At 67.9% G+C, this 44,503-nt stretch carries 44 protein-coding genes; 22 read left to right on the top strand and 22 right to left on the bottom strand.

Translation table 11 applies throughout. The annotated features are described in order from the left end of the window. Positions 1 to 273, top strand: a 273-nt coding sequence (locus tag ASC93_RS31330) for a hypothetical protein (RefSeq protein WP_162251809.1), incomplete at its 5' end; no start/stop codon positions are given. Between the two features lie 110 nt (positions 274 to 383). Here ASC93_RS31330 and ASC93_RS07760 read toward each other — a convergent pair. After that, a complete protein-coding gene (locus tag ASC93_RS07760; protein WP_056439644.1) occupies positions 384 to 647 on the bottom strand; it encodes a hypothetical protein in 264 nt (87 codons plus the stop codon). A 158-nt stretch (positions 648 to 805) separates the two neighbouring features. Beyond that, entirely contained in the window at positions 806 to 1,702 is an 897-nt protein-coding gene (locus tag ASC93_RS07755; RefSeq protein WP_056439641.1) for an NAD-dependent epimerase/dehydratase family protein, read from the bottom strand. A gap of 12 nt (positions 1,703 to 1,714) precedes the next feature. On the opposite strand from ASC93_RS07755, the gene ASC93_RS07750 reads away from it, so the two are divergent. From ASC93_RS07750 to ASC93_RS07730, 5 genes are all read left to right on the top strand, one after another. Continuing rightward, positions 1,715 to 2,743 (top strand): CDP-6-deoxy-delta-3,4-glucoseen reductase, encoded by a 1,029-nt coding sequence (locus tag ASC93_RS07750; RefSeq protein ID WP_056439636.1) that lies wholly within the window; start codon positions 1,715 to 1,717, stop codon positions 2,741 to 2,743. Between the two features lie 117 nt (positions 2,744 to 2,860). Beyond that, positions 2,861 to 3,604 carry a class I SAM-dependent methyltransferase gene (locus ASC93_RS07745; protein ID WP_056439633.1) on the top strand — a complete coding sequence of 248 codons (744 nt, stop codon included), beginning with the start codon at positions 2,861 to 2,863 and terminating at the stop codon, positions 3,602 to 3,604. Between the two features lie 192 nt (positions 3,605 to 3,796). Then, positions 3,797 to 5,059 carry an MFS transporter gene (locus ASC93_RS07740; RefSeq protein ID WP_056439629.1) on the top strand — a complete coding sequence of 421 codons (1,263 nt, stop codon included), beginning with the start codon at positions 3,797 to 3,799 and terminating at the stop codon, positions 5,057 to 5,059. Next, positions 5,056 to 5,757, top strand: a complete 702-nt coding sequence (locus ASC93_RS07735; protein ID WP_307188979.1) for a DUF1345 domain-containing protein — start codon at positions 5,056 to 5,058, stop codon at positions 5,755 to 5,757. Before ASC93_RS07740 ends, ASC93_RS07735 begins: the two co-directional genes overlap by 4 nt. Before the next feature lie 76 nt (positions 5,758 to 5,833). Beyond that, positions 5,834 to 6,208 carry an HPF/RaiA family ribosome-associated protein gene (locus ASC93_RS07730; protein WP_056439623.1) on the top strand — a complete coding sequence of 125 codons (375 nt, stop codon included), beginning with the start codon at positions 5,834 to 5,836 and terminating at the stop codon, positions 6,206 to 6,208. A 41-nt stretch (positions 6,209 to 6,249) separates the two neighbouring features. On the opposite strand, the gene ASC93_RS07725 is transcribed toward ASC93_RS07730, so the two are convergent. After that, on the bottom strand, positions 6,250 to 7,068 hold the full coding sequence (locus ASC93_RS07725) for a helical backbone metal receptor (RefSeq protein WP_056439725.1): 819 nt from the start codon (positions 7,066 to 7,068) through the stop codon (positions 6,250 to 6,252). A gap of 109 nt (positions 7,069 to 7,177) precedes the next feature. Between ASC93_RS07725 and ASC93_RS07720 the strand changes: the two genes are divergently transcribed. From ASC93_RS07720 to ASC93_RS07710, 3 genes are all read left to right on the top strand, one after another. Then, positions 7,178 to 8,131: a GGDEF domain-containing protein gene (locus ASC93_RS07720; RefSeq protein ID WP_056439620.1), complete on the top strand. Its 954-nt coding sequence runs from the start codon at positions 7,178 to 7,180 to the stop codon at positions 8,129 to 8,131. A gap of 101 nt (positions 8,132 to 8,232) precedes the next feature. After that, complete coding sequence (gene sbcB / locus ASC93_RS07715) at positions 8,233 to 9,681, top strand: exodeoxyribonuclease I (protein ID WP_056439617.1); 1,449 nt, start codon at positions 8,233 to 8,235, stop codon at positions 9,679 to 9,681. Between the two features lie 313 nt (positions 9,682 to 9,994). Beyond that, complete coding sequence (locus ASC93_RS07710; RefSeq protein WP_056439614.1) at positions 9,995 to 11,224, top strand: MFS transporter; 1,230 nt, start codon at positions 9,995 to 9,997, stop codon at positions 11,222 to 11,224. Here the strand turns inward: ASC93_RS07710 and pyrF are convergent. Further along, on the bottom strand, positions 11,212 to 12,033 hold the full coding sequence (gene pyrF / locus ASC93_RS07705; protein WP_056439610.1) for an orotidine-5'-phosphate decarboxylase: 822 nt from the start codon (positions 12,031 to 12,033) through the stop codon (positions 11,212 to 11,214). The two genes, ASC93_RS07710 and pyrF, sit on opposite strands and share 13 nt — an antisense overlap. 153 nt (positions 12,034 to 12,186) lie before the next feature. Here pyrF and ASC93_RS07700 point away from each other — a divergent pair, with 153 nt between their 5' ends. The 7 genes from ASC93_RS07700 (at position 12,187) to ASC93_RS31635 (ending at position 16,993) form a co-directional block, all read left to right on the top strand. Further along, positions 12,187 to 12,765, top strand: coding sequence for a LemA family protein (locus tag ASC93_RS07700; protein ID WP_157201798.1), 579 nt, complete (start codon positions 12,187 to 12,189; stop codon positions 12,763 to 12,765). A gap of 9 nt (positions 12,766 to 12,774) precedes the next feature. Continuing rightward, entirely contained in the window at positions 12,775 to 13,632 is an 858-nt protein-coding gene (locus ASC93_RS07695) for a YgcG family protein (RefSeq protein ID WP_056439604.1), read from the top strand. Further along, positions 13,632 to 14,141 carry a TPM domain-containing protein gene (locus tag ASC93_RS07690; protein WP_056439602.1) on the top strand — a complete coding sequence of 170 codons (510 nt, stop codon included), beginning with the start codon at positions 13,632 to 13,634 and terminating at the stop codon, positions 14,139 to 14,141. The genes ASC93_RS07695 and ASC93_RS07690 overlap by 1 nt, the downstream gene beginning before the upstream one ends. A gap of 59 nt (positions 14,142 to 14,200) precedes the next feature. Beyond that, positions 14,201 to 14,965 (top strand): SDR family NAD(P)-dependent oxidoreductase, encoded by a 765-nt coding sequence (locus ASC93_RS07685; protein ID WP_056439599.1) that lies wholly within the window; start codon positions 14,201 to 14,203, stop codon positions 14,963 to 14,965. A gap of 543 nt (positions 14,966 to 15,508) precedes the next feature. Next, the gene (locus tag ASC93_RS29570) at positions 15,509 to 15,832 is read left to right on the top strand and encodes a hypothetical protein (protein ID WP_082547835.1); all 324 of its coding nucleotides are present in this window, start codon (positions 15,509 to 15,511) and stop codon (positions 15,830 to 15,832) included. A gap of 69 nt (positions 15,833 to 15,901) precedes the next feature. Next, the gene (locus ASC93_RS07675; protein ID WP_056439593.1) at positions 15,902 to 16,303 is read left to right on the top strand and encodes a VanZ family protein; all 402 of its coding nucleotides are present in this window, start codon (positions 15,902 to 15,904) and stop codon (positions 16,301 to 16,303) included. Positions 16,304 to 16,459: 156 nt separating this feature from the next. Then, entirely contained in the window at positions 16,460 to 16,993 is a 534-nt protein-coding gene (locus ASC93_RS31635) for a hypothetical protein (protein WP_056439591.1), read from the top strand. Positions 16,994 to 17,053: 60 nt separating this feature from the next. Here the strand turns inward: ASC93_RS31635 and ASC93_RS07665 are convergent, their stop codons facing one another. The 6 genes from ASC93_RS07665 to ASC93_RS07640 all read right to left on the bottom strand — a co-directional run bounded on the left by ASC93_RS07665 (position 17,054) and on the right by ASC93_RS07640 (position 26,965). Then, positions 17,054 to 19,672 (bottom strand): NAD(P)-binding protein, encoded by a 2,619-nt coding sequence (locus ASC93_RS07665; RefSeq protein WP_056439588.1) that lies wholly within the window; start codon positions 19,670 to 19,672, stop codon positions 17,054 to 17,056. 211 nt (positions 19,673 to 19,883) lie between these two features. Further along, on the bottom strand, positions 19,884 to 21,692 hold the full coding sequence (locus ASC93_RS07660; protein ID WP_056439584.1) for a glycoside hydrolase family 2 protein: 1,809 nt from the start codon (positions 21,690 to 21,692) through the stop codon (positions 19,884 to 19,886). Then, the gene (gene galK / locus ASC93_RS07655) at positions 21,679 to 22,794 is read right to left on the bottom strand and encodes a galactokinase (RefSeq protein WP_056439581.1); all 1,116 of its coding nucleotides are present in this window, start codon (positions 22,792 to 22,794) and stop codon (positions 21,679 to 21,681) included. The genes ASC93_RS07660 and galK overlap by 14 nt, the downstream gene beginning before the upstream one ends. After that, a complete protein-coding gene (locus ASC93_RS07650; protein ID WP_056439578.1) occupies positions 22,787 to 23,932 on the bottom strand; it encodes a Xaa-Pro peptidase family protein in 1,146 nt (381 codons plus the stop codon). The genes galK and ASC93_RS07650 overlap by 8 nt, the downstream gene beginning before the upstream one ends. Then, the gene (galT, locus tag ASC93_RS07645; protein ID WP_056439576.1) at positions 23,929 to 25,023 is read right to left on the bottom strand and encodes a galactose-1-phosphate uridylyltransferase; all 1,095 of its coding nucleotides are present in this window, start codon (positions 25,021 to 25,023) and stop codon (positions 23,929 to 23,931) included. Before galT ends, ASC93_RS07650 begins: the two co-directional genes overlap by 4 nt. A 406-nt stretch (positions 25,024 to 25,429) precedes the next feature. After that, complete coding sequence (locus ASC93_RS07640) at positions 25,430 to 26,965, bottom strand: dipeptidase (protein WP_229412632.1); 1,536 nt, start codon at positions 26,963 to 26,965, stop codon at positions 25,430 to 25,432. Positions 26,966 to 27,076: 111 nt separating this feature from the next. On the opposite strand from ASC93_RS07640, the gene ASC93_RS07635 reads away from it, so the two are divergent. Further along, a complete protein-coding gene (locus ASC93_RS07635) occupies positions 27,077 to 27,931 on the top strand; it encodes a pirin family protein (RefSeq protein WP_056439572.1) in 855 nt (284 codons plus the stop codon). Between the two features lie 121 nt (positions 27,932 to 28,052). Here ASC93_RS07635 and ASC93_RS07630 read toward each other — a convergent pair whose 3' ends face one another. Together ASC93_RS07630 and ASC93_RS30530 are read right to left on the bottom strand one after the other, a co-directional pair. Further along, complete coding sequence (locus ASC93_RS07630) at positions 28,053 to 28,418, bottom strand: hypothetical protein (RefSeq protein WP_056439570.1); 366 nt, start codon at positions 28,416 to 28,418, stop codon at positions 28,053 to 28,055. 13 nt (positions 28,419 to 28,431) lie between these two features. Further along, complete coding sequence (locus ASC93_RS30530; protein ID WP_157201792.1) at positions 28,432 to 28,755, bottom strand: hypothetical protein; 324 nt, start codon at positions 28,753 to 28,755, stop codon at positions 28,432 to 28,434. On the opposite strand from ASC93_RS30530, the gene ASC93_RS07625 reads away from it, so the two are divergent. From ASC93_RS07625 to ASC93_RS07605, 5 genes are all read left to right on the top strand, one after another. After that, positions 28,750 to 29,799, top strand: a complete 1,050-nt coding sequence (locus ASC93_RS07625; protein ID WP_056439567.1) for an asparaginase — start codon at positions 28,750 to 28,752, stop codon at positions 29,797 to 29,799. The two genes, ASC93_RS30530 and ASC93_RS07625, sit on opposite strands and share 6 nt — an antisense overlap. Positions 29,800 to 29,976: 177 nt before the next feature. Next, positions 29,977 to 30,423 (top strand): MarR family winged helix-turn-helix transcriptional regulator, encoded by a 447-nt coding sequence (locus tag ASC93_RS07620; protein WP_056439719.1) that lies wholly within the window; start codon positions 29,977 to 29,979, stop codon positions 30,421 to 30,423. 26 nt (positions 30,424 to 30,449) lie between these two features. Further along, complete coding sequence (locus ASC93_RS07615) at positions 30,450 to 31,952, top strand: MDR family MFS transporter (protein WP_056439716.1); 1,503 nt, start codon at positions 30,450 to 30,452, stop codon at positions 31,950 to 31,952. 18 nt (positions 31,953 to 31,970) lie between these two features. Further along, positions 31,971 to 33,425 carry an efflux transporter outer membrane subunit gene (locus ASC93_RS07610; RefSeq protein ID WP_056439563.1) on the top strand — a complete coding sequence of 485 codons (1,455 nt, stop codon included), beginning with the start codon at positions 31,971 to 31,973 and terminating at the stop codon, positions 33,423 to 33,425. Continuing rightward, positions 33,422 to 34,576 carry an HlyD family efflux transporter periplasmic adaptor subunit gene (locus ASC93_RS07605; RefSeq protein ID WP_056439559.1) on the top strand — a complete coding sequence of 385 codons (1,155 nt, stop codon included), beginning with the start codon at positions 33,422 to 33,424 and terminating at the stop codon, positions 34,574 to 34,576. Before ASC93_RS07610 ends, ASC93_RS07605 begins: the two co-directional genes overlap by 4 nt. Positions 34,577 to 34,592: 16 nt before the next feature. On the opposite strand, the gene ASC93_RS07600 is transcribed toward ASC93_RS07605, so the two are convergent. The 10 genes from ASC93_RS07600 to ASC93_RS07555 all read right to left on the bottom strand — a co-directional run bounded on the left by ASC93_RS07600 (position 34,593) and on the right by ASC93_RS07555 (position 44,297). After that, positions 34,593 to 34,883, bottom strand: a complete 291-nt coding sequence (locus ASC93_RS07600) for a protealysin inhibitor emfourin (RefSeq protein WP_056439555.1) — start codon at positions 34,881 to 34,883, stop codon at positions 34,593 to 34,595. After that, positions 34,883 to 35,911 carry a M4 family metallopeptidase gene (locus ASC93_RS07595; RefSeq protein ID WP_056439552.1) on the bottom strand — a complete coding sequence of 343 codons (1,029 nt, stop codon included), beginning with the start codon at positions 35,909 to 35,911 and terminating at the stop codon, positions 34,883 to 34,885. The genes ASC93_RS07600 and ASC93_RS07595 overlap by 1 nt, the downstream gene beginning before the upstream one ends. 95 nt (positions 35,912 to 36,006) lie before the next feature. After that, positions 36,007 to 36,933, bottom strand: coding sequence for a 2-hydroxyacid dehydrogenase (locus ASC93_RS07590; protein WP_056439551.1), 927 nt, complete (start codon positions 36,931 to 36,933; stop codon positions 36,007 to 36,009). Further along, positions 36,930 to 37,628 (bottom strand): fumarylacetoacetate hydrolase family protein, encoded by a 699-nt coding sequence (locus ASC93_RS07585; protein ID WP_056439549.1) that lies wholly within the window; start codon positions 37,626 to 37,628, stop codon positions 36,930 to 36,932. The genes ASC93_RS07590 and ASC93_RS07585 overlap by 4 nt, the downstream gene beginning before the upstream one ends. A 111-nt stretch (positions 37,629 to 37,739) precedes the next feature. Further along, a complete protein-coding gene (locus ASC93_RS07580; protein ID WP_056439546.1) occupies positions 37,740 to 38,681 on the bottom strand; it encodes a LysR family transcriptional regulator in 942 nt (313 codons plus the stop codon). Positions 38,682 to 38,737: 56 nt separating this feature from the next. Further along, positions 38,738 to 39,688, bottom strand: a complete 951-nt coding sequence (locus ASC93_RS07575; RefSeq protein WP_056439543.1) for a glycoside hydrolase family 43 protein — start codon at positions 39,686 to 39,688, stop codon at positions 38,738 to 38,740. Between the two features lie 101 nt (positions 39,689 to 39,789). After that, complete coding sequence (yjfF, locus tag ASC93_RS07570; RefSeq protein WP_056439540.1) at positions 39,790 to 40,782, bottom strand: galactofuranose ABC transporter, permease protein YjfF; 993 nt, start codon at positions 40,780 to 40,782, stop codon at positions 39,790 to 39,792. Further along, entirely contained in the window at positions 40,779 to 41,813 is a 1,035-nt protein-coding gene (locus ASC93_RS07565; RefSeq protein WP_056439537.1) for an ABC transporter permease, read from the bottom strand. The genes yjfF and ASC93_RS07565 overlap by 4 nt, the downstream gene beginning before the upstream one ends. Further along, positions 41,810 to 43,330, bottom strand: a complete 1,521-nt coding sequence (locus tag ASC93_RS07560) for a sugar ABC transporter ATP-binding protein (RefSeq protein ID WP_056439534.1) — start codon at positions 43,328 to 43,330, stop codon at positions 41,810 to 41,812. Before ASC93_RS07560 ends, ASC93_RS07565 begins: the two co-directional genes overlap by 4 nt. Positions 43,331 to 43,334: 4 nt before the next feature. After that, entirely contained in the window at positions 43,335 to 44,297 is a 963-nt protein-coding gene (locus ASC93_RS07555) for an ABC transporter substrate-binding protein (RefSeq protein WP_056439712.1), read from the bottom strand. Positions 44,298 to 44,503: the final 206 nt, after the last annotated feature.

Genomic DNA, 44,503 nt, shown 5'->3' with positions numbered 1-44,503 from the left:
AGCCCGCACATCGACAAGCCGGCCAAACGCGCCGACGGCACCGCCTGGTGCGCCAGCCCGCACGGCGACACGCCGGCCAAACGCGGCGACAGCACCGCCTGGTGCGCCAGCCCGCACGGCGACAAGCCGGCCAAACGCGCCGACGGCACCGCCTGGTGCGCCAGCCCGCACATCAACACGCCGGCCAAACGCGGCGACAGCACCGCCTGGTGCGCCAGCCCGCACATCGACAAGCTCATCAACCGCGGCGGCCACACCTTGGGCGCTGCCTGAGGCCCGGGAACGCCACCACGTCCCGCAGTCTCCTGGCGCGGCCGCTCCCACGCAGGCGGCGCCAGCCTGATCCGCCCCGTACCCCGGGACGGATCTTTTTTGTTTGCGGCTCAGGCCGCGCCGGTCACGCCCTCCATCCGCACCATCAGCGCGCGCAGCTCGCGGATGCTGTAGTCGGACACTTCGTGCATGCGCAGCAGGATGGTGGCGCCGATCGGCAGGGTGTTGTGGCGGATCTTGCTGATCACGGGCGGCGCCACTTCCAGCACGCGCGACAGCGCGGCGTCGTTCTTGAGCTTGAGTTTGTTGATGATGGCATCGAGCACCCGGTTCGGGTCATACTCGGCGCCCTCGGGTATCCGTCGGATGGGCATTGATGGTCCTTCGCTAGTGACATCCATGGGAAATTCTCCACGACCCGAGGCGGGTAATGGAAAATCTGCCAGTTTTGGGAAATATAGATTATTTGTATGGTCGCTCTACGGCGAACCCAAATGATACATGGATCAGTTGCGAAATGCTTAAGCCGCCCTTATTTCGACGCCCGGGCCAGCGCGGCGACGGCCGCTTCGACGCGCGGATGCAGCAGGCGGGCGCGCAGCTCCGTCCCGATCCGGCGATTGTCCAGCCGGCGCGATTCCGACATGAACGACAGCAGCATCGGCGACACGGCCTTCTCCAGCTCGGTCCGGGCCAGCCGCGGCGGCCGCGCGAGGCCGAAGGCGTCGGCCACGAGGTCGAAATAGTCGCCCATCTTCAGGCGCGAATCGTCGGACGCGTTGTACACCCGCCCCGGCCGCGCGCGGAACAGCGCCAGCGCGCACAGGCGCGCCAGGTCGTCGGCGTGGATGTGGTTCGTGTACACGTCGTCGACCGGCGCCAGCGCCGGCGTGCCGCGCTGCAGCCGTTCGATGGGCAGGCGGTCGGCCGCGTAAATGCCGGGCGCGCGCAGGATCGCCACCTTGCCCCCGCCGGCCACGGCCCAGGCACGCAGGACGCGTTCGGCGTCCACGCGGCGGCGGGCGCGGGCGTTGCGCGGGGCCACCGGCGTCGTCTCGGGAGTCGCCGCGCCGCCGCGGTCGCCGTAGACGCCCGTGGTGCTGACATAAACCACCCGCGCGCCCTCGGGTAGAATGGCGGTCAAATTGCGCGTGCGCAAATCGAGCGCACCGTCCTGCTGAGGCGGCGCAAGATGCACGACCCGCTGCGCCAGTCCGGCCAGTCGTTTCATCGTCTCGGGCCGGTCGAGGTCGGCCACGACCGGGACCGCGCCCGCCGCGCGCAACGCGGCAGCACGGGCCGGCTGGCTCGTCACGGCGAACACCCGAAAGCGCTCGCGCACTAGCGGCAGCAGACGCATGCCGACATCGCCGCAGCCCACGATCAGGAGGCGCGGCTTGTTGAACCTGACATTGTTTTTTGTATTCATTCCGAGGATTGTATGACGTTTCAGATCACTGTCCAGCCCAGCGGCCATCACTACGACTGCGCGGGGGACGAAACCGTGCTCGCGGCCGCGATCCGTTCCGGCATCGGCCTGCCGTACGGCTGCAAGAACGGCGCCTGCGGTTCCTGCAAGGGCAAGGTCGTCGAAGGGACGATCCAGCACAAGCCGCACCAGGCGCGCGCCCTGTCCGACCAGGAGAAACTGCAGGGCTATGCGCTGATGTGCTGCGCCGTCCCCGAGGGCGACCTGGTGATCGAAGCGCGTGAAGTCGGCGGCAGCAGCGAGTACCCGGTGCGCAAGATGCCGACCCGCGTCACGTCGATCCGCCGCGCCGCGCCGGACGTGGTCATCCTCACGCTGCAGTTGCCGGCCAACGAAGCCCTCGCCTACCGCGCCGGCCAGTACGTCGAATTCATGCTCAAGGACGGCAAGCGCCGCGCGTACAGCATCGCCAGCGCACCGTCGCTGGGCGGCCCCATCGAACTGCACATCCGGCACCTGCCGGGCGGACTGTTCACGGACCACGTGTTCGGGGCGATGAAGGAGCGCGACATCCTGCGCTTCGAAGGCCCGCTGGGCACCTTCTTCCTGCGCGAGGAATCCGCCAAGCCGATCGTGCTGCTGGCGTCCGGCACCGGCTTCGCGCCCGTCAAGGCCCTCGTCGAGCACATGATCCACCTGAAGTCGGAGCGTCCCGTCGCGCTGTACTGGGGCGGCCGCCGGCCGCAGGACCTGTACATGCACGAACTGTGCGAACAATGGGCGCGCGAGCTGCCGCATTTCACCTACGTGCCGGTCATCTCGGACGCCCTGCCGGAAGACGGCTGGACGGGCCGCACCGGCTTCGTCCACGCGGCCGTGATGCAGGACATTCCCGACCTGTCCAACCACCAGGTGTACGCATGCGGCGCGCCGGTCATGGTCGATTCGGCGCGGCGCGACTACGTCGCCCGGTGCGGCCTGCCGGACGACGAGTTCTACGCCGACGCCTTCACGACAGAGGCCGACCTGGCCCAGCCGTGACGCGCGGACAGGGGCGCATGCAGATGCGATTCTTGTATATCTCGACAAGAATTTGGAGTAAGGTCGCGGTTGCCCCGGCCACGTCCGGCCGGCTCCCAACAAGAAAGGGTCGAACATATGCATAAGACGCTCCGCCGTGCCCCTGTCCTGCTTGCCCTGTCGGCCGCCCTGCTGACGGGCGCCCTCCCTGCCCACGCCGCCGACCAGGCGGGCGCCAACTGGCAATCCGTCCTCGCCAGCCCGATCCGCAGCGACGACGACCGCAAGGCCGACGCGCACCGCAAATCGGGCGAGTTCCTGACGTTCGCCGAAGTGAAACCGGGCATGAAGGTGCTCGACGTCGCGTCGGGCGGCGGCGCCACCGCGGCGCTGCTGACGGCGGCCGTCGGCACCAAGGGCGCCGTCTGGGCCCAGAATGGCAAGCCGAATCCGAAGCTGGAACAGCGCGTGGGCCAGGCCACGCTGCCGAACCTGCATGCGGTCGTGGCGGACTACAACGATCCGGTCCCGAAAGGCACGCCGCCGCTGGACCTCATCACGATCAACATGTCGTACCACGACATCGTGAACACCCCGACCGACCGCGCCGCGATGAACAAGCACCTGTACGATGCGCTCAAGCCGGGCGGCCACCTCGTCATCGTCGACAATGCGGCCAAGAAGGGCGCCGGCCTGACTGCCACCAAGACGCTGCACCGCATCGACGAGGACACGCTGGTCGACGAGGTGACGAAAGCCGGCTTCAAGGTCGACGCCCGCAGCGATTACCTGCGCGCCCCGTCCGACCCGCGCGAGCAGCCGTTCTTCGAGATGAAGGGTGCGCCGGACGACAAGTTCGCGGTCCGGTTCGTCAAAAAATAATTTCGCGGCCCCCATGGTGGGCACGGGTGCACGCACACCAACCGTAGGGTGGGCGGCCCCCGCCCACGCGCACGTTCGCGGTTCGCCGGCGTCCGCGTGGGCACGGTGTGCCCACCCTACGTATTGACAGCGCAGTTCGCCGACATCAGGCACAATGAGGGTTGCATTCCTGCCAGTACCCTCACCCAACCTATGTCCGTCCTTTCTCCGACAGGCCGTCTTGCCGTCCTGCGCAATCCGAATGTCGCGTTCTACCTGTCGTCGCGCTTCCTCGGCACGCTCGCCATCCAGATGCAGAGCGTGGCCGTCGGCTGGCAGGTCTACCAGATCACCCACAGCCTGTTCGCCCTCGGCCTCATCGGCCTGGCCCAGTTCGCGCCCTTCCTGCTGCTCATCCTGTGGGCCGGCCACGTGGCCGATACGCACAACCGCCGCAAGATCGTCCTGCTGTGCATGGCCACCCAGCTGCTGTGCAGCCTGCTGCTCGTCGCGTTCACGCTGTCCGGCAGCACGACCGTCTGGCCCGTGTACGCCGTGCTCGTGCTGTACGGCAGCGCGCGCGCCTTCATGATGCCGGCCTCGCAGGCCGTGCTGCGCAACCTCGTCTCCACGCAGGATTTCTCGCAGGCCGTGGCATTGAGCTCGTCCACGTTCCAGGTGTCCGTGATCGTCGGTCCGGTGCTGGGCGGCCTGTTGTACGTGTTCGGGCCGAACGTCGTCTACGCCGTGTCGAGCACCCTCCTGGCCGTGGCCGTGCTGCTGATGGCCCGCACCAGAAGCGCGCCGCAGGCCAGGAACAAGGCGCCCGTCAGCTGGCACACGCTGCTGGAGGGATTGCGCTTCGTGTGGTCGCGTCCGATCGTGCTGGGCGCCATCTCGCTCGACCTGTTCGCCGTGCTGTTCGGCGGCGCCACCGCCCTGCTGCCCGCCTACGCCCACGACGTGCTGCAGGCCGGCCCGACGAGCCTCGGCCTGCTGCGCACGGCGCCGGGCGCGGGTGCCACGCTGTGCTCGATCGCGCTGGCGTTCCGGCCCATCACGCGCAGGGTCGGCGCCTGGATGTTCGGCGGCGTCGCCCTGTTCGGCGCGGCCACCGTGACGATGGGCGTCACGCACAGCTTCTACGTCGCCCTCGGCGCCCTGTTCCTGCTGGGCGCGGGCGATATGGTGAGCGTCTACATCCGCCACCTGCTCGTCCAGTACGAAACGCCGGACGAGATCCGCGGCCGCGTCAGCGCCGTGAATGCCGTGTTCATCGGCGCCTCCAACGAACTGGGCGAATTCGAATCGGGCCTCACGGCCAGCTGGTTCGGCCTCGTGCGCGCGATCGTGTTCGGCGGCGTCGCCACCCTCGTCGTCACGGGCACGTGGATGAAGCTGTTCCCCGTGCTGTCGCGCATGGACCGCTTCCCGCACCACGAAGCGGAACGCACCGCACAGGCCAAGGCCGGATGATGGACAAGCCCTTCCCCCACGATGCCCGCCCGCCGGAGCAACCCGGCTTCCTGGTACGCTTCATCCGCAGCCGCCCCTACCTGCTCGGCGCGCTCATGCTCGGCGTGGCGGCCGGCCTGCTCGCGCCGGGCCACTACTCCGGGCTGCGGCGCGCCCTGATCGGCTGGAACACCGGGGTGTGGTCGTACCTGCTGACGATGACGTGGACGATGTTCCGGGCCGACCACAGCCGGGTGCGCGCCATCGCCGAAAGACAGGACGAACGCGGCGGCGCGGTGCTGGGCGCCGTGATCGTCGGCGCGATCCTGAGCGTCTATGCCATCGTGACCGAACTGGCGAACATGAAGCAGGCATCCGAGCACGTGGCGGCCCTGCACTACGCGTTCACGGCGCTGACCGTGATCGGCTCCTGGCTGCTGGTCGGCGTCATGTACTGTTTCCACTACGCGCACCTGTACTACACGGCCAGCAAGCACACGCTGCCGCTGGAATTCCCGGACCGGCACACGCAGCCGAACTACTGGGATTTCCTGTATTTCTCCTTCACGCTCTCGGTCGCCGTCCAGACGTCGGACGTGACGGTCAAGACGCGCGCCATGCGCAAGCTGGTGCTGGGCCATTGCGTGCTCGCGTTCTTCTTCAACCTCGTGATCCTCGGCCTCTCGGTCAACATCGCGGCCAGCCTCGTGAATGCCTGAGCCGCGCGTGCGGCGCGCCGGGTCTTTCCCGGAGTGTGTAACATCGATGCAAATATGACCACTTTTGGAGGAGTTTATGGAAGTTAATGTCAACACCGATAACACGATCCAGCGCCACCAGGGCCTCGACGAACGCGTCCGCACCCAGGTCGAGGAAGCGATCAGCCGTTTCGGCGACCACGTGCGCCGCGTCGACGTCCACCTGAGTAACGAAAACCGCGAAAAGCACGAGGACGGCAGCAATTACTGCATGATGGAAGCGCTCGTGTCCGGCTATGCGCCCGTCGTCGTGCATGCGCATGCGGAAAACCTGCAGCTGTCGATCTCGGGCGCCATCACCAAGCTCAAGCGTGCACTGGACAGCGCCATCGGCCGCCTGAACGACAAGAACAAGCGCGAACCGCTGCCCGTCGACGCCGAGTCCGACAAAGACCTGACCAGCGATTCCTGATCGCCCGCGGCGACCGCGGCCCGGCACCCGGGCCGCTCCGTTCAGCCTGCGCCCTCGACCATGTCCCGGACCTGCCGCAGATAGCGCAGCCCCGCCAGCGCCCGGCTGCCGTACCACGACATCATCTCGCCGTCGACCAGCAGCACGGGAATCCCCAACTGCTTTTCCAGCGCGTCCGCATGCGCTTCCGTGAAGCGGTAGGGCTCGGTCGACAGCAGCACGGCGTCGAGCCCGTCCACGAGTTCCTGCGACCACGCGAAGCGCGGATAGCGGTCCGCGCCCAGGTCCGGCACGCGCCAGCCCAGTTCGGCCAGCATCGCGGCGATATACGTCCCGTTCGACACCGTCATCCACGGGTCCTGCCAGATGCAGTACAACACCGTGCGAGGGGGATGGTGCGGCAACGCGCGCAGCGCCGCGTACTCGGCCTCGAAGGCGGCGCACCAGCGCGCGGCGGCATCGCCGGCACCGAAGATCCCGCCCATCAACCGTGCCAGGTGCAGGTTGTCGCGCGGCGCGTTCGGATGCGTGACGACGATGTGCGGCACGAATTCGGCCAGCCTGTCGACGGTCGGCTTTTCGTTCTCGTCGATGTTGACGACGACGTGCGTGGGCGCCAGCCGGCGGATCTTCTCGATGTTGACGTCCTTCGTGCCGCCGACCTTGGGAATGGCGGCGACGACGTCGCGCGGATGGATGCAGAAGCCGGTGCGGCCGACCACGTTGCCGGCCAGGCCCAGGTCGCACAGCAGTTCGGTGATCGAGGGCACGAGGCAGACGATGCGCGCATCGGGCGCGGGCGCGGGCGCGTGCAGTTTGCCGAGCGCGTCGGCCAGGATGGAATCGGTAGCGGTAGTCATGCCGCCATTGAAACACTGTTGTTTATCGGCGCCAAGCATCGGCGTTGCTGTTTCGTTCAGGTATCATGCGAGGTTGTCAATATAAGTTGTCGCCCAGAAGTTTAAAGCCATGATCGTAACCGGCACCTTCGGTGCATCCTCCTACAGCATCCGCAACCTGCAGCTCTTTCGCGACGCCGACGGCCCCGCCGTCGCGCAGGCGCTTGCCGATTGCAAGCTGGTGCGATTGCCGGAGGGCGAGGCGCTCGAGGACGGCCTGCGGGCGCGCCTGTACATCCTGCTGGCGGGCAGCCTCGCCGTGGAGGCGGCGCTGGGCGAAGGCAACATCGACCGCATCCTGCCCGGCGAGAGCGTGGGCGAGCAGTCGGTGCTGGACGATGCCGCCAACCTGGACGCCATCGTCGCGCTCGAAGACAGCGAGCTCCTCGTGATCGAACCTGAACGCGTGTGGCAATTGATTGACGGCCACAACGGCGTGGCGCGCAACCTGCTGCGGCTGCTGTCGTTCCGCATCCGCGCGACGAACGCCCGCCTGCGCCGGCGCCAGAAGCTGGGCGAGTTCTACCGCCAGCTGTCGTTCAACGACGGCCTCACGGGCCTGTACAACCGCGCCTGGCTGAACGACGCGCTGCCCAAGCTCGTCGCCCGCGCGCGCCAGGACAGCGGCCCGCTGTCGCTCGTGATGATCGACCTGGACCACTTCAAGCGCTTCAACGACACCCACGGCCACATCGCGGGCGACAGCGCCCTGTGCGCGGCGGCCGGCGTGATCCGCGCCGGCCTGCGTCCGACCGATTTCGCCGTGCGCTACGGCGGCGAAGAGATGATGGCGATCCTGCCCGCCACCCCGCAGCAGCAGGCCGTGATGGTCGCCGAACGCCTGTGCGCACGCATGCGCGAGGCCGTCGTGTTCGACGACATGCGCCTGCCGCTGCCCCACGTCACCGGCTCGTTCGGGGTCGCCACCCTGCTGCCCGGCCAGGACGAACGGGGCCTGATCGAAGCCGCCGACGCCGCCTTGTACCGCGCCAAGGAAGCCGGACGGGACCGCATCGGCACGTGAACGTCGATTTGGTTCCCCCGGCCGGATTGCGGCGACGCTAGGCCGCGCGATTCATGCAAGTTAGAATGGCGCGTCGCAACTCAGCCGCGCACGGCACCACAATGAGCACCCATACGTTCCTCTGGCATGACTACGAGACCTTCGGCGCGGAACCGCGGCGCGATCGTCCCGCGCAGTTCGCCGCGATCCGCACCGACGCCGACCTCAACGAAATCGGCGAGCCGATCATGCTGTACTGCCAGCCTGCGCCGGACTACCTGCCCGATCCGCAGGCCTGCCTGATCACCGGCATCACGCCGCAGCACTGCCTCGAACACGGCGTGCCCGAGCACGAATTCGCGGCCCGCATCTGCGCGGCGTTCTCCGAGCCGGGCACAATCGGCGTCGGCTACAACACGATCCGCTTCGACGACGAAGTCACGCGCTTCCTGCTGTGGCGTAACCTGATGGACCCGTATGCGCGCGAATGGCAGAACGGTTGCGGCCGCTGGGACATGCTCGACGTCGTCCGCATGGCTTATGCGCTCCGTCCGGACGGCATCACGTGGCCGCGCCACGACGACGGCCGCCCCAGCTTCAAGCTCGAACACCTCACGCGCGACAACGGCCTCGCGCACGACGCCGCGCACGACGCCCTGTCCGACGTGCGCGCCACCATCGCGCTGGCGCGCCTGCTGCGCAGCAAGCAACCGAAGCTGTTCGACTTCTGCCTCGAACTGCGCCGCAAGGACAAGGTCGCGGAGCAGATGGGCCTGCACCTCGACCGCGCGCTGCGCCAGCCTTTCCTGCACGTTTCCGGCATGTTCCCGGCCGAGCGCGGCTGCCTCGCGATGGTCTGGCCGCTGGCCACGCACCCGACCAACAAGAACGAAGTCCTCGTGTGGGACTGCCGCCACGACCCGTCCGAACTGTTCCACCTGAACGTCGACACGATCCGCCAGCGCCTGTTCACCCGCGCCGCCGAGATGCCCGAGGGGATGACCCGGCTGCCCATCAAGAGCGTGCACCTGAACAAGTCGCCGATGCTGGTCAGCAACCTGAAAACGCTGAGCACGCAACTGGCGGCGCGCTGGGAACTGGACGTCGACCAATGCCTGGCGCACGCGCGCATTGCCGCGGGCGGGCCGGACATGGCGGCGGTCTGGCAGAAGGTGTACCAGCGCGAGACCGGCGCGGCCGCCGTCGACGTCGACGAAGACCTGTACGGCGGCTTCGTCTCGACCGGCGACCGGCGCCGGCTGGAATCGCTGCGGACCGAGGCGGCGCCCAAGCTGGCGACGCTGCGCCCGTCGTTCGAGGACGAGCGCCTGGCGCACCTGCTGTTCCGCTACCGCGCCCGCAACTTCCCGCACACCCTGGGCGAAGACGAGCAGCAGGCGTGGGAAGAACACCGCGCCGCGCGCCTGTTCGACGGCGCCGGCGGGGCGCGCACGGTCGAGCAATTGTTCGCCGAGATCGACGCGCTGTCCGAGACGGCGGACGAGCGGGCTGAGGAAATCCTGGGCGCGCTGTATGATTACGCGGAGATGATCGCCCCGAGCCGGTATTGATTCGCGCTCGCGCCGCGTTACGGTGGGCACCCCGTGCCCACGCGTACAACCGGCGTTTGCACGGATGAGCCGCGTTTTCGACGGATCGGCCGTCGCGTATCACCGCGTGGGCGGAGGACCGCCCACCCTACGACAATCCCGATGGCCCGCGCATTCCGTTCGTTATTGATTGACGCCTGCGCCGCGTTACGTAGGGTGGGCGCCCCGTGCCCACGCGTTCAACCGGCGTTTGCACGGATGAGCCGCGTTTTCGACGGATCGACCGTCGCGTATCACCGCGTGGGCGAGGACCGCCCACCCCACGACAATCCCGATGGCCCGCGCATTCCGTTCGTTAAATAACTTCAACTACCGCCTGTGGGCCGCCGGCTGCCTGGTCTCCAACGTCGGCACCTGGATGCAGCGCACCGCCCAGGACTGGCTCGTCCTCACCCAGCTCACGCACCACAACGCCTCGGCCGTGGGCACTGTCATGGCGCTGCAGTTCGGCCCGCAATTATTGCTGCTGCCGTGGACCGGCTGGGTCGCCGACCACGTCGACCAGCGCAAGCTGATGATGGTCACCCAGGCGGCCATGGGCGTGCTCGCGCTCGCGCTGGGCCTGTTGACGATCGCCGGCATCGTGCAACTGTGGCAGGTCTACGTGTTCGCCTTCCTGTTCGGCTGCGCATCGGCCTTCGACGCGCCGGTGCGCCAGACCTTCGTGGCGCAGCTCGTCGGCGACGCCGACCTGCCGAACGCGGTCGCATTGAATTCGACGTCGTTCAACGCCGCCCGGATGGTCGGCCCCGCGGTCGCCGGCCTGTTGATCGCCGGCGTCGGCACCGGGTGGGCGTTCCTGATCAACGGACTGTCGTATGTCGCGGTGCTGGGTTCGCTGGCATGGCTGCGCAAGAGCGAGCTGCACGCGCACCCGCGCGCGCGCGGGAACGCGGGCGGGCGCGGGATGCTCGACGGCCTGCGCTATGTGTGGAAGCGGCCGGACCTGATGGCGATCCTCGCCATGCTGTTCCTGATCGCCACGTTCGGCCTGAATTTCCCGATCTTCATCGGCACCATGGCCGTCTCCGTGTTCCATACCGATGCGCGCGGCTACAGCCTGCTGTCGTCGACGATGGCCGTCGGGAGCGTCATCGGCGCGCTGCTCGCCGCCGGCCGCGAGCGCACGCACTTCGGCGCGCTGGTGATCGGGGCCGGGGTGTTCGGCGTGGGCTGCCTGCTCGCCGCGGTGTCGCCGGGCTATCCGTGGTTCGCCGCCGCGCTGGCGCTGACGGGCGTGGCCGCCCTCACCTTCACCAATACCTCGAACAGCCTGATCCAGCTGTCCACCGAACCCGCGATGCGTGGCCGCGTGATGGCCGTGCGGCTCGGCATCGCGCTCGGCACGACGCCGGTCGGCGCGCCGATCGTCGGCTGGGTGGCCGACCATGCGGGCCCGCGCTGGGCGCTGGGCGTCGCCGCCGCGTCCGGCTTTGCCGCGCTGGCGGTCGGGCTGCGCTACCTGGCCATTGCCCGGCAGCGCGGCGACGTTCAGCCGCGGTAGCGGTTGATGGCGTCGCGCGTCTCGAGCGCCACGCGGCGCGCGGCCGCGGCGAAGTCTTCACCGCCCTGCGGCTGCGCGTACAGGATGGCGCGCGAGGAATTGATCATCATGCCCGCGCCGGCGGCCGTGCGACCCGACTTGACGGTCGCCTCGACGTCGCCGCCCTGGGCGCCGACGCCCGGCACGAGCAGCGGCATGTCGCCGACGATGGCGCGCACCTGCGCCAGTTCTTCCGGGAACGTGGCGCCGACGACGAGCGCGCACTGGCCGTTCTTGTTCCATTTTTCGGCCACGAGGCGCGCCACGTGCTGGTACAGCGGCTGGCCGCCCACGTCCAGGAACTGCAGGTCGGAGCCGCCCGCGTTCGACGTGCGGCACAGGACGATCACGCCGCGGTCCGGCCACGCCATGTACGGCTCGACGGAATCGAACCCCATGTACGGATTGACGGTGACGGCGTCGGCGCCGTAACGGTCGAACGCTTCGCGCGCGTACTGGTGCGCGGTGGCGCCGATGTCGCCGCGCTTGGCGTCCAGGATCAGCGGGATGTGCGGGTAGCGCTCGCGCAGGTAGCGGCAGATGGCTTCCAGCTGGTCTTCCGCGCCGAGGGCGGCGAAGTAGGCGATCTGCGGCTTGAACGCGCAGGCGAGGTCGGCGGTGGCGTCGATGATGGCCTTGCAGAACTCCACGATGCCGTCCGGGCGGTCTTGCAGGTGCGCGGGGAAGCGGGCCATGTCCGGGTCGAGTCCCACGCACAGCAGGGAATCGTTGCGGCGCCAGGCGGCGTCCAGTTTATCGATGAAGTTCATGGCGGCCTCTCTGATCTGATTGCAAACCCGCTATTGTAGCGCTCCGCCCCGCTCGTCTCGCCAATACAATGTCATTTCAGGTATATTTTGGCCATTCGACAACTTGTTACGGATCGCCAGATGAAACCTTCCTTGTTCACGCGCTGGGCCGGCATGCTGCTGGCCGCCGTCCTGGCCGCCACCCTGCTGTCGGGCTGCGGCTACAACCAGTTCCAGGCCAAGGACGAGGCCACCAAGGCCGCCTGGTCCGAGGTCGTCAACCAGTACCAGCGCCGCGCCGACCTGATTCCCAACCTGGTGAACACGGTCAAGGGCTACGCGACGCACGAAAAGGATACGCTGGAAGCCGTCACGCGGGCGCGCGCGGCCGCGACCAGCTTCCAGATCACGCCGGAAGTGTTGAATAATCCGGAAGCCTTCCAGAAATTCCAGCAGGTGCAGGGCGAGCTGTCGAACGCACTGTCGCGCCTGATGGCCGTGTCGGAGAACTATCCGCAACTGAAGGCCGACGCCAGCTTCCGCGACCTGCAGTCGCAGCTGGAAGGCACGGAAAACCGCATCACGGTGGCGCGCCAGCGCTATATCGCGGCGGTGCAGGACTACAATGTGACGGTCCGCAGCTTCCCGACCAACCTGACCGCGATGATGTTCGGCTACCAGGCCAAGCCCTCGTTCACGGTCGAGAACGAGAAATCCATTTCGACGGCGCCGACCGTCAACTTCGGCAAATAAGGCCATCCCATGAACGCCCTGCCGCGCTTGCTCTGGGCCTGGATGCTGACCCTGCTGCTGGCTTGTAACGCCTGCGCGCAAGGCCAGTTCAAACCGGTGCCGCCGCTGCGTGCGCGCGTCACCGACGAGATCGGCATGCTGACGCCGGACCAGCGCCGGAAACTGGAAAGCGTGCTGGCCGACTACGAGGCGAAGACGGGCAGCCAGATCGCCGTGCTGCTCGTGGCGTCGACCGAGCCGGAAGCCATCGAGCAATACGGCATCCGCGTGACGGACGCCTGGAAACTGGGGCGCAAGGGCGTCGACGACGGCGTGCTGCTGCTGGTCGCGAAGGACAATCCCAAGGCGCTGCGCCGCCTGCGCATCGAGGCGGGGCGCGGCGTGCAGGGCGTCCTCACGGACGCGCAATCGAAACGCATCCTGGAAGACACGATCGCGCCGCACTTCCGCCAGAACGACTGGTACGGCGGCCTCGTCGCGGGCGTGGGCGCCATCGCCACCCTGCTCGACCAGGAAAAATTCCCGGCGCCGCCGGCGCAAACGCCGGCGCAACAGCATGAGGACGACGGCCCCAACGTCGTCGTCAGCCTCTTCCTGATCCTCGTCGGCGTCGTGGTCCTGCGCGCGGTGTTCCGCCCGCGCCGCACACGGCTGGCGCAACCGGGCCGCTATGGCGCCGGCTGGGACAGCGGCACGACCGGCTTCATTCTCGGCAACATACTGGCCAATGCCGCCCACCAGCACGACGACGACCGCTGGCGCGGCGGCGGCGGCGGCTTTTCCGGCGGCTTTTCGGACGGCGGCGGCGGCGGGTTCTCCGGCGGCGGCGGCAGCTTCGACGGCGGCGGCGCCTCGGGAGACTGGTGATGGACGAACCGAGCCGCCTGCGGCGCGCCCTGCGCCACCTGTTCAGCACCCGCAACGAAGCGGAGCGCGCGTTTCCGCCCGACGCCCTCGACGCGATCACGGAAGCCATCACGGCCGGCGAGCAGACGCACCGGGGCGAAGTGCGCCTGATCGTCGAAAAGGGGTTGCCGCTGGCGCTGGCCTGGGCCGGCGTGACGAACCGCCAGCGCGCCATCGCCCTGTTCGCCGACTACGGCATCTGGGACACCGAGGACAATTGCGGCGTATTGATCTACGTGAACCTGGCCGACCGCAAGGTCGATATCATTGCCGACCGGGGCATCGACCGCAGGATACCCGCCGCCACCTGGCAGGGCGTGTGCGACACGATGACACGCGGCTTTTCCCGCGGCGAATTCCGCGCGGCGACGCTGGCCGCGATCGCCCAGGTGAACCAGCTGCTGCGCAACCATTTCCCGTCCGGCGGCGCACGCCCGAACGAATTGCCCGACCGGCCCGTGATGCTCTGACGCGCCGCGCGGCAGGCCGCTACAATGGCGGCCTTTTCATTGCAGCAACGAGGATATCCATGAAACTCAGCCAGAAAGTCGCCATCGTCACCGGCGCCAGCCAGGGCATCGGCCATGCGTGCGCCGAACGCCTCGTGCGCGAGGGCGCGCGCGTGATGCTCGTCGATCTCCGTCCCGAAGGCGCATCCGCCGCCGCGGCGCTGGGCGACGCTGCCCGTTTCTTCCGGGCGGACGTGAGCGTGAAGGCCGAAGTCGATGCGATGGTGGCCGCCACGCTGGCCGCCTTCGGCCGCGTCGACATCCTCGTCAACAACGCCGGCGTGACCCATGCCGCCGATTTCCTCGACCTGGCCGAGGACGATTTCGACCGCGTACTGCGCATCAATCTGAAATCGATGTTCCTGTGCAGCCAGGCCGTGGCCCGCGAGATGGTCAAGCGCCAGAGCGGCTGCATCATCAATATGTCGAGTGTCAATGCGGAGCTGACGATCCCGAACCAGATTCCGTACGTCGTGTCGAAGGGCGGCGTCAACCAGCTCACGCGCGTGGCGTCGATCGGCCTGGCCCAGCACGGCATCCGCGTCAACGGTATCGGCCCGGGCACGATCCTGACGGAGCTGGCGAAGCAGGCCGTTCTGGGAAGCCCGGAAGCGCGCCACACGATCCTGTCGCGCACGCCGCTGGGCCGTTGCGGCGAACCGGAAGAGATCGCCGGCATCGCCGCCTTCCTCGCCAGCGACGACGCGTCGTACATCACGGGCCAGACGCTGTATGCGGATGGCGGCCGCATGGCGCTGAATTACACGGTGCCGGTCAAGGACTGACGCGAAGCGAGCTCGGCCATTATTACGCCAGGTAATAACCGGTATCCGAATTCATCATTGGACGCGCATGCCGCAGCGCAGCATAATGGCACCTGTCTCCACTATTCTCCTCCAAGAAAATAGTTTGAAGCCCGCTCAATCAGCGGGCTTTTTTTTTATCGTTCTCATGCGGACCAATCCCATCCGCAAACGTTCGGGACCAAAGGCGCGCATCTTTGATGAGCGTCATGGTCAAGTCACATTTTCTCCCTATACTGGGTTCATCTGCATACACGCAACCGATATGCGTGATCGCAGAAGGTGTGCTGCTAGCGGCACACCGCACCGAATTCTGCGTCTCTTGGCCCGATCTTGGGTTGTGCCCGTCCTCCGTTGGCGGGCATTTTTTTTGTTCCGTATTCTTATTGCCGCGTCTGCCACGCACCGCACAATTGCGTGCTGTTGTGCTTGAACCATCTTCAGATTCCGCTATGATGAATCTCGCGCCTCGCGATTTTTTACATGTCGCGTGGGGACAAGACAATCCAACATGGAGCCGGTCCAATGACTTTACCTGTACCTGAGACGATGTCGCCACCCCAAGAGCAACCCCATCCATCGCGCCGCCATCACGCGGAACCGGAAGACTGTCTGGTTCTCAGCGAGCTGAACCCGCGCATGGTGATCGACCACCTCGACGATGAAGGGCAACCTCTTCACGTACTGACTTTCGGCACTGTCCGAGAGATCTGTCCCAAATGCCAGAGCGGCCACCTGAAACTGGTCCTGCGCCAGTCGGCGGTGCGCATGGCCCATTTATTCTGCGCCGACTGCGCCAGCTGCTTCGACGCTCACTATCCGAACGGCGCGCCGGCCCTGACGATCTGAGGCCCGCGCGCGTTTGTGCAAGCGCACAACGAGCATGGTAAGGTGAGCGCTTTTCAGCCTCACCTTGCCATGACATCGTATTTATCCACGTTCCTGCAACATCCGCACCGGCGCCTGCTGTGCCTTGCGGGCGCCGTCCTGATGTACCTGACGATCATTACGACAGGCAACATCCCCGGCGCCCGGGCCGACATCGGTGCCTACGCGCCGGGACCGGTCCTGCACTCGATCGCCTATGCCGCGCTGGCCTCGCTGTGGTTCGTCGGCAGCCGCGGCGGCGCGCTCGCCCGCGCCTGCAAGGCCGTGCTGGCGGTCGCCGTGATGGGTGCCGGCGACGAGTTCGTGCAAAGCTTCTTCCCGTATCGCGGCGCTGACGTCCGCGACTGGGCCGTCGACGTCGGCGCCGCCATCGTCGTCGGCAGCGTGCTGGCCCTGCTGGCGTCGCGCGCCCCCGTCGACGCCCAACGCTGAGGCCGCGTCACCCGCCGCTATTCGCCACGGCTTTGACGTGGCTCATGCTCAACTGGGGGCAGCTTGAACGCCGATACCGAACAGGCCTCTTACCAAAGTGGCACGCGGCATCGTCACTCATCTAACCTGACACTATCCCATCAGAAGGAGTTGATCATGAAGCAAAAACACCAGAGCGTCTTCCTGGCGGGCTTGCTGGCGCTCGCAGTCGGGCTGTCCGCGTGCAGTTCCTGGCGCGGCGGTGGCATGGGCAGCAGCGGCACCAGCGGCACCAGCGGCGAGACCGGCAGCAGCGGCACGGCCACCGGCACATCGGGCAGCAGCGGCGACACCGGCAGCTCGGGCACTTCCGGAGCGTCCGGCACGGCGGGCAGCTCGACCGGCTATGACAGCGCCGGCGCCATGACGCAGGGCCAGGGCGCCACCGCGCCGCCGATGAGCCCGAACGCCACCGTCGCCGCCATCGAAGTCGTCCCCCGTTCGAGCGGTGCCGCCATGGAAGGCGAGAGCAGCGCGAGCGCGGCGATGGGCAGCAGCGCGGGCGGCGCCACCGGCAGCTCCGCCGACCGCGTCTATCGCGTCACCTTGCGCATGGACGACGGCAGCACCCAGGTCGTGACGCAGCAGACGACGCCGGACTTCCGCACCGGCGACCGCGTGAGCCTGGCAGGCGGCATGATTCAACACTGAGCCGAACAGCGGCCCGGTCCGGCGCGCCGGCGGCATCCCGCAGCGCGCCCGGGCACCGTTCTATTCCGCCCCGACCTGCTGCGCCTGCGTATGCCTGGCACGCACGATGTCCGCGCCGCGCTTGCCGGCCAGCAGGGCGTGGTCGGAGTTGTAGTATTCCCACTCGCTGTAGCGGCCGACGAGGACGATGTCGAACTGCTTCAGCCAGGCCTTGCACGTCGCCACGTTGCGGGCGCGCGCGTGGTCGTACAGCACGTAGGCGTACGGCATGTCGACCTGGTTGGCGGCGAGGATCGTGTCGCCGTCCCGGATCATGCCGACCTTGCGGCAATCCGCGATGGCGCGTTCAATCAGCGCGTCGCCGTCGACGGGCAGCGGTTTATACGGCGAGTACGAGATCTCGCACGTGAAGCCGAAGCCGCCCGGCGCATTGCATCCCGGGCTCGCATTGCCCTGCACGAAGATGCGGTGGAAGATCGTGTCTTCCGGGTAGTAGATCCAATGCTTGTCCGTGGCGGCGCGGTCGATGCCGATGTTCACGCAGCGGATCGACACGTGGCGCAGGCCCTTCGCCGCCGCCCTCACCTCTTCCGGCGCCTCGTCGCCGATCGCCTTGACCAGCTCCGGCAGCGGCATCGTGGAAATCAGGTCGTCGTAGCGGAAGCGGCGGCCGTCGCGCAGGGCGACGATGTGTTCGCGCGGCAGCACTTTCACGACGTCCGCATTCAATTCGATCTTGCCCTTGATGTGAGGCAGGAAGCCGTTCATCAGCGCCTGGAACCCGCCCTTCAACGGATAACCGAAGCGCGCGTTCGGCCCCAGCGGCGCCGGCGACGGCTCCAGCGCGCCCTGGATGATTTCTTCCAGGTTCGGCAGCGGCACCCTGCCGCCGAGCCACGACGTTTCCATCTCGGACAGCGGCACGGTCCAGATCTTGCGGTTGTACGGAATCGCGAAGTGTTTCGCGATGCCCTTGCCCCACACCTTGTAGATGAATTGCTCGAAGTTGCGCACTTCGCCTTTCACGGCACGGTCCGTGTTGCAGACGTCGGTCGTGCCGTCGGCGCAGCAGTCGTCGACGGCTTGCGCGGCCGTCGTCCTGCCCTCCGCGCTTTCGTAGCGGGCTTCGATGGCGCCCATCACGCATTCCGTGATCACCTTCGGCGGCAGGCCGTACAGCGCGCCCTGGAACGGATAGCGGGTATATACGCCCTTGCTGTAGATCCACGCTTCGCGATTCTGCCAGTGCACGTTATCGCCCAGCAGCACCTCGTACATCTTGAGGACGTACGGGTCGTTCGAGAACATGATGTGGCCGGCGTGATCGAACGTGAAGCCGTTGTCCTCGATCGAGCGGCACCAGCCGCCGACGGTCTCGTTGCGGTCGAGCAGCAGCGTATCCGCGCCCAGGTGGTAAGCGGCCGACAGGCCGGTCGGGCCGCCGCCGATGACGATCGTGCCCACATGCGGCTCGTGGACGCGCAACGGATTGACCTTCGAGCCGCGCCGCGCGTCGCCACGCAGCGAGACGGCGGCCGCGTCGGCCGCCGCGTCGAGGCTGCGCGGGGTGGCGCGCCGGTCGGTGCGCGGCGGCGCCGTGTCGATCAGCTCGCGCATGCGCGCGACCGTGTTGTCCCACGACGTGGCGGCGACGACGGCCTGCATCGCATCGATCATGTGGCGGCGCTGCTCGGGCGTCTGCGCCAGCGCGGCCTCGCACGCGGCGATGAATTCGTCCGCGGTCGCCGCGATGGCGACGACGTGGCCGTACGGATTGGCGACGTCGGCGATCGGCGTGCTGACGATCGGCAGCTGGGCCGCCATGTATTCGAGCACCTTGGTCGGGCTGATGTATTTCGTCGCCTCGTTGATGGCGAACGGCATCAGGCAGACGTCCCAGCCGGCGAGCAGGTCGGGCAGCGCCGCGTACGGCTGCTGGCCCAGGTAATGGATGTTGGGGCGGCGTGGAAGACGCTCCGGATCGATCTTGACGATCGGTCCGGCCAGCACGATCTGCCACTCGGGGTGGCTTTCGGCCACGGCGCCGACGAGGTCCGGATCGAAGCGCTCGTCCAGCACGCCGTAGAAGCCCAGGCGCGGATGCGGGATGGCGTCCTGCTGCGGATGTGCGCGCCCGCGGTCCAGCGCCTGCTGGAAATGCACGACGTCGACGCTGCTGGAAAAGCAGTGGACGTTCGGGTGGCGGTGGCGCTTCGCCTCGTACAGGCTGGGGCCGCCGGCGAACACGAGGTCGGCGATGGAGAGCAGCGCGCTTTCACGCTGCAGCAGTTGCTTGGGTGGATTCTTGAACGACGCCAGTTCATCCATGCAGTCGTACACGACGAGCGCGGGCCGCAGCAATTGCAGCAGCGGCAGCGCCATCGGCGTATAGAACCAGGCGATGACGTCCTCGCCCGGTGGTGCCAGCTGCGCGACCATGGGCTGGAGCAGCCGCAGTTGCTCGTCGTGGAAACCGTTGGCGTGGATCGGGGTGTGCGCGCGGCACACGGTCACGTTCGGCGCGGGGCTGGAGCGTTCCATGAACGGGGCGCCATCGTCGTACACCGGTTCTTCGACGAACAGGACGGGATAATGCTGGGCCAGGCGCGACAGCAGGTGCTGCGGCCGCTGGAACACGAAATCCCAGCGCAGGTGGCTGAAAACGACGATCGTGGACATGATGGGCTCCTTGTCGCCCGAGGGCGGTCGGTTGATCGATGCAAAGCCGGACCGCCCGCACCGCGGCGCGCCGGCGAACGCGGGTCGCGCGGCACGGACGGGCGTGTCCGTCCATCAGCGCGGCCATGCGTGACCGCGCAGCGATGGGGCAGGCGCCCTGCGGGTGCCGTGCTCGCGACAGGGTTCGGAGCGCGCCGGGCGGCGCAAGACGTCAGGCTGCGCCCGGCATGTCTCCCTCCTCTTCCACGTCCTTGGGTTCGAGGGCGACGTTGCGCGTCGCCGCGCTGATCACCTCGAACGGCAGCTTGGGTGTACGGTCCGCGTTGAGCAGGCCGTTCGCTTCCTGGAACGTGTCGGCGAACTGGGTATAGCAGAAGCCGCTGAACATGAAGGTCTCGTTGACCACCTTCAGCAGGCGTTGGTACAGCGCGTGATAACTCTCGGCCGTATGGGCACGGGTATAGCCCCACGTGCCGTCCTCGGGCGTCGCGTTCGGGTCGTACGCGATGCCGCCGAATTCGGTGAGCACGATGGGCTGGCCGCGGTGCGGGAAGCCGTCCAGCGTGAGGATGCGTCCGCCGGGACGGCGTTGATCGAACAGCGTGCGCACCGGGTCGCTGACCTCGTAGCGCGCCTTCAGCTTGTCCGGGCTGCAGTCGTAGTCGTGGATGCCCAGGATGTCGGTGGCCGACGCTTCCCAGCCGTCGTTGCCGATCACCGGGCGGGTCGAGTCGAGGGTGCGCGTCAGGTGGTACAGCGCCTCGACCGCGTTGCGGTGCGCCTGGGTCAGTGTCAGGTTCGGCACGCCCCAGGATTCGTTGAACGGCACCCACACGATGATGCATGGGTGGCTGTAGTCGCGCTCGATGGCCTCGGTCCATTCCTTGACCATGCGCGTGATCGCGCGCGGCGCGAAGCGGTAGGCCGAGGGCATCTCTTCCCACACGAGCAGCCCCAGCTTGTCGGCCCAGTACAGATAGCGCGGATCTTCGATCTTCTGGTGCTTGCGCACGCCGTTGAAGCCCATCAGCTTGGCCAGTTCGACGTCGCGCTTGAGGTGGTCGTCCGACGGCGCCGTCAGGAACGACTCCGTCCAGTAACCCTGGTCCAGCACGAGCCGCAGCGGATACGGGCGGCCGTTGAGCAGCAGGCGGTCGCGGTTGATGTGGAACGAGCGCAGCGCCGTGTACGACTTCACGTGGTCGACGATCCTGTCGCCGCAGCGCAGGATCACCTCGGCGTCGAGTAGGGTCGGGCGTTCGGGGCTCCACAGCAATTCGTTGCGCGAATCGTCGATGCCGGGGTCGGACAGCGCGATCTTGCGGTTCGCCTCGCCGGCCAGCAGCTTGTAGTTGTCGTCCGCCAGCAATTGCTTGCCGTGCCAAATCTTAACCTCGACAAACATGTCTTCCTGGATGTCGCCGCCGGCGATGACTTCGCAACCGATCTCGAAGGTTTCGAACAGCGGCGTCCAGCGCAGGTTCTGGATGAAGGTGCGCGACACCTGCTCGACCCACACGGTCTGCCAGATGCCGGTCGTGCGCGGATACCAGATCGAGTGCGGTTCCAGCAGCCAGTCCTGCTTGCCGCGGGGCTTGGCCAGGTCGGCCGGATCGTCTTCGACGAACACGGTCACGGTCTGCTTGCCGTCCGCTCTCAACGCGGGCGTGATGTCGGCGCGGAACGGCGTGTGGCCGCCCTCGTGCTCGGCCACGAGCTGGCCGTTGACCCACACGCGGGAAAAATAATCGATGGCGCCGAAGTGCAGGATCACACGGTTCTCGGACGGCATCACCTCGAAGTCGCGTTCGTACCAGCAGAAGCGGTGAAAGCCCGTGTCCTGGATGCCGGACATCTCGGTCTCGGGTGCGAACGGGACATTGATCTCGTGGGTCCAGCCTTTCACGCCTTCCGGCATCTTGTTGACCAGCTCATCGTCGAAACGAAAGCGCCATTTACCGTTCAGGTTGATCCAATTGTCGCGGACCAGCTGCGGGCGGGGATACTCAAACTGGCTCATTGTTTTCCTTTCCTTGGGTCGGGACCGGGATCAGGATGCGTCCCTGGCGTCCAGCTTTGTTGTAGGTGGAGAGTGCAGTTTCCGCTGCCTGTCTTGCTGCGAATTTTTCTTGACCTCCGGCGCGGCACAACGCCACGCACGCGCCGCCGAATCCGGCGCCGGTCAGGCGCGCACCGAGCACGCCCGGGGCGGCGCGCAGCGCGGCCACCAGCTGGTCGAGCTCGGGAATCGACACCTCGTAGTCGTCGCGCAGGCTGTCGTGCGACGCGTTCATCAGTTCGCCGAAACGTTCGGCCGACACGCCCTGCGCCGCTTCCAGCACGCGCAGGTCTTCGAGCACGACGTGGCGGGCGCGCCGGCGCAGCGGCTCGGGCAGCGTGTCGACCGCCGCCGGGTCGGTCACGTCGCGCAGCGCGCGCACGCCCAGCTTGCGCGACGCCTCTTCGCATTCGGCGCGGCGCTCGTTGTACTTGCTGGCGGCAAGCGTGCGCGGCACGCCGGAGTCGACGACGATCAGCTCCGTGCCGGGTGGCATCGGCACGAGGTGGTGCTCCAGCGTGCGCGCGTCGATGAACAGCATGTTGCGCTCGTCGCACAGGCTGGACGCCATCTGGTCCATGATGCCGCAGTTGACGCGGGCATATTCGATCTCGGCGCGCTGGGCTATTCTGGCCAGCGTCACGTTGTCGAGCGTGAAGCCGAGCAGGTTGCGCAGCGCGCGCAGCATCGCCACTTCGAGCGCCGCGGACGACGACAGGCCGGACCCCACGGGCAGCGTCGTCGTCACGAACACGCGCAGCGGCGGCACCGTGACGCCCGTCGCTTCCACGAGGCGGATGCAGCCTTCGATATAGCTGCCGAAGCCCTGCGGCGCGCTGCCGCCCTTCGCCGCGAACGTGACGTTGCCGTCCAGCGTGCCGGAATACAGGTGGTGCTGGTCGTCGTGGCTGTGCGCGAGCGCGACCTCGGTCCGCTGCGGCGTCGCCACGGGCAGCATGTAGCCGTCGTTGTAGTCCGTGTGCTCGCCCAGCAGGTTCACGCGGCCGGGTGCCGACGCGTGCGCCTCCGGGGCGCCGCCGAAGAAGGTCTCGGGATCATTCATGGTCTGCCACCTCCAGCCATACGGGCCGCGCGCGGCCCTGGATTGTCGTCGCCGGCCAGTCCGGGTCCAGCGTCAGGTTTTCCAGCCCATGCGCGCCGAGCAGGAACGTGTCTTCCACTTTCATGCCGGCGAAGCTCGGATTGAACGCGAACGCCATGCCCGTCTCGATCCCCGTCGCGGTGCTGGGACTGGCGACGATCTCGCGCGCCTGGTAGCCCGCGATGCCGCCCTGATGGTGCTCGCGGATCGCCTCCGGCCGGTTGGCGTGGCGATAGGCGGCATCGAACGCGTGATAGACGGCGGCCAGCGACTGGCCCGGCCGCACGGCATCCAGGCCCGTCGCCTCGACCTGCAGCAGGTCCGCCTCCGCATTGCGCTCGTCGACGGACAATGCGCCGAACGCGACGGCGCGCGACAGGCTCGCGACGAGGCCGTGGCGGCGCGCGCAGAACACCAGCATCGCGCGCGCGCCGAGCGTCTCGCGCGTGGGCACGGGATGGCGGAACGCCTGCAGGCGCCTGCTGCCCGCGGCCAGCACGAGCGCGGGCTGGATGCCGCGCCGCCACAACGCCTGCGCGCCCGCGGCCGCGAGGTCGAGCTCGGTCCAGTGCGGACGCGCGGCGCGCAGCGTCGCCGTCATCGCGGCGGAGGCCTCCGCACCCAGCGCGCGGTAGCGGTCCTGTTCGGACGGCTGCAGCACCATGCGGCGCAGGCGCAGGCTCGCGGGCAGCGGCTGCTCGGCGTTGCCGTTGCCGTTGCCGTTGCGCGGGCGGTCGGACAGCACGGCGCCGCCGCGGGCCGCGCCCAGCACATGGGTCTCGCGCAGCTCGGTCTCGGCCCACGGCGCGATGTGGAACGTGAAGCCGGGCGGCACCTGTTCCAGGCGCAGGCGTTCGGCCTCGATGGCGTCGGTCAGGACGACGGCGTCGTCGTGCGTGACGAGCACCTCGGCCACGCCGCAGTCGGCCCCCTGCAGCACGGCGGCGTCGCCGCCCGCCGTCGCCCACGCGAACCAGTCGGTGCCGCGCAGGCGCACTGCGCCGGCCCCGGTTTGCGCCAGCGCGGCGCGCAGCAGCGCGAGCTTGTCCGCGACCTCGCCGGCCGATCGTCCGGCGCCGCGGTCCGGCAGCGCGCTCATGCCGCGTCCTCCAGCCGCACGTCGACCTGCTGCAATTCGTACGCGGTCGTCTCGGGCAGCACGTCCATCGCGAACATGCCGGCGCCGATCTCCGTGCCGGCCAGGTATTTCAGGCGGTCGCGCGTGCGGTACGGCGGATAGAACTGGCAGTGCAGCTGCGTCTCGGGGTGGTCGGCGCCGTCGGTCGGCGCCTGGTACCACACCATCAGGTACGGGAACGGGCGCTCCCACAGGCAGTCGAACTTGAGCAGCACCGTCTTCAACGCGCGTGCCAGGCTTGCGCGCTGCACCGGCGTGAGCGCCGCGAAGTCGCCGCAAGGGCCGGTCGGCATCGTCCACACCTCGTACGGATAGCGCGCGCAGGCCGGCACGAACGCGATCGCATGCTCGTCCTGGTACAGCACGCGCTTGCCGTCCGCCGCTTCGTCGCGCGCCATGTCGCCGAGGAGGCTGGTGGCGTGCTGCAGGTAGTACTCGCGCTCCTGCGCCAGCTGGCGCGCGGGCACGGGCGGCACGAACGGATAGGCGTAGATCTGGCCGTGCGGATGGTGCAGCGTGACGCCCACTTCGGCGCCGCGGTTCTCGAACGGCAGCACGTACTGGATGTGGTTGCGGCCTTTCAGGCGCCGCGTGCGGTCGGCCCACACTTCCAGCAGCAGTTCGATGCGCGCCAGCGGCAGGCGGCCCAGCGCCGCCTGCGGGTCCTGCGTGAACACGACGACCTCGCACTGCCCGTTGGCGGGCGCGCTCGGCACCGTCAGCGTGGGCGGTTCATGTGCATCGGGCGCCAGCGACGGGAAGCGGTTGTCGAACACGGCGATCTCGTAGTCGCCGGCCGGCATCTCGGTCGGGTGTGCCGGGTCGCGCGTGGGCGCCAGCGGGTTGTACTGCGGCGGCGGCTGATACGTGCGGTTCTGGCGGAACGCGGCATACGCGACCCACTCGCCGCGCAGCGCATGCCAGCGCAGGTGCGGGTTGGCGTGCTGCGGCTCGGCGAAGGGACTGGTCGCGACGATGCCGTCCGGGATGGGCCGGTTGCTGTACAACGTCAGATGTCTTCCGTCAGGTTTTATCAGGTCTTGGCTGTGCATGGCATCGGCAGGTCAGGCATTGCTCCTTGCGCGACTTCGGGCATCCGGTCGCGGTCAGGTTTGATCCTATCATGGCGTTTTCGCCACATTTTCTCGGAGTCAGCAATTGATTTTCCGACAATCAACGGGCCGCGCGGAGGCTTGTCCGGAGGCCTTGGCGCGGTCTGCTGTCTCTCCTAGGGAAAAGCCGCCGGACAGGCATTTTTTCCCTATGAAGAAGGACGTCATGTAGGCTCAAACCTACAAAATTTTTGGAAGGATTTACACATTTTGGCGAGACCGAGACCTACACGACGGCCGAGCGACCAAAATCGTGAAGCGCCCCCACGAGCGGGCGGGGCTGGCGGGCAAATGTGTCGTGGGAAGGAAGGACGCGGGCATGGAACGACCATGCCCGCGGGAGGCGTTACTTGGCCAGCTCGGCCAGCACGGCCGTGTACATCTCGAGGTTCAGAAGCAATTGCTTGGTGGTGATGAACTCGTGTTCCGAATGGCCCGTATAGACCGTGTGCGGCATCGCGGGGCCGAAGCTGACGGCGTGCGGGAACAGGCGCGAATTGGTGCCGCCGCCGATGGCGACCGGCTTCGGGTCCTTGATGCCCGTGAAGTACGCGAACGTCTTCATCAGCACCGGCAGCTGGGGCGCATCCTTCTGCATCCACGGGTCGCCGATCTGCGCCGAGATGTTCGCCAGTTGCACGTGCGCACCCTGCCATTGCGCCAGCGCGGCATTGATCTCGTTGGTCAGCTGCTCCTTGGTCTTGCCCTGCGGACGGCGGATGTTGATCGACAGTTCGATGCCGCCGTCGTCGTGCTGGCGGATCACCGTCGGCGCGAACGTCATCGGGCCCATGAAGGCGTCGCGGTAGGCGATGCTGCCGAATTTTTCGCCGAAGTAGCCGGTGCCCACCATCTCGTTGAGGAAGTTCACCAGGGCGCCTGCCGTCGTGTCCGGCCACGGCTGCACGGCCAGCGCGTCGGCCAGCATGCTGATGGCGTTGACGCCGTCTTCCGGCTTGGACGAGTGCGCCGACAGGCCCTTGGCCGTGACGAGCAGGTCCTTGCCCTTCCATTCGAACTGGTAATGCATGCCGACCTGCTTGCCGGCACGCGCGCGGATCTGCGCCTCCAGTGCCGGCGTCGCGTCGGCGACGAGGGCCTGCGCGTCCTCGGGAATCTGGCTGCCGAAGAACCCGCCGCGGAATTCCTTCACGAAGGGCGTGCCCGCGGGCGGCGCGGCGGCCGTTTTCGGCATCGTGACGGCCAGCGTGCCATACCCCTTCTCCGCCGTGACGGCCGGGTATTCGGCGTCGAGCGTGATGTTCATCTGCGGCAGCGTGTACCCCTTGATGAAGGCTTCCAGCGGGCCCCAGTCCGATTCCTCGGCCATGTAGACGTACAGCTCGATGCGCTTGGACAGCGGCACCTGCAGGTCCTTCAGCGACTTCATCGCGTACAGCGCGGTGGCGATGGGGCCTTTATCGTCCTCGGCGCCGCGCGCCAGCAGGCGGCCCGGTTCGCTCGTGGCGTCCAGTTCGAACGGCGACTTCTTCCACTTGCTCGCATCGACGGGCTGCACGTCGCCGTGCGCCACGAGGCCCACGCGCTCGCTGCCCTTGCCCAGGCCGACGACGGCCACGCAGCCGTAATCGGTAAAGTCCAGCCCCAGCCGCTCCGCTTCCTGCTTCAGGTAGGCCTTGAACGCGATGTGGCGCGGATTGCGTTCGCACGGGATGGCCTTGTCGGCCACCGTGTTGTAGCTGACGAGCCTGGACAGCGTGTCGACCACGTCGTCGCGATAGGCCGTGACGGCATGCTTGGCCGCCTTGATCGCGGCGTCGCCGGGCACGGCCGGGGTCGCGGTCGGCGCCCCCATCGCGCTTGCCGCCCAGGCCAGGCTGATGGCCGCGGCCAGGTTGCGTGCGCATGTTTTCGTATTCATCGTTATCGTCTCCATGATTGCAAAAGCGCAACGAGTCTAGCAGGGATGCGGGAAGTGCGTGCGATGGGGTATCGTATTGGTTCGAACCATCGGAGAAGCGGAGAAACGAGCATGGCCCACAAGATCATCCGGCGCGTGCATGCCGCGCTGCGCGACGACATCGGCGACCTGATCACCCGGCGCCCCGTGCCGGGGCCGCATCTCGACCAGATCGATCCCTTCCTGTTCCTCAACCACCACGGACCGCAGGTCTACCCGCCGCACAACCGCGGCCTGCCGTTCGGGCCGCATCCGCACCGCGGCTTCGAGACCGTCACCTTCATCCTCGACGGGCTGCTGGCCCACCGCGACAGCGCCGGCCACGAGAGCGTGATCGGCCCGGGCGGCGTGCAATGGATGACGGCCGGCCGCGGCATCGTGCACGCGGAAGTGTCGCCGCGCGAATTCATGGAGCGCGGCGGCGGCCTGGAGATCCTGCAGCTGTGGGTCAACCTGCCGCCCGCGCTCAAGATGACGGCGCCGCGCTACGTGGGATTGCAGGCCGACGGGATTCCGGTCGTGGACAAGGGCGACGGCGTGCGCGTGCACCTCGTGTCGGGAACGGTTGGCGGCGTGACGGGCCCGGTCGAATCGCTGACGGGCGTGGCGCTGTGCACGGTGGAGATGAAGGCGGGTGCGCGCCTGCACGTGGACGGCCTGCTCGACCGGAATGTGTTCCTGTACGTCGTGCGCGGCGTGATCCAGTGCATGCCGGAGACGGTCAGCGCCTGCCACCTGGCCGAGTTCGAACCGCAGGGCGACGAGATCGAGATCCTGGCCGACCGCAACAGCCTGCTGTTGCTGGGCCATGCCGAGCCGATCCGCGAACCGGTCGTGGCGCACGGGCCGTTCGTGATGAATACGCGTGCGGAAATCCAGCAGGCGATCGCCGATTACCAGGCCGGGCGCTTCGGCGCGCCGATCTGACCGTCGATCGCGCACCGGCGGAAGGGGTGCGGCGCCGGGGCGTGGCCGCCCCGCTCGCGCCGCGCTGAAAGGCGCCGGCCCGGACCGTGTCGGCCGGGCCGGCCGTGTTGGGCGCCGCGCATCAGCGCGCGGCCTGGTTGACGACGACCTCGTCGGCGTACGGCACCTCGTTGAACGCGATGATGGTGCCCGTGTCGCGCGTGACGAATTTCTTGGGACCGACCGGCACCAGTTCTTCGTGCTTGCCGTCCATGTCCACGTACAGCCGGTTCATCCGGTTCGTCACTTTCATCGTGCGGCCGTCGGCGAGCAGGAACGCACCGCGCATGTGCCGGGCTTCGTCCTCGTTCAGGCGGTATGAGTGCGACGTGCCCGGCAACTGCACGGCGCTGGCGCTGGCCGACGAGGGCGCGATGGACGGGTCGGCGAACGCCGACAGCGACAGGGTGGCGGCGCCGATGAAGGCCAGGGCTTGTGGAATACGCATGATTGCTCCGAAGTCAAGATACGAAATATAGAACGGACCACAAGCGCGATTTCAAAATGATCGCCGGATGCTCAATGGGTCCACCGTTTTTCATATCGCCGCATCGATAATGTGCGGCGAGTGATGACAGTGTAGGAAGCGCTTGCGGCGGCGTCATCGGCGAACCGCCGAAGCGTCGAAAACGGGGGATGAACTGTCGAAAAACCGGGGCGGATTGCTGCGGATGCATATAGTTTTTGACATCGTCCGCGCCGGCTCGGGCGCGCACCGTGCGGCCGATATCCGGTACAGTGGCGGCGTCGAGAACCCCATCCGGACGAAGGAGAGACCGATGCATCCAGTGCCTCTGGTGGCCACGACGCGTGGCTATCCGCGGGACCGCGACCTGGCCGGCGGCTACGCGGTCGAGAACATCCACCATGGTTCGATCGCCGTCGTCGACGTGGCCGGCCGCCTGCTGTGGTCGGCGGGCGATCCCGACGTCATGACGTTCACCCGTTCGGCCCTGAAACCGTTCCAGGCCCTGCCCTTCGTCCTGGACGACGGCCCGGCCCGCTTCGGCTTCACCCGCGCCGAACTGGCCCTCCTGTGCGCCAGCCACTCTGGCGAGGAAAAGCATCTGGTGGGCGTGACGGCCATCCTCGACAAGATCGGCGTGGACGAAAGCCAGCTCGCCTGCGGCTGCGCGGCGCCGCTGTACTACGACGCCGTCGGCCTGCCCGTGCCGGCCGGGCGGCGCTGGCGCACGGTCCACCACAATTGCTCGGGCAAGCACAGCGGCTTCCTCGCCTGGTGCCGCCTGCACGGCGCACCGACGGCGGACTACGTCGATCCCGCGCACCCGCTGCAGCGCGCGATCCGCGCCACGCTGGCCGATTGCGTGCAGATGACGGAAGACACGCTGCCGATGGGCATCGACGGCTGCTCGGCGCCGAACTACGCGATGCCGCTGGCGCGCCTCGCGCACCTGTATGCGCGCCTGGCGCAACCGGGGCCGGACGCCCGCCTCGGCGGCGCGCTGGGCGACCTGTTCGACGCGATGACGGCACACCCGGACATGGTGTCGGGCGACTCGCGCACCGACCTCGCGTGGATGCAGGCCGGCGGCGGCGACTGGGTCGCCAAGATCGGCGCGGACGCCGTGCAGGCCATCGGCATCCGCTCGGCCGGCATCGGCATCGCGATCAAGGTGGCGGACGGCGCCCCGCGCGCGCTGCACCCGGCCACGTTCTCCGTGCTCGATCAGCTGGGCCTGCTGGACGCCACGCGCCGCGCCCACCTCGACCCGTACCGCGCACCGCCGCTCAGGAACGCGCGCGGCATCGTGGCCGGCGACGTCCACGCCGTGTTCACGCTCGACAAGGCCGAGCCGCCCGCCTGAATCGTCAAGTCGTCAATTCGGGGTCAGAGCCCGGTTTTGGGAAATTGCCCTCGATTTCATCGTCAATTCGGGGTCAGAGCCCGGTTTTGGGAAATTGCCTTCGATTTCATTGCCAGCTTGCACAGTTCGCCAACGTCGCATAAAATCGATAGGTTTCTATCTATTTTATGACTAATGATGAGTAGCCTACCCGAATCGTTCGAAGAACGCTTCTCGGCAGCCCTGCACACGAGCGCGCGGCTGTGGCGGCTCGCGCTGGACAAGCGCCTCAAGCACCTGGGCATCGGCCAGTCCGGCTGGATGACGATCGCGATGATCGCCAAGTCGGGCGAACCGATGTCGCAGCGGGCGCTGGCCGACCTGGTCGGCGTCGAGGGGCCGTCGATGGTGTCGATGCTGGACCGCCTGGAGCGCGACGGCTTCGTCGCGCGCGCGCCCTCGCCCCTCGACCGCCGTGTGAAACTCGTGCACCTGACCGACACCGGCAAGACCGTCTACGCCGAAGTCATCGGCGAAGCGGCGCCATTCCGGGCCGACCTGCTGGCCGGCCTCGACCCGCAGGCGCTGGCCACGGCGACCGTCCTGCTGGAGACCTTGAAGAAGCGCCTCGAGGACACCCTGTGACGACGGCCGCGCCCATCAACCGCACCATGATCACGATCTCGATCATGCTGGCGACGATCATCCAGGCGCTGGACGGCACCATCGCCAACGTCGCCCTGCCGCACATGCAGGGGTCGCTGTCGGCGTCGCAGGACCAGATCACGTGGGTGCTGACGTCGTTCATCGTGGCGGCCGCCATCGCGACGCCGCTCAACGGCTGGCTCGTCGACCGCTTCGGCCTGAAGCGCGTGTTCCTCGTGTCCGTCGCGGGTTTCACGCTCGCCTCGGTGCTGTGCGGGATCTCGGCCACGCTGACGGAAATCGTCGTCGCGCGCATGCTGCAGGGCGTGTTCGGCGCGGCGCTCGTGCCGCTGTCGCAGTCCGTCCTCCTCGACATCAACCCGCGCGAAAAGCACGGGTCGGCGATGGCCGTGTGGGGCATGGGCGTGATGATCGGACCGATCCTGGGCCCGACGCTGGGCGGCTGGCTGACGGACAGCTACAGCTGGCGCTGGGTCTTCTTCATCAACGTGCCGATCGGCGCGCTGGCCTTCTGGGGCATCTGGCGCTACATCCACGCGGCCGCCCCGGCGCGGCGCGTGCGCTTCGACACGTTCGGCTTCGTCACGCTGTCGGTCGCCATCGGCGCGCTGCAGATGCTGCTCGACCGCGGCGAGCAGAACGACTGGTTCGGCTCGACCGAGACGTGGGTCGAACTGATCCTGACGACGCTCGCCTTCGCGTACTTCATCGGCCACACGCTGACGCGCCCCGCCGGCCAGTCGTTCGTCGACTTCCGCCTGCTGAAGAACGCCAACTACGTCACGGGCCTGCTCCTGATCTTCATCGTCGGCATGGTGCTGTTCGCGACGCGCGCGCTGATGCCGACGATGCTGCAGGGCCTCATGGGCTATCCGGCCAAGCTGGCGGGCCTCGTCACGGCGCCGTCGGGCCTCGGGACGATGGCCGCGATGATGATCGTCGGGCGCCTCACGGGCAAGGTCGATTTCCGCCTGCTGCTCGGCGTCGGCTTCGCCATCACGGCGTTCTCGCTGTGGCAGATGACGCACTACACGCTCGTGCTGTCGCAGTCCGACATCGTGTGGCCGGGCGTGATCCAGGGCGTGGGCCTGGGCCTCGTGTTCGTGCCGCTGTCGGCCGCCACGTTCGCGACGCTGTCGCCGCAGATGCGCGCGGAAGGCACGGCGCTGTACAGCCTCGTACGCAATATCGGCTCGTCGATCGGCATCGCGCTCGTGCAGGCCCTCCTCGTGCGCAACACGCAGATCGCGCACGCGTCGCTGGCCACGCAGGTGAACGCCGCGAATCCGGCCGTGCACGATCCGATGAGCCTCTACGACATGGCGACGCAGGCCGGCCCCGCCCTCATCAACAACGAAATCACGCGCCAGGCATCGATGATCGCCTACGTCGACGACTACTGGCTGATGATGCTCCTGACCCTGGCCGTGATCCCGACGCTGCTGCTGATCCGCCCGCCCAAGGCAGCCGCCGCGCCGGCGCAGATCGACCACGCGGCCCTCGAATAAGCGAAAGACCCGAACAACGTGCGACACTTCAAACTCATTCCCATCGCGGCCGCCGCGCTGGCCTTGCTGTCCGGCTGCATCAGCGTCCCCCCGGACGCGCGCCAGGTGCGCGGCCCCGATTTCGCCAAGGCGCAGCATGCACCGGCCATCCAGCTGCCGGCCGACGCCTGGCCCGCCGAGCAGTGGTGGCTCGACTACCACGACCCGCAGCTGAACGGCCTCGTGGCGCGCGCCCTGCGCGACAATCCGTCGCTCGCGGTGGCCGCCGCGCGCGTCGCCAGCGCGCGCGCCGCGTTCGGCGCGGAAGTCGCCAACGAAGGCGGCAAGGTCGATCTCGCATCGGGCCTGAACCGCCAGCGCTATTCGTCGAACGGCTTCTTCCCGCCGCCGATCGGCGGGGCGTGGTTCAACGACGCCTCCGTATCGCTGCGCGCCTCTTACGACTTCGACTGGTGGGGCAAGCACCGCGCCCTCATCGCCGCCGCGCTGGGCGAAACGAATGCGGCCGCCGCCGAAGCCGCCCAGGTCCGCCAGACCCTCGCCGCATCCGTCGTGCAAAGCTATCTGCGCCTGCAGATGCTGTGGGCGCGCCAGGACAACACGAACGCCCTGATCGCGGTGCAGCGCGACGTGATCGCCGGCCGCAAGACCCGCATGGCGCATGGCCTGATCAGCGCCGATGCGCTACAGAGCGCGGAGCAGGACCTCGCGAGCCTGCAGGAACAGGCGGCCCATTACGACACTGACGCCGCGCGCGAACGCGAAGGCCTGCGCGCCCTCGTTGGCGGCGACGCCACCGCGCTGAACGACCTCGCGCGCTTCCAGAGCGCGCCGGCGATCGATGCCGTGCCGCGCGAACTGGGCATGGAGCTGCTCGCGCGCCGTCCCGACCTGCAGGCCGCGCGCTGGCGCGTCGAGGCGCAGCTGGGGCGCGTGGCCGCCAGCGAAGCCGCGTTCCGGCCCGACATCAACCTCGCGGCCGCCATCGGCCTCGATGCGACGTCGCTCGGCAAGCTGCTGCGCTATCCGAGCCGCACGCCGCTCCTCGGCGCCACGCTGGACCTGCCCCTGTTCGACAGCGGCCGCCTGCACGCCCAACTGGGCAGCGCACGCACCAGCCGCGACGAACTGCTGGCCGAGTACAACGAGGCCGTCCTGACCGCCGTGCGCGACGTCGCGCGCGAAGCGGCCACCCTGCAAGGCATCGAAAAAGAGACGCAGGCGCACGCCGCCACGCTGGCGGCGAGCCGCAGGCTGGCCGCGAACGCCGAGGCCCGCATGCGGCGCGGCCTGGCCGACCGCAGCGCCGTGCAGCAGGCGCGCATGGCCGTGCTGCGCCAGCGCGACGTCGACCTGCAGCTGACGGACGCGCGCCTGCAGACGCAGGTCGCCCTCGCGCGCGCGCTCGGCGGCGGCTACCACGCGACACCGCCCGCCCTCACCCAATCGAACACGAAGCCAAACCGACCATGAGCACCGAGACCCCAGTCACCTCCAATAAAAAACGCCGCGTCGTCCTGGCCGGCATCACCGTCGCCTTCCTCGCCGCCGGCGCGGCCTACGCCGCCTGGTATGCGCTGGTCGCATCGAAGCGCGTCGAGACCGACAACGCCTACGTGGGCGGCAACCTCGTGAACGTGTCGTCGCAGGTGACGGGCAGCGTCGTCGAGATCCGCGCCGACGAGACCCAGCTGGTGCAGGCCGGCACCGAGATCGTCCGCCTCGATCCGTCCGACGCGGAAGTCGCGCTGGCCCAGGCCGAGGCGCGCCTGGGCACGGCCGTGCGCCAGCAGCGCGAGCGCTACACGAGCGTGGCGCAGTACGAGGCCGTCGTCGACCAGCGCCGCGTGGAACTCAAGGCGAAACAGGAAGACCTGGCGCGCCGCGCGCCGCTGGCGGCCGACAACCTCGTCTCCGGCGAAGACGTGGCGCACGCCCGCCGCGCCGTCGACGACGCGAAGGCCGCACTTACAGTCGCGCAGAAGCAGCTGGCGGCCGCGCGCGTGACGGTGGCGGGCGTGTCCCCCGCCGAGCACCCGAACGTGCTGGCCGCGAAGGCCGACTACCTGTCCGCGTGGCTGGCCGCGCGCCGCAACGCGATCGTCGCGCCGGTGTCGGGCTATGTGGCCAAGCGCAGCGTGCAGGTCGGCAGCCGCATCGCGCCGGGCGCGCCGCTGCTGTCGATCGTGCCGCTGGACCAGCTGTGGGTCGACGCCAATTTCAAGGAATCGGAATTGCGCGATATCCGCGTGGGCCAGGCGGCCACCGTCGAAGCCGACATCTACGGCAGCAAGGTGGTCTACCACGGCAAGGTCGTGGGCCTCGGCGCGGGCACGGGCAGCGCGTTCTCGCTGCTGCCGGCGCAGAACGCCACCGGCAACTGGATCAAGGTCGTGCAGCGCGTGCCGGTGCGCATCTCGCTCGATCCGAAGGAGCTGGCGGCGCATCCGCTGCGCGTGGGCCTGTCGGCCACGGTCGACGTGGACATCAGCCACAAGGGCGGCAGCGCGCTCGGCACGGTCGCCGCACCGGCACCGGCGTATGCGACCACGGTGTTGAACCAGCCGTTGCAGCAGGCGAAGGCGGCGACGGATGCCATCGTCGCCAGGAACATGGCCAATTGAGAATCGGCGCCGCGCGTTACGTTCGTTCGATGAATTCGACCAGCTCGCGCAGCGCCGGCGGCGCCGCGTCGAGGTGAAAGCGCACCTGGCGCGGCGTACCGTCATCGATCGTCAGCGTGTACGTGAAATCCCACGACTGCGGCCGCGGCTTCAGCAAGGTCGGCGGCAGTTGCGCGAGGTCGAGCGCCTGCACGAGCCCGCGCACGCGCGTACCTTTGGCTGCAGGCAGGCTGTCGACGTCCACGTCGCGCGTCTGTGCCCCCGCCGGCCCGGTGAAGCCGCCCACGCAATGCAGCGACAGGCGCATCACACGACGCCCACCTCGTGCCACGCGCCCTGCACGGCCGCGGCCTCGGCGGACCCGACGCCGTGGCGCAGCTCGGCCGCCTTGACGGTGGCCTGGGCGGCGTCCGCGAACGTCGCGTCCGGATGCAGCAGCGACAGCGCCTGGTACCAGATCGGCCCCGCCTTGTCCCAGCTGTGCCCGCCCAGCTTGATCGCGGCGAGATAGAACGCGTGGTTGGGGATGCCGGAATTCGTGTGCACGTCCCCGCCTTCCACATACCCCGCCATCGTGCCCGGCTGGTCGTCGCCCGACCACGTGAGGGCCGTATTGCCCGGATCGGCCATCGAACGCAACGCCTTGCCGACGGCGGGCGTCATGATGCCGGCGCCGATCAGCCAGTCGGCCTTTTTGGCCGTCTGCTTCAGGTGCCATTGCTTGACGACGGAGCCGAACACGTCGGACACGGATTCGTTCAGCGCCCCGCTCTGGCCATCGTAGACGAGGCCCCCGCCCGGCACCGTGTACTGCGTGACGCCGTGGGTCAGCTCGTGCGCGATCACGTCGAGCGCGTGCGTGAAGCCCGTGAACAGCTTGCCGTCGCCGTCGCCGTAGACCATCTGGCGGCCGTTCCAGAACGCGTTGTTGAAGCTCCTGCTGTAATGGACGCTCGAATCGATGCCCAGGCCGCGGCCGTCAATGGAATTGCGGTGCAGGACCTGCTGGTAGAAGTCGTAGGTGGTGCCGGCGCCGTCGAACGCCTCGTTGACGGCCGTGTCGGCCACGGGCGCCGCCGTCTCGGTGCGGACCAGCTTGCCGGGCAGGCGCGTCTTGTGGTGCGCGTCGTACACGGTGCGGTGCTTGACGCCGGGCGCCACCTGCAGCCCCGGCGCGGCGAGGCCGCTGGCCGCGCGCTGGCCGCGCAGGAAGGCCGAGCGTTCCATCTGCTCGAGCAGGCGCTGGCGCTCCGCCTCGTCGGCCTGGACGGCCAGCTTGCGCAGCATCGAAGACGGGATGATGAAACAGGTGCACGCGGGCGTGTGGATGTGCATAGGACCTCCATGGCGGTTTGCGCTCGTCTTGATGAGCGTAATCCACCCGGCCGCGCTGCGGCGCACAATAGCCGTACCGTGGTGCGGCCCTTGCCTCAGTCCGGCTCGACCGGCGTCAGCGCCCTGCCGCTGCGGAACCAGGCGCGCACATTGTCCAGCATGAGCTGCGCCATCGCCGCGCGCGTCTCGTGCGTGGCGCTGCCCACGTGCGGCGTGAGCATCACGTTGGGAAGCAGCAGGAAGCGCGGGTCGATGTCCGGCTCGTTGTCGAACACGTCCAGCGCCGCGCCGGCGATGCCGCCCCGCTCCAGCGCCGCGAGCAGCGCCTGCTCGTCGACGAGCGAGCCGCGCGCCACGTTCACGAGGTAGCCGGCGGGGCCCAGCGCGTCCAGCACGCGCGCGTCGATCAGGTGCTTCGTGTCCGCGCCGCCGGGTGCGACGACGATGAGGATGTCGCTGTCGCGCGCGAGCGTGGCCAGGTCGGCCTCGTAGCGCCACGCCAGGTTCTGGTCGGTGCGGCCGTGGTAGGCGAGCGCGACGCCGAACATCTCCAGCCGGCGCGCGATCTCCTTGCCGATGCGGCCCATGCCGACGATGCCCACGTGCTTGCCCGCCAGGCTCGTCGCCAGCGGGAAGCCGGCGCTCGTCCACTGGCCCGCGCGCACGTAGCGGTCGGCCTGCGGCAGGCGGCGCAGCAGTGCCAGCAGGGAGCCGATGCACAGCTCGGCCACGGCGGCGTTCAGCACGTCCGGCGTGTTGGCCACGACGATGCCGCGGCTGGCCGCCAGCGCGCGCGGGATCAGGTCGTAGCCGACGCCGCAGGTGGCGATGATCTCGAGTGCCGGCAGGCGCCGCACGACGTCTTCCGGCACCTCCTGGTTGCTGCGCGTGACGATGGCGCCGACGTGAGGCGCCAGGTGCGGCTCGCGTTCGAGATCGGCGAGGCCCAGGCAGCGGAATTCGGCGTCGAGCTGGGCCTGGATCTCGGGCGCGAAACCCCCGATCTGCAGGACCGTCTTCATGCCCCCGTGCCGATCTGCAGTTCGAACGTCGTCACGCCATCGACGCCGCCGCGCACCTGGTCGCCCGGGTTCAGCGCAGCGACGCCGGCCGGCGTGCCCGTGTAGATCAGGTCACCCGGCGCCAGCGCGACGAGCCGGGACAGCGCGGCGATCACGTCCGCCACGGGCCAGATCATCTCGTTCAGATTGCCTTCCTGCCTGGCCTGGCCGTTCACTTCCAGCCAGATGCGCGCGTCCTGCGGATGGCCCGTGCGCGCGGCCGGCACGAGCGCGCTGCACGGCGCGGAGGCGTCGAAGCCCTTCGCCATGTCCCACGGGCGGCCATCCTTCTTGGCGACGGCCTGCAGGTCGCGCCGCGTCAGGTCCAGGCCCACGCCGTAGCCCCACACGAGGTCCAGCGCGCGCTCGGGCGCGATGTCCGTGCCGCCGCCCTTCAATGCGACGACCAGTTCGACTTCATGGTGCAGGTCGCGCGTGGACGACGGATACGGCACGGTGCCGCTGGCCGGCACGACGGCGTCCGCCGGCTTGGTGAAGAAGAACGGCGGTTCGCGGTTCGGATCGGCGCCCATCTCGCGTGCGTGGGCGGCATAGTTGCGGCCGACGCAGAACACGCGGCGCAGCGGGAATACCTGGTCGGAACCGGCCACGGCGAGGGCCGGGACGGCGGGAGGCGGAATGACGAAGGCAGTCATGCGGTTCCTTGTAAAGACATTGCGATGGCACCGGACCAGCCGGATGCGCCGGACAGCCTAACACAATCGCGCTGTGGACGAAGGAGCAATACAGGGCTGCGCGCCCCCGGCTCAGTAGATCTCCTTGGCCGCCGCCCGCACCGCGCGCAGCAGCAGGTCGGCGCCCGGCGACAGCAGGTGGTCCTGGTGGCGGATGATGCCGAACGCGTCCATCTTGCACGGCAGTTCGATCGGCAGGATGCGCATCACGTTCAGCGATGCGTAGTACTGCGCCACCTCGATCGGCATCACGTGCAGCGAATCGGTCTGCTGCAGCAGGGCCGTGATCATCAGCAGCGCGGTCGTGTCGACGACGTTGGCCGGCGGCTCCAGGCCGGCGCGGCGGAACATCATGTCGAAGCGGTAGCGCAGGATGCTGCCGTGCGGCGGCACGATCCACGGCAGCGGCGCGATGTCCTGCAAGGCCAGGGCCTTGCGCTCCAGCAGCGGATGGCCGGGACGGACGACGGCGCAGGCCGGCTCCTCCGTCAGCTCCTCATAGATCAGGCCGGACGTGTCGCCCGTGTCGAAGATGCGGCCGATCATGAAGTCGAGCATGCCGTGCTGCAGTTTGTCGAGCAGCAGGTTGCTGGTCTCCAGCTGCACGCCGATGCGCAGCAGCGGGGCCTCTTCCTTCACGCGGGCGATGGCGCGCGGCAGCAGCGCCATCGCGGGCGTCATGATCACGCCGACCTCGACCTGGCCCGTGAGGCCGGCCTTGAGCGTGACGATGTCGTCGTGCGCCAGCGCGAGGCTCGTCAGGGCCATGCGCGCGTGGCGGATCATCGTCTCGCCGTAGATCGTCGGCTCCATGCCGCGCGGCAGGCGCTCGAACAGCTTGACGTCCAGCATCTCCTCGAGATCCTTGATCTGCTTGGAGGCGGCCGGCTGCGTCATGTGCAGTTCATCGGCCGCACGGTGGATGTTGCGGTAGTCGTCGAGCGCGATCAAGAGCAGCAGCTGCCGGGTCTTGAGGCGGGCCTTGAGAAACCAGTTCGGGTTGGTCGTATCCATCAATACATCATATCATTATTGATATCGATTTAACGGAAATCTCCGTTAAACCATAATCACTTGCACGCTGCCGATGGATTCGCGGCCGGCCCCTGCGCCGTCTGCGCGACGGGCAGGATCTTGCCGTCCGGACCGTAGTGCAATTCCTCGACGGCGACCGAGCGGCGGTACTCGCCACCGGTCGGCAGCTTGCCGTTGTGGTAAATGATGTAGGACTTGCCGTTGAAGTCGATGATCGCGTGGTGGATCGTGCCGAGGTTCGTGTTCTTCTCCATGATCACGCCGCCGTACGACCACGGGCCGGTGGCCGTGGGGCCCGTCATGTACGCGGTCTCTTCCGGCCACTTGCGCGAGTACGACAGGTAGTACTTGCCGGCGTGCTTGTGCAGGTACGACGCTTCCGTGAACGCTTCCAGGCCCACCGTGTGGATCGGACCGTCCAGCTCCGTCATGTTGGCTTTCAGCTTCGCGTACTTCATGACGGTGTTGCCCCAGTACAGGTAGGCCTGGCCGTCGTCGTCGACGAAGATGGCGGGGTCGATGTCGTCCCAGCCGATCGGCGTCTCGTGCGTCATGTCGTTGGTGACGAGGGCCGAACCGCGCGCGTCGACGAACGGGCCGGTCGGGCTGTCCGACACGGCCACGCCGATCGCCTTGCCGGGGATCGTCTTGTGCTCGACGGTCACGTAGAGGTAGTACTTGCCGTTGCGCTTCGCAATGTCGCTGGCCCACGCATCCTTGGCCGCCCATTTGAACGTGGAGAACGGCACGGCGTTCGGCGCCTCGGTCCAGTGCTGCATGTCGCAGCTGGAGAACACCTTCCACTCGTTCATCAGGTAATCCTTGCCGCCGACGGGCGCCTCGTCATGGCCGACGTACAGGTACACGCGGCCGTTGTCGACGAGGGCGGCCGGGTCGGCCGTGAAGATCTTGCTGGTGATGGGATTGGCGGCGTGGGCGAGCGCCGCCGTCGCGACCAGGGCCGCGGCGAGCGTGGGTTTGAGCATGTAGTCTCCGTTGTTGTACGATCACCGGCGTTGGCAACGCCGGGTACAGCAGGGGCCGCGCCCGCCTCCGTGTGGCCGGAGGTCGTGCGCGCGAGCCGCCTTTATTGTTTCGAACGCCCGCCCATCACGCGCTGCACGACACAGAAGATGAACAACAGCGCCCCGATGACGATCCTGGTCCACCACGAGCTGAGCGTGCCGTCGAAGGCGATCAGCGTCTGGATCGCGCCCAGCACCAGCACGCCGGACAGCGCGCCGGCAATGTAACCGTAGCCGCCCGTGAGCAGGGTGCCGCCGATGACGACGGCGGCGATGGCATCGAGCTCCGTGCCCTGCCCGTGCAGGCCGTAGCCGGACAGCATGTAGAAGGAGAACAGCACGCCGGCCAGCGCCGCGCAGAAGCCCGACAGCGCATACACGAGGACCTTGGTGCGGCCGACGTTCAGGCCCATCATCGCGGCCGACTGCTCGTTGCCGCCGACGGCGTACACGGCCCGGCCGAACGCCGTGTAGTGCGCGAGCCAGATCGCGACGAGCAGGACGACGACGGCAATGATGGCGCTCGGCGACAGGAACGCGCCGAAGATGGGCACCTGCGTCTGCGACATCGCGGTGAACATCGGATTGTCGATCGTGATCGACTCCACGCTGATCAGGTAGCACAGGCCGCGCGCGAGGAACATGCCGGCCAGCGTGACGATGAACGGCTGCAGCTTGAACAGGTGGATGATCGCGCCCATCGCGCCGCCGAAGCACGCGCCCAGCAGCAGCACGAGCGCGATGACGGCGAGCGGCGGCCAGTGGGCGTTCTGCAGCAGCCAGGCCGAGATCATCGTCGACAGCGCCAGCACGGAGCCGACCGAGAGGTCGATGCCGCCGGACAGGATCACGAAGCCCATGCCCACCGCGATCACGAGCAGGAAGGCGTTGTCGATCAGGAGGTTGAAGATCACCTGCAGCGACAGGAAGCCCGGATACACGGCCCCGCCGATGCCGAGCATCGCCAGCAGCAGCACCACGGTGACGATGGACGTGAACCACGGCGCGCCGGAGATTGCACTGCGGCCGCGGGCATTCGTTGCGACCGCGCTCATGCGGACCTCCGCAGGATGTTCTTGAATTCGCTCGACTGCGAGATGCAGACGGCGAAGACGACGATGGATTTGACGACCATGTTCACTTCGGGCGGGACGCCCAGCGAGTAGATGGTGGAGGTGAGCGTCTGGATGATCAGCGCGCCGATCACGCTGCCCACCAGGCTGAATTTGCCGCCGGCCAGCGAAGTGCCGCCCAGCGTGACGGCGAGGATCGCGTCCAGCTCCAGCAGCAGGCCCGCATTGTTGGCGTCCGCGCTCTTGATGTTCGACGTGATCAGCATGCCGGCCAGTCCCGCGCAGGCGCTGCAGAACACGTACACGAACGTGATGAGCGTCGCGGTGCGCAGGCCCGCGAGGCGCGCCGCCACCGGATTGATGCCGACGGCCTGGATGAACAGGCCGAGGGCCGTCTTCTTCACCAGCAGCAGCGTCGCCGCGAACACCGCGGCCACGACGAACAGCGAGAACGGCAGGCCGGCAAGGTAGCCGCTGCCCAGGAAGAAGAACGGCTGGTAATACACGGTGACGATCTGGCCGTCCGTCAGCAGCTGCGCGAGACCGCGCCCCGCGACCATCAGGATCAGGGTCGCGACGATGGGCTGCAGCTTGATCCCGGCGACGAGCACGCCGTTCCACAGCCCGCACAGCAGCGCGACGCCGAGCGCCGCCGCCAGCGCGAGGGCCATCGGCGTTTCGGGCGTGCTGCCGCCGATGAGCATCGCCGACACGGTGCCGGACAGCGCGACGACGGCGCCGACGGAGATATCGATACCACGCGTGGCGATGACAAGCGTCATGCCGAGCGCCGCCAGCATCAGCGGCGCGGCGCGGTTGAGGATGTCGATGATCGCGCCGTACAGGTGCCCTTCCTTGACTTCGAGGTGGAAGAAGCCGGGCACGAGGAACGCGTCGACGAGCAGCAGCGCGACGAGCGCGCCGATGGGCCGCACGAGCGGGTGCAGCAGCCAGGCGGTGCGCGATGCCCCCGCGCGCGCGGCCGGTTTGACGGTGGCGCCGGTGGTGCTCATGCCGTCTCCCCCGCGATCACGTGCAGCACGGACGTCTCGTCGAGATCGCCGCGCCGGTACTCGCCACACGCCTTGCGGTCGCGCATGACGACCATGCGGTCGGACACGCGCAGCACTTCCGGCAGTTCGGACGAGATGAAGAGAATGGACATGCCCTTGCGGCACAGGTTGCTGACGTAATCCATGATTTCCTGCTTGGCGCGCACGTCGATGCCGCGCGTCGGTTCGTCGAGAATCATCAGGCGCGGATCGGTCGCGAGCCAGCGCGCCAGCAAGACCTTCTGCTGGTTGCCGCCGGAGAGCGTGCCGATCGGCGTCTCGATGCTGGCCGTCTTGATCCCCAGCCACTTGACGTAGTCCAGCGCCAGCTGCTGCTGGCGCTTGAAGGGAATGGCGCGGAAGATGCCCTGGCGCGCCTGCAGCGCGAGGATCAGGTTTTCGCGCACGGACAGCGCGAGGATCGCGCCTTCGTGCTTGCGGTCTTCCGAACAGAAGCCGATGCCCTCGCGAATCGCGTCGCGCGGGTTCGCGAAACTCACCTGCTTGCCGTCGATGTCGATGCTGCCGCCGTCCGCCTTGTCGGCGCCGAACAGCAGGCGCGCGGTTTCGGTGCGGCCGGAGCCCAGCAGGCCGGCAAGGCCCAGCAGCTCGCCGCGGCGCAGTTCCAGGTCGACCGGCGACAGCACGCCCTTGCGCGCGATGCCGCGTGCGCGCAGGAAGACGTCGCCGGGTTCGGGCACCTCGCCCTGCAGCGCGGCATCCGCCGCATGTTCGGCGTCGGCGGGCGCGCCGATCATCTTGTTGACGAGGGCCAGGCGCGACAGATCGGCGCACGCATACTCGCCTTCGCGCTCGCCGTTGCGCATCACCGTGATGCGGTCCGAGATCGCATACGTCTGGTCGAGGAAGTGGGTGACGAACAGGATCGCCATGCCCTCTTCGCGCAGGCGGCGCAGCACCGAGAACAGCATCTGCACTTCCGCCTCGTCCAGGCTGGACGTGGGTTCGTCGAGGATGAGCACGCGCGAATCCGTGTTCAGCGCCCGCGCGATGGCGACCATCTGCTGGATCGCGAGCGGATAGTCCGCGAGCGGGCGGCTGACGTCGACGTGGATCTCGAGGCGGGCCAGCAGCGCGGCCGCCTGCGTGCGCATGCTGCGCCAGTCGACCATGCCGAAGCGGCGCGGATAGCGCCCGATGAAGATGTTTTCCGCGACCGACAGATTCGGGCACAGATTGACTTCCTGGTAGACGGTGCTGACGCCGAGGTTCTGCGCATCCTGCGTGGAGCGCGGCTGGATCGCCCGGCCGTTCAGCACGATGCTGCCGGCGTCCGGTTGATAGACGCCGGTGAGGACCTTGATCAGCGTGGACTTGCCCGCGCCGTTCTGGCCCATCAGCGTATGGACTTCGCCGGGGAACAGGCGCAATCCTGCTTCGGACAGCGCCTTCACCCCGGGAAAAGCCTTGTGGATGCCGGTGACTTCCAACACCGGCTGCTTCGAATCGACCATCATCGACTCAATACTTACGGTTCGGGAGTTCCTTCGCCGCCACCTCAGCCGGGAACACGCCCTCGTTCACGACGATGCGTTTCGGGACCGGCTTGCCGGCCACGACGTCCTGCGCCGTCTGGATCAGGGTCGGTCCGAGCAGCGGATTGCACTCGACCGTCACGTTCAGCTTCCCGGCCTTCATCGCCTCGAACGCGCCTTTCACGCCGTCGATCGAAATGATGATGATGTCCTTGCCCGGTTTCAGGCCGGCTTCCTCGATCGCCTGGATCGCGCCGATGGCCATGTCGTCGTTGTGCGCGTACAGGACGTTGATGTTCTTGCCTTCGGACTTCAGGAAGGCTTCCATCACTTCCTTGCCCTTGGCGCGGGTGAAATCGCCCGTCTGCGAACGGATGATCTTCAGCTTCGGATTCGCCGCGATGACTTCGGCGAAACCGGCCTTGCGGTCCAGCGCCGGCGCGGCACCGGTCGTGCCCTGCAGCTCGACGATGTTGAGCGGCTTGCCGCCGATCTTCTTGTCATAGTCGAGCAGCCAGCGTCCGGCGCGGCGGCCCTCTTCCACGAAGTCGGAACCGATGAAGCTGACGTACAGCGACGGGTCGCTGACCTTCACGGCGCGGTCGGTCAGGATCACGGGGATCTTCGCGTTCTTCGCTTCGCGCAGCACGGTCTCCCAACCGGTCTCCACGACCGGCGAGAACGCAATCACGTTGACACGCTGGGCGATGAAGGAACGGATGGCCTTGACCTGGTTCTGCTGTTGCTGCTGGGCGTCGGCGAACTTGAGGGTGACGCCGGCCTTCTTGGCGGCGTCCTTGATCGAGGCGGTATTCGCCGTGCGCCACTCGCTTTCGGCGCCGACCTGCGAGAAGCCGATCGTGAGGGGTTTGGCGGCAAATGCCGGGATGGCGGTTGCGCACGCGACAGCGGCGGCAACGCCCAGGAGGGTTCTACGGGTGACGGTCATCACTTTGTCTCCGGAATTGTTGTGCATGGATACTATGACAGAAGTGACATATTCATCCAATCATTTTTTTGACGGAATCCATATCCATTTCGGTATCCCGGCCGCATGCCCGAACGCGCGGGCGCGGGCGCGGCACGGCGCAGGACACGGGCACGGGCACGGCGCAGGACGTCGTGTCATTCGATACGCGGCGTAAAAACGTCGTT

Source organism: Massilia sp. Root335 (genome assembly GCF_001425685.1).
GTDB lineage: Bacteria > Pseudomonadota > Gammaproteobacteria > Burkholderiales > Burkholderiaceae_D > Telluria > Telluria luteola.
The sequence above is the reverse complement of the archived record's forward strand: the minus strand, read 5'-3'. Positions and strand labels throughout refer to the sequence as shown.

Coding starts and splice junctions, on each gene's coding strand:
- ASC93_RS07630 (WP_056439570.1), bottom strand. CDS start 28,418: ATGCGTATTCCACAAGCCCTGGCCTTCATCGGCGCCGCCACCCTGTCG.
- ASC93_RS07745 (WP_056439633.1), top strand. CDS start 2,861: ATGCATAAGACGCTCCGCCGTGCCCCTGTCCTGCTTGCCCTGTCGGCC.
- ASC93_RS07695 (WP_056439604.1), top strand. CDS start 12,775: ATGAACGCCCTGCCGCGCTTGCTCTGGGCCTGGATGCTGACCCTGCTG.
- ASC93_RS07560 (WP_056439534.1), bottom strand. CDS start 43,330: ATGATGGTCGATTCGAAGCAGCCGGTGTTGGAAGTCACCGGCATCCAC.
- ASC93_RS07720 (WP_056439620.1), top strand. CDS start 7,178: ATGATCGTAACCGGCACCTTCGGTGCATCCTCCTACAGCATCCGCAAC.
- ASC93_RS07730 (WP_056439623.1), top strand. CDS start 5,834: ATGGAAGTTAATGTCAACACCGATAACACGATCCAGCGCCACCAGGGC.
- ASC93_RS07595 (WP_056439552.1), bottom strand. CDS start 35,911: ATGCACATCCACACGCCCGCGTGCACCTGTTTCATCATCCCGTCTTCG.
- ASC93_RS07690 (WP_056439602.1), top strand. CDS start 13,632: ATGGACGAACCGAGCCGCCTGCGGCGCGCCCTGCGCCACCTGTTCAGC.
- ASC93_RS07675 (WP_056439593.1), top strand. CDS start 15,902: ATGACATCGTATTTATCCACGTTCCTGCAACATCCGCACCGGCGCCTG.
- ASC93_RS07710 (WP_056439614.1), top strand. CDS start 9,995: ATGGCCCGCGCATTCCGTTCGTTAAATAACTTCAACTACCGCCTGTGG.
- ASC93_RS07660 (WP_056439584.1), bottom strand. CDS start 21,692: ATGAGCCAGTTTGAGTATCCCCGCCCGCAGCTGGTCCGCGACAATTGG.
- yjfF (WP_056439540.1), bottom strand. CDS start 40,782: ATGAGCGCGGTCGCAACGAATGCCCGCGGCCGCAGTGCAATCTCCGGC.
- sbcB (WP_056439617.1), top strand. CDS start 8,233: ATGAGCACCCATACGTTCCTCTGGCATGACTACGAGACCTTCGGCGCG.
- ASC93_RS07620 (WP_056439719.1), top strand. CDS start 29,977: ATGAGTAGCCTACCCGAATCGTTCGAAGAACGCTTCTCGGCAGCCCTG.
- ASC93_RS07580 (WP_056439546.1), bottom strand. CDS start 38,681: ATGGATACGACCAACCCGAACTGGTTTCTCAAGGCCCGCCTCAAGACC.
- ASC93_RS07760 (WP_056439644.1), bottom strand. CDS start 647: ATGCCCATCCGACGGATACCCGAGGGCGCCGAGTATGACCCGAACCGG.
- ASC93_RS07625 (WP_056439567.1), top strand. CDS start 28,750: ATGCATCCAGTGCCTCTGGTGGCCACGACGCGTGGCTATCCGCGGGAC.
- ASC93_RS07585 (WP_056439549.1), bottom strand. CDS start 37,628: ATGACTGCCTTCGTCATTCCGCCTCCCGCCGTCCCGGCCCTCGCCGTG.
- ASC93_RS07600 (WP_056439555.1), bottom strand. CDS start 34,883: ATGCGCCTGTCGCTGCATTGCGTGGGCGGCTTCACCGGGCCGGCGGGG.
- ASC93_RS29570 (WP_082547835.1), top strand. CDS start 15,509: ATGACTTTACCTGTACCTGAGACGATGTCGCCACCCCAAGAGCAACCC.
- galK (WP_056439581.1), bottom strand. CDS start 22,794: ATGAATGATCCCGAGACCTTCTTCGGCGGCGCCCCGGAGGCGCACGCG.
- ASC93_RS30530 (WP_157201792.1), bottom strand. CDS start 28,755: ATGCATCGGTCTCTCCTTCGTCCGGATGGGGTTCTCGACGCCGCCACT.
- pyrF (WP_056439610.1), bottom strand. CDS start 12,033: ATGAACTTCATCGATAAACTGGACGCCGCCTGGCGCCGCAACGATTCC.
- ASC93_RS07740 (WP_056439629.1), top strand. CDS start 3,797: ATGTCCGTCCTTTCTCCGACAGGCCGTCTTGCCGTCCTGCGCAATCCG.
- ASC93_RS07650 (WP_056439578.1), bottom strand. CDS start 23,932: ATGAGCGCGCTGCCGGACCGCGGCGCCGGACGATCGGCCGGCGAGGTC.
- ASC93_RS07640 (WP_229412632.1), bottom strand. CDS start 26,965: ATGAATACGAAAACATGCGCACGCAACCTGGCCGCGGCCATCAGCCTG.
- ASC93_RS07665 (WP_056439588.1), bottom strand. CDS start 19,672: ATGTCCACGATCGTCGTTTTCAGCCACCTGCGCTGGGATTTCGTGTTC.
- ASC93_RS31635 (WP_056439591.1), top strand. CDS start 16,460: ATGAAGCAAAAACACCAGAGCGTCTTCCTGGCGGGCTTGCTGGCGCTC.
- galT (WP_056439576.1), bottom strand. CDS start 25,023: ATGCACAGCCAAGACCTGATAAAACCTGACGGAAGACATCTGACGTTG.
- ASC93_RS07615 (WP_056439716.1), top strand. CDS start 30,450: ATGATCACGATCTCGATCATGCTGGCGACGATCATCCAGGCGCTGGAC.
- ASC93_RS07555 (WP_056439712.1), bottom strand. CDS start 44,297: ATGACCGTCACCCGTAGAACCCTCCTGGGCGTTGCCGCCGCTGTCGCG.
- ASC93_RS07605 (WP_056439559.1), top strand. CDS start 33,422: ATGAGCACCGAGACCCCAGTCACCTCCAATAAAAAACGCCGCGTCGTC.
- ASC93_RS07725 (WP_056439725.1), bottom strand. CDS start 7,068: ATGACTACCGCTACCGATTCCATCCTGGCCGACGCGCTCGGCAAACTG.
- ASC93_RS07575 (WP_056439543.1), bottom strand. CDS start 39,688: ATGCTCAAACCCACGCTCGCCGCGGCCCTGGTCGCGACGGCGGCGCTC.
- ASC93_RS07700 (WP_157201798.1), top strand. CDS start 12,187: ATGCTGCTGGCCGCCGTCCTGGCCGCCACCCTGCTGTCGGGCTGCGGC.
- ASC93_RS07685 (WP_056439599.1), top strand. CDS start 14,201: ATGAAACTCAGCCAGAAAGTCGCCATCGTCACCGGCGCCAGCCAGGGC.
- ASC93_RS07590 (WP_056439551.1), bottom strand. CDS start 36,933: ATGAAGACGGTCCTGCAGATCGGGGGTTTCGCGCCCGAGATCCAGGCC.
- ASC93_RS07735 (WP_307188979.1), top strand. CDS start 5,056: ATGATGGACAAGCCCTTCCCCCACGATGCCCGCCCGCCGGAGCAACCC.
- ASC93_RS07635 (WP_056439572.1), top strand. CDS start 27,077: ATGGCCCACAAGATCATCCGGCGCGTGCATGCCGCGCTGCGCGACGAC.
- ASC93_RS07750 (WP_056439636.1), top strand. CDS start 1,715: ATGACGTTTCAGATCACTGTCCAGCCCAGCGGCCATCACTACGACTGC.
- ASC93_RS07755 (WP_056439641.1), bottom strand. CDS start 1,702: ATGAATACAAAAAACAATGTCAGGTTCAACAAGCCGCGCCTCCTGATC.
- ASC93_RS07565 (WP_056439537.1), bottom strand. CDS start 41,813: ATGAGCACCACCGGCGCCACCGTCAAACCGGCCGCGCGCGCGGGGGCA.